The organism is Sphingomonas mali NBRC 15500, assembly GCF_001598415.1.
GTDB classification, from domain to species: domain Bacteria; phylum Pseudomonadota; class Alphaproteobacteria; order Sphingomonadales; family Sphingomonadaceae; genus Sphingomonas; species Sphingomonas mali.
The window spans coordinates 1-43,836 of sequence record NZ_BCYX01000032.1; the positions used below are offsets into that span (position 1 = coordinate 1).

Annotated in this window: 40 protein-coding genes; 21 read left to right on the forward strand and 19 right to left on the reverse strand. The window is 65.2% G+C overall.

Annotation, left to right across the window (positions count from 1 at the left end; all coding sequences use genetic code 11):
* Positions 1 to 7: 7 nt before the first annotated feature.
* The 3 genes from SMA01S_RS18285 to SMA01S_RS18295 all read right to left on the reverse strand — a co-directional run bounded on the left by SMA01S_RS18285 (position 8) and on the right by SMA01S_RS18295 (position 3,306).
* Entirely contained in the window at positions 8 to 2,032 is a 2,025-nt protein-coding gene (locus SMA01S_RS18285) for a M13 family metallopeptidase (protein WP_066825777.1), read from the reverse strand.
* A gap of 86 nt (positions 2,033 to 2,118) precedes the next feature.
* Complete coding sequence (locus SMA01S_RS18290; RefSeq protein WP_066825779.1) at positions 2,119 to 2,769, reverse strand: DsbA family oxidoreductase; 651 nt, start codon at positions 2,767 to 2,769, stop codon at positions 2,119 to 2,121.
* Between the two features lie 123 nt (positions 2,770 to 2,892).
* Positions 2,893 to 3,306 (reverse strand): hypothetical protein, encoded by a 414-nt coding sequence (locus tag SMA01S_RS18295; RefSeq protein WP_066825879.1) that lies wholly within the window; start codon positions 3,304 to 3,306, stop codon positions 2,893 to 2,895.
* Between the two features lie 323 nt (positions 3,307 to 3,629).
* Between SMA01S_RS18295 and SMA01S_RS18300 the strand changes: the two genes are divergently transcribed.
* The 6 genes from SMA01S_RS18300 (at position 3,630) to SMA01S_RS18325 (ending at position 11,358) form a co-directional block, all read left to right on the forward strand.
* Positions 3,630 to 4,271: a hypothetical protein gene (locus tag SMA01S_RS18300; protein ID WP_066825781.1), complete on the forward strand. Its 642-nt coding sequence runs from the start codon at positions 3,630 to 3,632 to the stop codon at positions 4,269 to 4,271.
* 211 nt (positions 4,272 to 4,482) lie between these two features.
* A complete protein-coding gene (locus tag SMA01S_RS18305; RefSeq protein ID WP_066825783.1) occupies positions 4,483 to 5,229 on the forward strand; it encodes a hypothetical protein in 747 nt (248 codons plus the stop codon).
* 171 nt (positions 5,230 to 5,400) lie between these two features.
* Positions 5,401 to 6,162, forward strand: coding sequence for a fimbria/pilus periplasmic chaperone (locus tag SMA01S_RS18310; protein ID WP_218016926.1), 762 nt, complete (start codon positions 5,401 to 5,403; stop codon positions 6,160 to 6,162).
* Positions 6,159 to 8,807, forward strand: a complete 2,649-nt coding sequence (locus SMA01S_RS18315; protein WP_245649330.1) for a fimbria/pilus outer membrane usher protein — start codon at positions 6,159 to 6,161, stop codon at positions 8,805 to 8,807. Before SMA01S_RS18310 ends, SMA01S_RS18315 begins: the two co-directional genes overlap by 4 nt.
* An 8-nt stretch (positions 8,808 to 8,815) precedes the next feature.
* Positions 8,816 to 9,730, forward strand: a complete 915-nt coding sequence (locus SMA01S_RS18320; protein WP_157094026.1) for a hypothetical protein — start codon at positions 8,816 to 8,818, stop codon at positions 9,728 to 9,730.
* Positions 9,731 to 9,831: 101 nt separating this feature from the next.
* Positions 9,832 to 11,358, forward strand: coding sequence for a lipopolysaccharide biosynthesis protein (locus SMA01S_RS18325; RefSeq protein WP_066825887.1), 1,527 nt, complete (start codon positions 9,832 to 9,834; stop codon positions 11,356 to 11,358).
* Here the strand turns inward: SMA01S_RS18325 and SMA01S_RS18330 are convergent.
* From SMA01S_RS18330 to SMA01S_RS18345, 4 genes are read right to left on the reverse strand one after another with little or no spacing between them, the layout of a single operon-like run.
* The gene (locus SMA01S_RS18330) at positions 11,313 to 11,987 is read right to left on the reverse strand and encodes a 4'-phosphopantetheinyl transferase family protein (protein WP_169804271.1); all 675 of its coding nucleotides are present in this window, start codon (positions 11,985 to 11,987) and stop codon (positions 11,313 to 11,315) included. The genes SMA01S_RS18325 and SMA01S_RS18330 overlap by 46 nt on opposite strands.
* A gap of 8 nt (positions 11,988 to 11,995) precedes the next feature.
* Positions 11,996 to 15,988 carry a non-ribosomal peptide synthetase gene (locus tag SMA01S_RS18335; protein ID WP_066825791.1) on the reverse strand — a complete coding sequence of 1,331 codons (3,993 nt, stop codon included), beginning with the start codon at positions 15,986 to 15,988 and terminating at the stop codon, positions 11,996 to 11,998.
* A 5-nt stretch (positions 15,989 to 15,993) separates the two neighbouring features.
* Positions 15,994 to 17,256 (reverse strand): cytochrome P450, encoded by a 1,263-nt coding sequence (locus SMA01S_RS18340; RefSeq protein WP_066825798.1) that lies wholly within the window; start codon positions 17,254 to 17,256, stop codon positions 15,994 to 15,996.
* 24 nt (positions 17,257 to 17,280) lie between these two features.
* Complete coding sequence (locus SMA01S_RS18345) at positions 17,281 to 19,146, reverse strand: non-ribosomal peptide synthetase (protein ID WP_066825801.1); 1,866 nt, start codon at positions 19,144 to 19,146, stop codon at positions 17,281 to 17,283.
* A 164-nt stretch (positions 19,147 to 19,310) separates the two neighbouring features.
* Between SMA01S_RS18345 and SMA01S_RS18350 the strand changes: the two genes are divergently transcribed.
* Positions 19,311 to 20,339 (forward strand): acyltransferase family protein, encoded by a 1,029-nt coding sequence (locus SMA01S_RS18350; protein ID WP_066825804.1) that lies wholly within the window; start codon positions 19,311 to 19,313, stop codon positions 20,337 to 20,339.
* On the forward strand, positions 20,336 to 21,553 hold the full coding sequence (locus tag SMA01S_RS18355; protein WP_084250421.1) for an alpha/beta hydrolase: 1,218 nt from the start codon (positions 20,336 to 20,338) through the stop codon (positions 21,551 to 21,553). Before SMA01S_RS18350 ends, SMA01S_RS18355 begins: the two co-directional genes overlap by 4 nt.
* A 74-nt stretch (positions 21,554 to 21,627) precedes the next feature.
* Here SMA01S_RS18355 and maiA read toward each other — a convergent pair whose 3' ends face one another.
* From maiA to SMA01S_RS18380, 5 genes are all read right to left on the reverse strand, one after another.
* Positions 21,628 to 22,257 carry a maleylacetoacetate isomerase gene (gene maiA / locus SMA01S_RS18360; protein WP_084250422.1) on the reverse strand — a complete coding sequence of 210 codons (630 nt, stop codon included), beginning with the start codon at positions 22,255 to 22,257 and terminating at the stop codon, positions 21,628 to 21,630.
* Positions 22,254 to 23,342 carry an AI-2E family transporter gene (locus SMA01S_RS18365; RefSeq protein WP_066825810.1) on the reverse strand — a complete coding sequence of 363 codons (1,089 nt, stop codon included), beginning with the start codon at positions 23,340 to 23,342 and terminating at the stop codon, positions 22,254 to 22,256. Before SMA01S_RS18365 ends, maiA begins: the two co-directional genes overlap by 4 nt.
* Positions 23,342 to 24,352, reverse strand: coding sequence for a signal peptidase I (gene lepB, locus SMA01S_RS18370; RefSeq protein ID WP_066825814.1), 1,011 nt, complete (start codon positions 24,350 to 24,352; stop codon positions 23,342 to 23,344). Before lepB ends, SMA01S_RS18365 begins: the two co-directional genes overlap by 1 nt.
* Positions 24,349 to 24,795: a holo-ACP synthase gene (gene acpS, locus SMA01S_RS18375; protein ID WP_066825817.1), complete on the reverse strand. Its 447-nt coding sequence runs from the start codon at positions 24,793 to 24,795 to the stop codon at positions 24,349 to 24,351. The genes lepB and acpS overlap by 4 nt, the downstream gene beginning before the upstream one ends.
* A gap of 121 nt (positions 24,796 to 24,916) precedes the next feature.
* Positions 24,917 to 25,657 (reverse strand): pyridoxine 5'-phosphate synthase, encoded by a 741-nt coding sequence (locus tag SMA01S_RS18380; RefSeq protein WP_066825820.1) that lies wholly within the window; start codon positions 25,655 to 25,657, stop codon positions 24,917 to 24,919.
* Between the two features lie 180 nt (positions 25,658 to 25,837).
* Here SMA01S_RS18380 and coxB point away from each other — a divergent pair, with 180 nt between their 5' ends.
* The 10 genes from coxB to SMA01S_RS18425 all read left to right on the forward strand — a co-directional run bounded on the left by coxB (position 25,838) and on the right by SMA01S_RS18425 (position 34,694).
* Positions 25,838 to 26,974: a cytochrome c oxidase subunit II gene (gene coxB / locus SMA01S_RS18385; RefSeq protein WP_066825827.1), complete on the forward strand. Its 1,137-nt coding sequence runs from the start codon at positions 25,838 to 25,840 to the stop codon at positions 26,972 to 26,974.
* A 4-nt stretch (positions 26,975 to 26,978) separates the two neighbouring features.
* Positions 26,979 to 28,688 carry a cytochrome c oxidase subunit I gene (gene ctaD, locus SMA01S_RS18390; RefSeq protein ID WP_066825830.1) on the forward strand — a complete coding sequence of 570 codons (1,710 nt, stop codon included), beginning with the start codon at positions 26,979 to 26,981 and terminating at the stop codon, positions 28,686 to 28,688.
* 106 nt (positions 28,689 to 28,794) lie between these two features.
* Entirely contained in the window at positions 28,795 to 29,691 is an 897-nt protein-coding gene (locus SMA01S_RS18395) for a heme o synthase (RefSeq protein ID WP_066825834.1), read from the forward strand.
* Complete coding sequence (locus tag SMA01S_RS25315; RefSeq protein ID WP_281179196.1) at positions 29,688 to 29,822, forward strand: cytochrome c oxidase system small membrane protein; 135 nt, start codon at positions 29,688 to 29,690, stop codon at positions 29,820 to 29,822. Before SMA01S_RS18395 ends, SMA01S_RS25315 begins: the two co-directional genes overlap by 4 nt.
* Positions 29,822 to 30,361 (forward strand): cytochrome c oxidase assembly protein, encoded by a 540-nt coding sequence (locus tag SMA01S_RS18400; RefSeq protein WP_066825837.1) that lies wholly within the window; start codon positions 29,822 to 29,824, stop codon positions 30,359 to 30,361. The genes SMA01S_RS25315 and SMA01S_RS18400 overlap by 1 nt, the downstream gene beginning before the upstream one ends.
* Positions 30,362 to 30,394: 33 nt before the next feature.
* On the forward strand, positions 30,395 to 31,309 hold the full coding sequence (locus SMA01S_RS18405) for a cytochrome c oxidase subunit 3 (RefSeq protein WP_066825840.1): 915 nt from the start codon (positions 30,395 to 30,397) through the stop codon (positions 31,307 to 31,309).
* Positions 31,309 to 31,707, forward strand: a complete 399-nt coding sequence (locus tag SMA01S_RS18410) for a DUF983 domain-containing protein (protein WP_066825843.1) — start codon at positions 31,309 to 31,311, stop codon at positions 31,705 to 31,707. Before SMA01S_RS18405 ends, SMA01S_RS18410 begins: the two co-directional genes overlap by 1 nt.
* Complete coding sequence (locus tag SMA01S_RS18415) at positions 31,704 to 32,312, forward strand: SURF1 family protein (protein WP_066825846.1); 609 nt, start codon at positions 31,704 to 31,706, stop codon at positions 32,310 to 32,312. The genes SMA01S_RS18410 and SMA01S_RS18415 overlap by 4 nt, the downstream gene beginning before the upstream one ends.
* Positions 32,313 to 32,314: 2 nt before the next feature.
* Positions 32,315 to 33,712 (forward strand): threonine synthase, encoded by a 1,398-nt coding sequence (thrC, locus tag SMA01S_RS18420; protein ID WP_066825849.1) that lies wholly within the window; start codon positions 32,315 to 32,317, stop codon positions 33,710 to 33,712.
* A gap of 112 nt (positions 33,713 to 33,824) precedes the next feature.
* Complete coding sequence (locus SMA01S_RS18425) at positions 33,825 to 34,694, forward strand: class I SAM-dependent methyltransferase (RefSeq protein ID WP_066825852.1); 870 nt, start codon at positions 33,825 to 33,827, stop codon at positions 34,692 to 34,694.
* Positions 34,695 to 35,369: 675 nt separating this feature from the next.
* On the opposite strand, the gene SMA01S_RS18430 is transcribed toward SMA01S_RS18425, so the two are convergent.
* Positions 35,370 to 36,770 carry an amidase gene (locus SMA01S_RS18430; protein WP_066825853.1) on the reverse strand — a complete coding sequence of 467 codons (1,401 nt, stop codon included), beginning with the start codon at positions 36,768 to 36,770 and terminating at the stop codon, positions 35,370 to 35,372.
* Between the two features lie 190 nt (positions 36,771 to 36,960).
* Here SMA01S_RS18430 and SMA01S_RS18435 point away from each other — a divergent pair, with 190 nt between their 5' ends.
* Positions 36,961 to 38,100 carry a lipase family protein gene (locus tag SMA01S_RS18435; protein ID WP_066825856.1) on the forward strand — a complete coding sequence of 380 codons (1,140 nt, stop codon included), beginning with the start codon at positions 36,961 to 36,963 and terminating at the stop codon, positions 38,098 to 38,100.
* Positions 38,101 to 38,133: 33 nt separating this feature from the next.
* Here the strand turns inward: SMA01S_RS18435 and SMA01S_RS18440 are convergent, their stop codons facing one another.
* The 3 genes from SMA01S_RS18440 to SMA01S_RS18450 are packed head-to-tail and all read right to left on the reverse strand — an operon-like array spanning position 38,134 to position 39,778.
* On the reverse strand, positions 38,134 to 38,781 hold the full coding sequence (locus SMA01S_RS18440) for a heme exporter protein CcmB (protein ID WP_066825859.1): 648 nt from the start codon (positions 38,779 to 38,781) through the stop codon (positions 38,134 to 38,136).
* On the reverse strand, positions 38,778 to 39,377 hold the full coding sequence (ccmA, locus tag SMA01S_RS18445; RefSeq protein WP_066825862.1) for a heme ABC exporter ATP-binding protein CcmA: 600 nt from the start codon (positions 39,375 to 39,377) through the stop codon (positions 38,778 to 38,780). The genes SMA01S_RS18440 and ccmA overlap by 4 nt, the downstream gene beginning before the upstream one ends.
* On the reverse strand, positions 39,374 to 39,778 hold the full coding sequence (locus SMA01S_RS18450) for a metallopeptidase family protein (protein WP_245649331.1): 405 nt from the start codon (positions 39,776 to 39,778) through the stop codon (positions 39,374 to 39,376). The genes ccmA and SMA01S_RS18450 overlap by 4 nt, the downstream gene beginning before the upstream one ends.
* A 52-nt stretch (positions 39,779 to 39,830) precedes the next feature.
* On the opposite strand from SMA01S_RS18450, the gene SMA01S_RS18455 reads away from it, so the two are divergent.
* Positions 39,831 to 40,121, forward strand: a complete 291-nt coding sequence (locus tag SMA01S_RS18455; protein ID WP_066825868.1) for a 4a-hydroxytetrahydrobiopterin dehydratase — start codon at positions 39,831 to 39,833, stop codon at positions 40,119 to 40,121.
* A 48-nt stretch (positions 40,122 to 40,169) separates the two neighbouring features.
* On the opposite strand, the gene SMA01S_RS18460 is transcribed toward SMA01S_RS18455, so the two are convergent.
* From SMA01S_RS18460 to SMA01S_RS18470, 3 genes are all read right to left on the reverse strand, one after another.
* Positions 40,170 to 40,898, reverse strand: a complete 729-nt coding sequence (locus SMA01S_RS18460) for a glycosyltransferase family 2 protein (protein WP_169804272.1) — start codon at positions 40,896 to 40,898, stop codon at positions 40,170 to 40,172.
* Positions 40,899 to 41,055: 157 nt separating this feature from the next.
* Positions 41,056 to 41,976 (reverse strand): bifunctional helix-turn-helix transcriptional regulator/GNAT family N-acetyltransferase, encoded by a 921-nt coding sequence (locus tag SMA01S_RS18465; RefSeq protein ID WP_066825873.1) that lies wholly within the window; start codon positions 41,974 to 41,976, stop codon positions 41,056 to 41,058.
* A 114-nt stretch (positions 41,977 to 42,090) separates the two neighbouring features.
* Positions 42,091 to 42,888, reverse strand: a complete 798-nt coding sequence (locus SMA01S_RS18470; RefSeq protein WP_066825875.1) for an SDR family oxidoreductase — start codon at positions 42,886 to 42,888, stop codon at positions 42,091 to 42,093.
* Positions 42,889 to 43,037: 149 nt separating this feature from the next.
* On the opposite strand from SMA01S_RS18470, the gene SMA01S_RS18475 reads away from it, so the two are divergent.
* Positions 43,038 to 43,811 carry an ATP-binding cassette domain-containing protein gene (locus tag SMA01S_RS18475; protein WP_066825877.1) on the forward strand — a complete coding sequence of 258 codons (774 nt, stop codon included), beginning with the start codon at positions 43,038 to 43,040 and terminating at the stop codon, positions 43,809 to 43,811.
* Positions 43,812 to 43,836 lie beyond the last annotated feature (25 nt).

Genomic DNA, 43,836 nt, shown 5'->3' on the forward strand with positions numbered 1-43,836 from the left:
AAATACTTCACCAGACGTGGACGCGATCCTCGGGTGCCAGGTACAGTTTGTCGCCGGGCTTGACCCCGAACGCGGCGTACCAGGCGTCCATGTTCCGGACGATACCGTTGACGCGATATTCCTCCGGGCTGTGCGGATTGGACAGGAGCTGCGCGCGCAACGCGCCTTCGCGGGCCTTGCCTTGCCAGCTCTGCGCATAAGCGATGAAGAAACGCTGGTCGCCAGTATAGCCGTCGATCACCGGCGGCTCGCCATGACGCGATACGTAGCGGCGATAAGCGGCATAGGCGGCTTCGAGCCCACCGAGATCGCCGAGATTCTCGCCTAGGGTCAGCTCGCCCTTGATGTGTACGCCGGGGATCGGCTCGTAGCCGTTGAACTGCGCGACCAGCTTCTGCGCGTGCGCGGTGTAGCGGTCGGCCGATTCCTTGGTCCACCAGTCGCGCAGCTTGCCCTGGGCGTCGAATTGGCGGCCTTCGTCATCGAAACCATGGCCCATTTCGTGGCCGATCGTAGCACCCGTCTCGCCGTAATTGACCGCCGGATCGGCGGCGGGGTCGAAGAAAGGCGGCTGCAGGATCGCCGCCGGGAAGGTCACCTGGTTCATCAGCGGATTGTAATAGGCGTTCACTTCCTGGACGTTCATGTCCCACAGCCCGCGGTCGACCGGCTTGGGTAACCGCGACAATTCCAGTTTCCACTGGAAGTCCTCGGCGGCGATCGCGTTGCCGAGCGGATCGGTGCGCGACACCGTCATCGACGAATAATCGATATATTTGGCCGGATGCCCGATCCGCGGATCGAACGAGGCGAGTTTGGCGAGCGCTTCCTTGCGGGTCGGCTCGTCCATCCAGGCGGCGTTGTCGATCTTCTCCTTATAGGCCGCGCGCAAGTCGCCGATCAGTTCGGTCATCTGCTTGTCGGTATCGGCGGTCCAGTGATGCTGGGCGTAGAGTTGGCCGACCGCCTCGCCGAGATAGTCGTTGAGTAGCCGCACGCCGCGCTTCCAGCGCTCGGCCTGGGCCTGCACGTCCTGCATCGTCCGGCTGTAGAATCCGAACCGCGTATCGTCGAACGCCTTGGGCAGATATTGCGCATGGTCGCTGATGAAGCGGAAGGTCATCCAGTCCTTCCAGGTGGCGAGCGGCGTCGCCGCGATCGCCTTGCCCGCCGCAGTCACCGCGCTGGGTTCGGCGACGACCACGATCGGCATCTTGCCCAGGCCGATCCTGGCGAGGACGGGAGTCCAGTCGAATTGCGGCGCGAGCTTGGTCAGAGCCGCGCGGTCCATCGGGTTATAGGTCTTGACCGGATCGCGCCGCGCCTCGGGCGTCCATTGATCCTGTGCCAGCTTGGTTTCGAGCGCGATGATCGCATCGGCCTTCGCCGCAGCGTCGGGGATGCCGGCCAGCTCCTGGATGTGGATGATATAGTCGCGATAGGCCTTGCGGTACGCGACATATTTGGCGTCGGGCAGCAGGTAATAGTCACGCGTCGGCAGGCCGAGCCGGGCCTGGCCGGTATCGACCGTATAATGGGTCGGATCCTTGGAATTGGGGCTGACGCCGATATTGATCGGCGAGGCAAAGCCGGGCTCGGCCATCAGCGCGACGAGCTGGTTGGTAGTCTTGATCGCGGCGATCCGTCCGAGCCAGGGCTTGAGCGGGGCAGTGCCGCGCGCCTCGATCCCGGCCTGGTCCATCCAGGCGCCGTAAAAGTCGGTGATCCGCCGCATCTTGGGATCGGCCGGCGCGGGACCGGCTTCCTCGACCAGCTTGCGGACTTCCGCCTCGCTTTCGTCGGGCATGTCGTAATTATAGCCGGCGCGCGCCTTGTCCGGCGCGATCGGCGCGGTCTTCAGCCAGCTGCCTTCGGCATAACGGAAGAAGTCGTCGCCCGGCTTGGTCGCCTTGTCCATCGAGCTGTAATCAACGCCCCACGGCCCGTATTTGGGTTTGGGTGCGGAGGTCTGCGCCAATGCCAGTCCCGACATGCCCAGCAATAACAGCCCAGCAACCCGCTTGATCGCCATGACGAAAATTCCCCGCTCGATGATCGTTCGCGCGGTGTGTTGTCAGACTATGGCGGCCGACAAAAGCGGAATCTTGTCGCCCGGTTTCAGGCGGGCTCGGCGACAATCTGGCGCAGCGCGCGTTCGAACGCTTCCGGCGGCTGCCCGCCCGAGATCAGATAGCGACCATCGATGACGATCGCCGGCACCGAGTTGATACCGTGCGACTGCCACAGGCGTTCGGCGTCGCGGACTTCCTGCGCATAGCGACCCGAGGACAGGATGTCGCGCGCCGCGGTGCCATCGAGCCCGGCCTGTTCGGCGATGGAGACCAGGATGTCGTGGTCGGACACGTCCAGTCCCTGGGTGAAGTTGGCCGCGAGCAAGGCGTGCTTGAGCGCGACCTGACGCCCTTCGAGCTCCGCCCAATGGAGCAGCCGGTGCGCGTCGAACGTATTGTGCAGCCGCCGCTCGCCCAGCATCGCCATGTCGAACCCGACCGCGGCGGCGCGGTCGCGGATCGTCTCGCGATTGGCGGCCGCTTGCTCCGGGCCGATGCCGTATTTGCGCGTGATATGCTCGACCGCATCCTCGCCTTCGGGCGGCATGTCGGGGTTGAGCTCGAACGGCTGGAACGTGATGTGTGCGTCGATCAGGTCGCCGGTGCGTGCCAGCGCTTCCTCCAACCCGTTGAGGCCGACGGCGCACCACGGGCAGGCAATGTCGGAAACGAAATCGATCTTGATCGGCCGGGGCATGCGCCATCCTTTTCCTGTGTGGTCACGGCACAGATAAGGATCAAGTCGGCGCGTTTCATCGGGGCCCCAGCGCAGGCGCTAATACTTCCGTCGCGGACGGCGCGTCGCGCGCGCCAGAGCCGATCAGAAGGGTGCCGCGACGGTCTCGAAGTCGAGATGATCGGCGTCGAAGCCTTGCGGGCCCGGGATTGCCTGGAGATTGCGATATTTGATCGCAGGGCCAGGCGACCGGCCGACCACTGCCGTGCCGGACCCATCGAGCGCGACGCGTTCGTCGCCTGCGATCAGCGTCATGCCCTTGAGCGAGCCCGGCGTGTAATGGACCACCAGGTCATAGCCATGCGGCGCGTTGCAATATTCGCGGATCGCACCGAGTTCGAATGAACCCGGCGCGGCCGGCCCGGTCGGGACGCCGGCAGCGGCCGCTCCCGCCTTGACAGTGCACATTACCGGCACCCGCAGAACGAGATTGATCCCGAAGGACTCGCTGTGCGCGGCCGAGGTGCCCGCGGCGACGAGCAACAACCCCGTCGTCATTTTCCCGATCCTGCCGACCATGATTCGCCGCCTTCCTGAAAACCGCCTGAAAAACTCGAGGGGCAGTGTACGTTCGGGCGGTTAAGGATTGGCAAAAGCGCTAATATGCCAAAACGGGTATGATCAAATTGAGTATCCTTAATGTAGATCAATGAGTGGTTAAGGCATTTCCGGACGGAAAATCCTTTAGCTGCCGAGTTTTAGTAATCACTGATCACGCAGCACCAATAATGGGACAAAGTTAACCATTCGTTAGACTCGACTCCTAGCCGATTGATGTATTTGGTATATCGAACGTTAAGGATTTGAGTCGGGTGGGGGTAATGAAAGCCAAGACGCCGCGCTTCGCGGCACGGGTTGCCGCGGTCTTCGCTCCGCGGTCCGATTTAGAGAAGGCAATTGTCGGGGCAATTCCGATCTCGGCGTGCGTCTTCGCTCGATCCGTGATTTCGGGGTGCGCTGGGATTGCCGCCCTGTTCGCCGTGCCGTCTTCTGCTCAAGAGATATCAAACGTCCGCAGCGTCGACATTGCGCTTGCGGGCCACATTTCGCAGCGCTGCGGCATGGCGGCGGGGCAGAGCACTGACCTCGGTAATCTGTCACGCCCCCGGATCAGCGCGACCACGCGGGTCCAGCTAGATTGTAATGTGCCCTTCACGATGTCGATCCAGGCGCAGCGCGGGGCGATCCAGAACCTGCTGATGCCTGGTGGGCAGGGCGGGTATCAGGGATCGGTTCCCTACAGCCTCAACGTCGAATTGCCGGTCCGCCGGCCGGACCGGGAGCTCCTGACGCGAGCGTTCGAGGGCCGCGCCTTGGTTGCCGGCCAGACCATGTCTAGCCTTGGCGGCATCGCTCAGGATGGGATGCTGCTACGACTGGATTTGGGCAGTGTGACAAGTAGCTCTGGGCTTCTCGCTGGAGCATATGGTGAGACCATCGTTATAACGGTGGCGCCAACTTGATAGTGTAAAATTAAATCAAGGATTGCTGGGCGCGAAGTCTTGGCCCTTCGTGTGATTTGTCGTCAATGTACTTGCAAAATAGCGCCGGTATTGATGTAGATCATCCAGCATTAAGTTGTTGCGTGGCCAAGTTATTAGTAGATGACTGATATGTCGGCGAATCGTTTCGATATGGTATCGAACAGCCGTCATTGGATAAGGGTGGAAACCAATGAAGAAGCTTCTTTCGACTGCCGCGGCTGCGGCGCTCCTTTCGACCGCTGGCGTGGCGCATGCCGACAACATTGCCTGGTCGGGTCAGACGCCGGGCATCTTCCCGGGCTCGACCATTTCGTACAGCGGTGCGCTCGGTCATTTCGGCTACAATATCGCGACCGCGATCGGTGGCGTTGGTTACGATCAGTCGGGCAGCAACTCGGGCAACGCCGACACGGCGAATTCCGACGTGACGAACACCTGGACGATCTCGGGTAACGTGACCAAGGACTGCTCGTATTATGGCGGCAGCAGCACCAGCCACACGCTGGACTTCGGCACCATCGGCGTGAACACCCAGGCGGCGACTTCGGTGGGCAGCGCCTTCAACATGATGTCGGCCGCCGTTGCGACCGTAAACAGCACGACCGCCGGCTGCAACTTCAACAACGACGTGTCGATCACCAAGAGCAATGGCGCCGACGGCATGAAGAACATCGCGGCTGGCGGCTATGACACCAACAACTTCCAGGCGACCATCCCTTACTCGGTGGCGGCGACCTTTACGGCCGGCGCACAGGGTGCCGTTGCCGCTGCCAACTCGCAGACGCTGACCGCCGGTACCGGCGACGCTTCGAAGGTTGGTCATTACGGCGCCTGGCGTTCGAACATGACGATGGTCGTCAACGCTCCGGTCCCGCCGAAGGCGCTGGTCGCGGGCAACTATTCGGACACGCTGACGGTCGAGCTTAAGGCGCTCTGATCCGTCGGATTCCGACAATGCGAACGGAAAGGGGGGGGATTTTTAATCCCTCCCCTTCACCTTTACCTTTACGCGTTACAGGGTTGGCTACGCGAGGTAGCTGCGTAAATCATTGGGCGGGGGCCTGAAACGGTGTTGAATTCTTTCTCGCGCGGTATCGTGCGCTCGGCCGTGGCGGTCGCGATGGCGGTCGGCATGGCGGCATCCGTCTATGCAATGCGGGTCTCCCCGATGATCGTCGAAATGACGACGACCGGCAGCAGCTCGACCGCGCGGGTCGAGGTGCAGAATCTCAACGCCGGCCGATTGCCGTTCGAGACGCGCATCACGAAACTCACCTTCAACGAATATGGCGTGCCGACCGAAACGCCGGCCGATGGCGACTTCCTCGTCTTCCCGCCGCAGGGTATGCTGCCGCAGGGCGCGCGCCAGGTCATTCGCCTGCAATGGGTGGGCACACCCGACATTCCGACGTCGCAAGCCTATTATTTGTCGGTCAACCAACTGCCGATTCCTGCTGAGCCGGGTGCGGCGCCGCAGAGCGCCAACGTCCAGGTCGTCTATCATATGAAGGCGTTGATCGTCGTCGCGCCCACGGGCGCGCGGCCTGACGTAACGGTGACGTCGGTCAAGCAGATCGACTATCAGCCCGAGCCCGCCAAGGCGGGCGATCCGCCGCCGCCCAAGGTCCCGGGGCTCGAGGTCACCATGAAGAACAATGGTCGGCGTCACATGATGATGTCGGCTGCCAAGTGGCTGATCGACGGCAAGGCTCCCGATGGTCGCCCGGTCCGGCTGACGGTGACGCAGGAAGACCTGATGCGGGGTATCGGCAGCGGCTATATCGCCGGCGGCGGTGCGGTTCGCATCTATCGCTTCCCGATCCCTCAAGCGTTCGGCCCGGGACCGATCACGGTAAAGTTCGCTCAATGACGCGGGCATCCCTGCTGGCTGCGACCGCCTGGTTCTGTCTGGCGGCGGGGACCGCCGGCGCCCAGGTTTCGGTGCCGTTGCCGCAATCGCAACCGAAAGCTCCGCCGCCGACCCCGGCGCAAAGCAGCCCGCCTGCGGGGCAGACCACCGTGCCGTTGCCTGGCAAACCCGTTCAGCCTGTCCAGCCGGCTGAACCCGACATCAACACATTGCCGATCGTCGGACAGCCCGGGACCTCCAGCCTGCCGATCGGCAAATACGGCCGGCCGGACATCAATCCGTACGACCGCGATCTCGATCTGACGGTTCCGTTGATGTTCAAGAATCGGTCGCTTGGCGATTTGCCGATCCGACTGACCTATGACGATCGCTTGCTGGTCGACCGCCGCAGCTTCGAAAAGCTGATCGCCCCATTGCTGACCAAGCCCGCGATGCAGCGGGTAACGGCAATCGATCCGGGCGCCGAACGCCTCGAATCGGACGCGTTGAAGGCGATCGGCATTTCCTTTGAATACGATCCGAGCAGCCTGGCGGTCGTGGTGCTGACGATCGATCCGTCGCAGCGCGCGATAGAGAATTTGTTCGCGCCACCGAATGCAGGTCAGGAAGTCATCGACCTTTCGCCGGCGTCCGTTTCCGCCTTCCTCAATATCAACGCCTATTACGGCTACGTCTGGAACGGCGCGCACTCGCAGCCACCAGAAGTTGCGCTGAACGGCGCTATCCGCATCAAGAAATTCGTGTTCGAAGGCGACGGCCAGTTCGGCCAGGACAATTTCGGCAGCGGCGCCTACACCTTCAATCGCAACTATGCCCGCCTCGTCTACGACCTGCCAAGCGATTACATCCGTCTGTATCTTGGCGACCTTACGCCGGAAGTGCGTGGCCAACAGGGTTACGCGCAGATTGGCGGCATCGGCATCAGCCGGCAGCGACAGCGGTTCGATCCCTATCGGTCGTCGGTGCTACAGGGCAATCGCCAACTGCTGCTCCAGAACGACGCCACGGTGCGCATCTTGCGCAACGGCGTCCTGTATCGCGAGATGCGGCTCGATGCAGGATCGTACGATCTGAGCTCGCTGCCGCTGCTCGCCGGCAGCAACGACGTGCAAATCCAGGTCAGCAACAACGCCGGCGGCTTTCAGACGATCGACTACAGCCAGTATCTCGACCCGATCGACCTTGCGCCCGGCGATTTCGAATACGCGGCGTATATCGGCCCGACGAGCACGAATTTCGGACGTACGCCGAAATACAATGGTCCGGTCTCCTTCTCGGGTTTTTATCGCAAGGCATTCGTCAACGCGCCGGCGATCGGTGTGGGAGTGCAGGCGAATCGCGATATCCAGACGCTGACCGGCCAAACCCAGTTCGTGCTGCGGGGCGGATCGCGCCTGTTGTTCGACGGCGGCGTCAGCAACGCTCGCCGCGTTGGTCAGGGCTTCTCCCTCGGGGTTGGGTACGATCTGCTGATCGATCGCGGCGGGCTGGTGGATTCCGCCAGCGTGCGCGTCGACTATGTCTCGCGTCGGTTTGCGGTGCTATCGATGCCGGTTCCGGATAACGTCAACAGCTTCAACCTGAGCGCGCAATATACGCACCAGTTTTCGCAGCGTTTTTCATTACTGGCGGTCGGCAGCTATCTCGGCAATCGCGATCATCGCGACAGCTATCGGCTGGGCGTATCCGGCAACTATTACATCACCAGCAAGCTCAGCATCCGCGCCGGAGTCGACTATACCAAGCTCGACAGTTCGTTCGGTCGCGGGCGTGGGCTGGGTGCGTCGATCTCGATCGTCTTCCAGCCCTCCTATCGCGATCGGGCCGAGGCGCGGTACGAGAGTAGCACGGATAGCCAGGCGCTGTCGTACATCCACAATTCGTCCAACCAGATTGGCAGCCTCGGCTACGGCGCGGTGGCGAACCGCGACAATGGCGCGATCACCGCCCAAGGCTTCGCCGACTATACCGCTAACCGCTTCGATGCCACGTTGTCGCAAGCCAGCTATGGCCCCAGCTTCGGGCAGTTCGGAGCGGTCAACGTGACCTCGCTCCGCGTCGGAACGTCCATCGCGTTCGCAGACGGTGTGGTTGGTGTTGGGCGGCGGATCAACGACAGCTTCGCGTTGCTCTATCCGCATCGCAATCTGGGCGGCCGCAGCGTGGTGGCCGGCCAATCGCTCGCGCAGAGCGATTACATGAGCAAGAGCGGCACGTTCGGGGCTGCCGTGAACGGCTATCTGACGAGCTATGTCAACCAGCCGATTCAGTACGACATCCAGGACGTACCGCCGGGCTACGACATCGGGCCCGGATCGGTGCGGGTGAATCCGCCTTATCATAGCGGCTACAAGCTGCGCGTCGGCACCGACGCCTTTGCGAGCGCGATGGGTACCCTGCTGCTGCCGAACGGCCAACCGGTGGCGCTGATCGGCGGACGGGTGATCGCCGACGACGGCAAGGACAAGGAGCCGTTGCCGTTTTTCACCAACTCGGTGGGCAGGTTCGCGATCCAGAACCTGCGCCCTGCGGTATCCTATCGCGTCGAACTCGGGAACGGCGCTGCAATGTTCAAATTCAGCGTGCCGACCGATACGACCGGACTGGTCGACCTCAAGACGATCATGCTCAAACCGGTGAAGTGAGGGATAAGATGAAACTGGCTTTATCGAGTTCGATCGCGGCAATGGTTTTGCTGCTGCCGGGGGCCGCGTCGGCGCAGTCCGGCATGCGGGCGGCCAATTGTCAGCTCCATATCGATAGCACCAGCGCCGACTGGATCATCCAGGGATACGATCCGTTCGGGAACAGCGATCCGCTTGCCACGTTCGACGTTATCTTTCGCAACGACGGGGGTGCTGCGTGCACGTTCGACACCATCTTCGTGACCGACCAGGAACCGTTCGGACTGACTAACTTGTCCTATAACGGGCGCGTCGCCTACACGCTGCTCGACACGTTCACCAACGTCAACGCCACTCCGCTGTCCGGCCGGACGATCGCCAGTTCGGCGCGACGGCCCATCGTGCTGCCACCGAACAGCCAACAAGTCGTGCGCTATCAATTCGCCGCGAACGAAGATGGTCTTACTGCCGATGGGCTATACAGACAGCGGCTGTCGCTGGTCGCCGAACAGCGTGGGACCGGCGAGTCGCTGGCATCGCGCGCGATGATCGTCGGGGTGAATGTGCTGCCCTCCGCGGTGCTCGGGCTTTCCGGTCAGTATCAGCGCAATGGAAGCCAGGCTGTGGTGGATCTCGGCGAATTGCAGGACGGCGTCTCCGGCGTGTCGCTCCAGGTCAGGGCGTCGAGCACGCGTGCCTATCGCCTTGAATTTGCTTCGAAGAATTCGGGGCTGCTCCGGCTCTCCGACACGCAATGGAGCATCCCCTACCAGATCACCGTGGGGAACAAGACGATCGCGCTCGGTGGGCGTGGCCAGTACGAATCGGGCGGAAGCAATCCGGCCTCCGACGTGTTGCCGCTCCACTTCGTGATCAATGGCGCTTCCGGGAAGCGCGCTGGCGTCTATTCGGACGTGTTGACCATCTCGATCGCCCCGAAATAACAGCGTGCTATAGACGGCGGCCGTCGCTGCGGGAGCCTGAAGCGGCGGGCGTGACGACGCGGTTTACGCGCACTTAATCGTGTCGGGTGCATGAAGCGGCGATGCTGCATCCGCCCGTGTCCAAGCCGGAAGAGGAATCGCCGTCGCCCTCGTTGTTCGCGCAGGCGCGATCGGCGGTGATCTGGCGCTCGGGCGCGCAGATCGTCGGGCAGATCATCACCTGGGGCGCGACCTTCCTGGTCATCCGCATCCTCGATCCGCACGATTACGGCCTGTTCGCGATGACACAGGTCGTGCTGGCGGTGCTCAACATGCTCAACGGCGCGGGGCTGGCGAGCGGGTTGATCCAGAAGCCCGACGCCGACGAGCGGACGATCCGTCAGCTTTACGGCATGCTGATCGTGCTCAATTTCGGGCTGGGCGCGGTGCAGTTCCTGATCGCGCCCTTGGTCGCGGCCTATTTCCACCAGCCGATCGTCGCCGACCTGCTCAGGGTACAGGCGTTCATCTATGCCACGACGCCGTTCGTGGCCTTCCCTTATGCGTTGCTGGCGCGCGCGATCGACTTCAAGCAACAGGCCAAGGTCTATTTCCTGTCGTCGATTACGGGTGCGGTGGCGGCGCTGGCCGGCGCTTATGCTGGCCTTGGCGTGTGGACGCTGATCCTGGCGCCGGCAGTGCTGTACGTGACGCGTGCGATCGGCATGACCAAGGTATCGGGGCATCATTACCGCCCGCTGTTCGATTTCCGCGGCGCGGGTGAGCTCGCCAAGTTTGGCGGGCTGATGGCGGCGGGGCAATTCTTCTGGGTGCTGCAGAGCCAGGCCGACGTGTTCATCGCCGGCCGGGTGCTCAATCCCGCAACGCTCGGGCTCTATACCACCGGGCTGTTCCTGACGCAGATCCTGGTCTCCAAGTTCGTGCCGGCGATCAACGACGTCGCCTTTTCGATCTATGCCCGGATGCAGGACGATCGCGATGCCGTCGCCCAAGGCTTCGCGCGCTCGTCGCGGATGGTGATGCTGGTCGCGATGCCCTTTTATATCGGGCTGGCAGTGACCGCCGGGCCGCTGGTGGCGACCGTGCTCGGGCCCAAATGGGTCGAGGCCGCGCCGCTCGTCCGCTTACTCGCGGTGGCGATGCCGGCAATGACGCTCCAGGTGCTGTTCAGCCCGGCGTGCAGCGCGATGGGGCGGCCGGGGATCAACGTCCATACCGGCATGATCGGCGCGGTGCTGTTGCCCTTGGCGTTCGTGGTCGGGCTGCGCTGGGGCGTGACGGGGCTCGCCGCCTCCTGGTTCTTTGCCTATATCCTCTATCTCGCGATCACTGCCTGGCGCGTGCTGCCGGTGCTTGGCCTGTCGGCGATGGCGCTGGCCAAGGCGATCGCGCCGACCGTGACGCCGGCGATCGCGATGGGCGCGCTGGTCGTGGGGATCGACCACCTCTTGCCCGTCATGGCGGTGCAGCTCCGGCTCGCGATCCTGGTCGCGGCGGGAGGCGTCGTCTATCTCGGCTGGCTGTGGCTGTTCTCGAGGGACATTGTGCTCGAGGCGATCTCGATGGTGCGCGGTAAGCCTTATTATCGCGCGGGCGAGGGTCCCGCCCAGGTCACCAGTGCCGCCTGATAGCCAGGCGCGGGCTCGAACGAGGCCAGGGTCCAGCCCGGCTCGTCGCTGGTGAAGCATGTGGGCTGGCCCGGTTCTACCGACACAGTGAAAGCATGGAGCGGATAGGACAGGCCGAGGCCGAGCGCCTTCACGTACGCTTCCTTGCGCGTCCAGCAATTGTAGAAGCCGGCGATCCATTGCTCGGACGGCAGTGCGGCCAGCGCTTCATATTCTTCGGGCGCGAACAGCCGCTCGGCGACGCGCGGGCAGGCAAGCTCGGGGTTACGCCATTCGATGTCGCAGCCGATCGCCCCGCCGCGCTTCGTCGCCAGCAGCGCCAGGCCGTTCGAGTGCGACAGGTTGAACGCCAGGTCGGGGTAGTCGCGCAGAAACGGTTTGCCATGCTCGTCGGTGGCGATGCGTACCATCTGCGGTGCGATGCCCAATTCCTGACCGAGATGCGCGCGCATCAGTCCGCGCCGCGCGACGAAGCGGTCGCGATCGATCGGGCGACGGAACGACGCGGCCCGCCGACACTCGTCCGCATCGAGCCAGCACCCATATTCGTCGAACTCCGCGCGCGGCAGATCGAGGTCGAGCAATGTCAGAGTCGCGATGCCCGGCGCCGCTCGGTCGATCGCGGCCATTTCCATGATCAGGGCCTCAGACGGCGGCCCGGCCGGCACGCCCGGTCGAGCGCTTCGTTCAGCCGCTGGGCGAAGGTCGCGACGTTGGGCGGCTCGGCCATCGTGCCGTGCGTTCCGGGAATGTCGAACGATTCGAGCGATCCGCGCACGACGTCCGCCCAACCCGGCCGGCTGTCGAGCACCGCGAGGCGCTCGGCTGGCTGGAACAGCGCGACGACGCCGTCATAGTCGCCGGGGACATAGCCGTAAGCGGCCTGCTCCATCTGCGCGGCGAACACGCGGTAACGACCCTCGCGCTCGGCGATCTCGGCGACGCCGACATCCTCCATCAGTCCGCGCGCGCGATCGAAGGCATAATCGAGCCGCTTGCCGATCGGCAGATTGCTCCACACGCCGAGGTGATAGCGCGCCTTGCTCATCCGCATCTGCGTCGTGGTGATCTTCTGGAAGGCGACCGGGTTCATCGTGTGGCCGAGCGCAAGCAGCGGCACGTCCTCGCCCGCGGCGCGCAATTGCCGCGCGACCTCGAACGCCATGATGCCGTTGGTGCACCAGCCACCGATCAGATACGGTCCCTTCGGACGGCTCTCGCGGATCACCGCGACGATTTCCGACGCCATCTGCTCGAACGTCATGCCGGGCTGCAAGGTGCGCTCGAGGATCGGCCCGAGCGGCAGGCCGAGGAATGGACGGGCGGTGCCCATCGCTTCGGCAAGCGCCATGAAGGTCGGGCCGCCGTCGAGCCACAGCAATGGCAGTTCGTCGCCCTTGGGCTGGAGCGGCACCCATTCGCCGAGATCGGCGGTGGCATTGCCCTCGATCCGCTCGGCGAGCTTTTCGAGCGTCGGCGCCTGGAAGAATTCCGCCATGCCGATGCGGCGGCCCCATTGCTGCTCGATCCGCACCAGCAGGCGCGCGACGAGCAGCGAATGGCCGCCAAGCTCGAAGAAGCTGTCGTCGCGGCTGACTTGCCCGATGCGCAACAGATCGCACCAGATCGCGGCGAGCTTCTCCTCGGTCTCGCCCTGCGGCGGTTCGATCTCGCGCGCACCCGCGCCACCCGGCTGCGGCAGCGCCTTGCGGTCGACCTTCGCATTGGGCGTCATCGGCAATGCCGGGAGATGCTCGAAATGCGAGGGGATCATGTAATCGGGCAGCGTCCTGGCGAGATGCTCGCGTAGCTCGGCGCGGCTCGGCAGCGCGTCGCCACGCGTGACAATGTACGCCGCCAGCGCGCGCTCGCCCGAGGCGTCGGGCCAGCTGCGCACGGCGGCGGCGACCACGTCGGGATGCTCGGCGAGCGCGCCTTCGATCTCCTCGACCGCGACGCGATAGCCGCGGATTTTCTCGTCATTGTCGACGCGGCCGAGGCACAGGATCGTGCCGTCGGGTCGATAGCGGGCGAGGTCGCCGGTGCGGTACAGCCGCTCGCCGCGGATCGTAACGAAGCGCTCGGCGGTGAGGTCGGGGCGGTGGCGATAGCCGTGGGCGAGGCCGGCGCCACCGATGAACAATTCGCCGACCACGCCGATCGGCGCGGTGTTGTGGTATTTGTCGAGGATGTGGATCCTGGTGTTGGCGATCGGCCGGCCGATCGGCACCGGGCCGTCGCCGGGCGTGACGCGCGCGATGGTCGACCAGATCGTCGTCTCGGTCGGGCCATAGACGTTCCAGAGCTCGCCCGATCGCTCGATCAGGCTTTCGGCGAGATCGCGCGGCAGCGCTTCGCCGCCGCACAGGATGCGCAAGGTCGGCGACCCTTGCCAGCCTGCCTCGATCAGCGCGCGCCAGGTCGCGGGAGTCGCCTGCATGACGCTCGGCTGCGCGCTCACGAACAGGTCGTTCAGCTGGCGCGGATCGGCGGTCACGCTCTTGGGCGCGAGGATCAGCTCGCCACCACTGATCAGCGGCAGGAAAAGTTCGAGCCCGGCAATGTCGAACGAGAGCGTGGTGACCGCGAGCAACGAGTCCTCGGCGCTGAAACCGGGATTGGCGCGGAAAGACTCCAGTAGATTGATCAGCGCGCCGTGGCCGATCTCGACACCCTTGGGATTGCCGGTCGAGCCCGATGTGTAGAGCACATAGGCGAGGTCGTCCGGCGCGACCGTCACCGCCGACACCGTGCCGGTTGCAGTCATGTCGTCGATCAGCAGCCGCGGCAGCGGGCAATCGGGCAAAACGTGGCCGAGCTTCTTTTCGGTTAGCAGCGCCGCGGCGCCCGCATCCCTCGCGATATAGTCGAGCCGCGCAGCGGGGAAATCGGGATCGAGCGGCAGATAGGCCGCGCCGATCCGATGCACCGCGATCAACGCCGCGACCATATCGGGCGAGCGGTCGAGACAGAGGCCGACCAGATCGCCCCGCTTGATCCCGGCGGCATGGAGACCCGAAGCGATCGCATCGGCACGCGCGTCGAGCGCGGCATAGCTGACCGCCTGATCGCCGAAACGGATCGCGACGGCATTCGGCCGCGCGGCGACCTGCGCCCGCAACGTGTCGGGCAGCAATTCGGGCGACGGCGCGACCTCGGTCGCGTTCCACTCGACCAGCAGCTTCTGGCGCTCGTCCGCGCCGAGCAGCGGCAGATCCTTGAGCGGCACGGTCGCGTCGGCGACCACGCCCTCGAGGATCGTCAGATAATGGCCGATCATCCGCCGCACCGTCGACGGATCGAACAATTCGGTCGAATAGAGGAAGCGGCCGTGCATCCCCTCATTCTGGCGCTCGTCGAGCTCGAGATAGAGGTCGAACTTCGCGCCGCCGACGACGACGTCCATCTGGGTCAGGTCCCAACCCTCGGGAAAGGGATCGACCGGCGGTTCGATCGAGAACAGGCAATTGAACAAGGGATGCGTGCCGGGCTGGCGCTTGACGTCGAGCGCGCGAACGACCTCGTCGAACGGTGCTTCGCTGGCGGCGAGCGCGCCGAGCACGGAGTCGCGGACTTCGGTCAGGAAATCGCTGAAGCGCGTCTCGCCCTTGGGCTTGGCGCGGAGCGCGATCGTGTTGAGGAAATAGCCGACGACATTCTCGAGCTCGGGACGCCGGCGGAGGTCGGTGACCCCGCCGACGATGATGTCCTCGTCACCCGAATAGAGATGGAGCTGCGCGTGATAGGCCGCGAGCAGCGTCATGTAGAGCGTGACGCCGTGGCGTCGCCCGACCAGCTTCAAGTTCTCGATCAGGTCGTTGGGAATCTCGAACACTTCCATCGACCCGGCATGGGTCGGCCGCGCCGGCTTGGTGCGGTCGCCGATCAGTTCGAGCTTGGGCGGTGCGTCGGCCAGCGTGCGGCGCCAATAATCGATCTGCTTCTGGATCGGCGCGCTCTTGAGATGCTCCTGCTGCCAGATCGTATAATCGCCATATTGCAGCGCCGGCATCGGCAGCGGCGAGGGCGCGCCGCGCGAGAAGGCGTCGTACAATTTGGCCAGCTCGGGCACGATCACGCGATAGATCGCGACGCCGTCGAAGATGATGTGGTGGAGCGTGAAATAGAGCCGATGGTTGTCGTCGGCGAGCTTGACGATCCGCGCGCGGAACAGCGGCGCGTCGTTCAGGTCGATCGCGCGCCGCGCATCCTCCTGGCCGATCGCCAGCGCGGCGGCGTCGCGCTCGGCCTCGGGCAGATGGCTGACATCGTCGAACGGCAGGATGATGTCGCGATGCTCGCGGACGCGCTGGACCAGCACGCCGCCTTCCTCGACGAACGCGGTGCGCCAGGCCTCGTGACGGCGCAATATCTCGTTGACGCTGCGCTCCATCGCGCCGCGATCGAAACTGCCGAAGCGGTGGATCGTGATCGATTCGTTATAGAGCGGCACGTCCGGCGCCATGATGGCGTGGAGCCACACCTGGCGCTGGTCGGCCGACAGCGGGATCTCGGTGTCGGGTGCGCGCTTCTCGATCTGCTGCGGCTTGGCGACGGCGACCCCGCCGCCCCGCATCATCTTTTCGAGCAGCGCCCGCTTCGACGCGGACAGATCGACATGCGCGTTCACAGGGGTCAGGCCTCGACGGGACGGAAAGCGAGCGGCAGGGCCGAGAGCCCGCGCAACCCCGAATTGGTACGCCATTCGAGCGTGCTTTCGGGCACCGCGACGCGAATATCCTCCATTCGCGCGAGCAAAGCGAGGTACGAGATCCGCGCTTCCATCCGCGCCAAGGCCGCGCCGAAACAGAAATGCGCCGCCCAGCCAAAGGCGAGGTGGCGATTATCGGTGCGGGTCAAATCGAGTTCGTCGGGATTGGGGAAGCGCTCCGGATCGCGATTGCCGGCGGCCATCACTGCCATCACCGCCTCGCCCTTCTTCATCAGCTTGCCGCCGATTTCGGTGTCCTGCTTGACGATGCGCGCGGTGTGCTGGCTCGGCGTCTCGTAACGCAGCAATTCCTCGACCGCGCTCTCGATGATCTCGGGATGCGCGCGCAATTGCGCCATCTTGTCGGGCTGGCGGGTCAGCGTCAGGATTCCGTTGCCGATCAGATTGGTGGTGGTCTCCTGGCCGCCGACCATCGTCACGATCGTATTGGCGATGACCTCGTCCTCGGACAGGCGCTGGCCGTCGACCTCGGCGTCCATCAGCGAGCGGATCAGCCCGTCATGCGGGTTGCGCTCCTGCTCGCGGACCGCGTCGCGGAAATAGCCGGTCATGTCGGCCACGCACTTCAGCACGTCGCGGACGCGATCCGGATTGTGCTGAAAGTTGCCGAGCATCTCGGCGAACGTCGCCGACCAGGCCTTGAGCTGGCGATGATCCTCCAACGGCACGCCGAGCAGGCCGGCCGTGACGATCGCCGGGAAAGGCTCGGCGAAATCGGCGATCAGTTCGCATTCGCCGCTTTTGGCCGCTTCGTCGATCAGGCCGTGTGCGATCTCGCGGACCTTATCCTCCATCGCCTCGACCCGGCGCGGGGTGAAAGCGCTCATGCACAATTTGCGCAGGCGGGTGTGGTCCGGCGCGTCGAGGAACAGCATCTGCCGCGCCATCAGATCGGCAACCGGGCCGAGCGAGGGCAGGCCGAGCGCCTCCATCTTCTTGGGATCGGGCGTACGATCGGCGCTGAATTCCTTCAGCACGAAATGCACGTCCTCGTACCTTGTCACCACCCAGGTGTGCATGAACGGATCCCACATCACCGGCGCTTCCTCGCGGAGACGGCGGTAGAAGGGGAAGGGATCGGCATGCACCGCCGGGTCGAGCAGCTGGAACAGGCTGAGGCTCGGGTCGAACGGCTGGGCCGCGGCGATGGGCGAATGCTCGGTCATGTCTGCGGCTCTCCGTTGGGCCGATTATTGCTGCGCGCGGGTGGCGGCTTCGTCGTCGTCCATCGCCTCGATCATCGCGAACACGATCTCCTCGATCCGCGCGGCGAGCTGGCGAATGGTCGGCGCCTGGAACAGGTCGCGCAGCGTGAGGTCGATGCCGAATGCCTCGCCCGCGCGCAGCACCACCTGGGTGCCGAGCAGCGAGTGGCCGCCGAGCAGGAAGAAATTGTCGTCGACCCCGACATTGCCGCGGCCCAGCACGCCTTCGAGGATCTCGGCGAGCTTCGCTTCGGCGGGCGTCTCGGGCGCGGCGAACCCGGCCGAGGCGAGCGCGTTGGCATCGCTCGGTTCGGGCAAGGCGCGCTTGTCGAGCTTGCCGTTGGGCGTCAGCGGCAAAGCGTCGATGCGGACGAACGCGCCGGGGATCATATATTCGGGCAAGGTCTTGCCGAGAAATTCGCGCAGCTCTTCGGCCGACAGCGAATCCTTCTCGACGACATAAGCGACCAGCATGTCACCGCCATCGGGCGACGGCGCCGCGATCACCGCGCCCGAGCGGACGCCGGGATGGGTGCGCAGGACACTCGCGGTTTCCTCGGGCTCGACGCGATGGCCGCGCACCTTGGCCTGGTCGTCGACGCGACCGTGGAAGGTGATCTGGCCGTCCGGGCGCCAGGCGGCGCGGTCGCCGGTGCGATAGAAGCGCTCGCCGTCGATCGTGACGAACGCGGCAGCGGTGAGATCGGGCTGGTGGCGATAGCCGCGCGCGACTTGCGGGCCGCCGATATAGATTTCGCCCTGCTCGCCATCGGCGACCGGTTTGCGCTCGCCGTCGAGGATGCGGATCGTGGTGCCCTTGATCGGATAGCCGATCGCGGGAAGGCCGGTCTCTTCATTGCCCGGCGGCACGATCGCCGAGGTCGCGACGACGGTGCATTCGGTCGGGCCGTAATTGTTGACCAGCGCGAAGGGCAGGCCTGGGCGCGGACGGCCGAGCAGGCGGTCGGCGCCGGTCAGGATGTAGCGCAGCTTGGTTCCCACTGCCCAATCGTCGCGGACCAGGTCCTGCGCGAGCGCGGTGGGCACGAACGCAACGGTAACGCCCTGGACGATCAGCCAGGCGCGCAGCCGTTCGTCGGAGGTACGGACGTCATCGGTCGCCAGCACGACCGATGCGCCGGCGCACAGATACGGCCATACTTCCCAGACCGAGGCGTCGAAGCCGAGGCCGGCGAGGTGGCTGCCGCGATCCTCGGCGGTGACGCCGAACGCTTCGTTGTGCCAGCCGATCAGCCAGGAGAGGTTGGCGTGCGTGACCTCGACGCCCTTGGGCTTGCCGGTCGTACCCGAGGTATAGATCACATAGGCCAGAGCATCGGGATCGTTGGGCGTCGTCGCGAGCGGCTCGGCATTAGCGAGCCCGGGGGCTTGCCAATCGAGCGTGACGACCGGCGTCGGGCTGTTTGGCACGCGCGCGGCGGTATCTGCGCGGCCGACGACGAGGGCGCAGGCGGCTTCCTCGACGATCGTCTGGAGGCGGCCGTCGGGCCAACTCGGATCGAGCGGGAGGTAGGCGGCACCCGCTTTCCAGGCGCCGAGCACGACGACCAATTGGTCGAACGAGCGTTCGAGGCACACGCCGACGAGCGATTCGCGACCGACACCGCGTGCCTGCAACCAGGCGGCGATACGGCTCGCCTGGGCGTCGAGTTCGGCATGGCTGAGCGTGCCGCACGGCGCGACCAGCGCGGTGGCATCGGGATGGCGCTTGGCGATCTCGGCGACGATATACGGCGTCGAGAAGGGCGGCGCGACGAAAGCGGCGACGCGGGTTGCCGGGGATTCGCCGCCCTGCGACGAATGGAGCGATGCGTTGTGCTGACTAGCCATAGGCTCGCGCTTAACTGATCAGTCGTTTTGAAATATTTAAAGCGGCGGCAACCTTCGCGTGCCCCGCGCTCGACGAGCGGCGGCGGAGAGATGCCGAGCAGTAAAAGCGGCGTTAACCATCGTCGCTCAACGGATCGAAACGCGTCCGGCGCAATATCCCGCTTATGGGGGAGGGCCTTCAGAACCGCGATGTCGCGTGGACATCACCCCCGCTGCGTGTCGATAAGCCGCGCGTTTCGGGAATCGACCTGTTTCGTGGCGCGCTGGTCGTCCTGGTCATTCTCGGGCATTTCGCCGAACTGAACCAACGCCACCATTTCCTGACCTGGTTCGGCATCGGCTTCCGGATGCCGCTGTTCATCGGGTTGACCGGCTATCTGTTCAACCTCGAACTCGCGCGCAGCCTGTCGTCGGCGGGGCTGCTGCGGAAATACTATAACCGCATGATCCTGCCGTGGATTGCCGCCTGTGCGGTGGCGGTGGTGATCACCGGCTCGATAGCCTGGTTCACTCCTTTCTATGCGGTGATCCGCCCGCCTTATCATTTGTGGTTCGTGCCGGTCATCCTGGCCTTCATGTTCGCGGCCAAATTGTGTCGCCTCGGTCCCGCGACGATGCTGGCGATCGCGATTCCGACCAGCATTGGCGCAATGTACCTGTTCGGCGTCGGGCACGACGTCTGGCAATTGGGCGCGTGGACGCCCGACCGGCGCTATTTCATCTATCCGATCTATTTCGCGCTGGGGATGTGGGTCGCGCGCCGCCCTGCGCCGACGCACGCATATCTGTTGCTGCTGGTCGCGTTCGCCGGGCTGCTGTGGTGGTCGCGCCTGTACGATCATCCTTCGACCGCGGCCGAAGCAGCCGCCGAACTGCTACTGTGCGTCCCGCTGATCGTCTTGTTTCCCTGGCTGCGGCGGATAAGGTTCGACGTCGCGCTGATCAGCGCGATCGGCCGGGACAGCCTATTCTTCTACCTTTGGCACCCGCTGGTGTTCGCTTTGTGGTCGGCCCGGGGATTTTCCGGGGCGCCGTTGCTGGCGCTGGCGGCCGGCACGACATTGGCGGCGTGGATGATGATCGCGCGCTTGCCCAATTTGTCGGGCGTGCTGGGCGTGCGGCCGGTCGCCTCGCCGGCTCACGCCGCCGCGACCAGAATGCCTGATGCCGCGACGCCCGAGAGCGCGGCATGAGCACTGCGTTCAGACTATGCCGTACCGGGATGATGACCATCGCCTGGATCATGGTGCTGCCGTGCCTGTTGATCCTGATCGGTGCGATCGTGCCTGTCGTCCCGTGGTTTCGCATCTACGCCTTGGGCGTCGTGCCCAACCACACGTCGTGGCTGTTCCTGTGGGGGATTGCAGCGTTGTTGATCGGGTTGCTGGCGAATTCGCTGTGCAAATCGAGGGCTGCGATCGCTCTCGTCGCGACCGCCGTCGTTACCATTTTCGCGACGACTTGGGCGATGCTCCACCTGCTCTATGTCGCGCAGGTCAACGGCGCGCGGATCAACGTCGTCCGGGCGCTCGAATTGCGCGAAGTGCGCGATGGCGCACGCCCGGACGAAAGCCGTATCTATTCGCGCCCGAGCGGCGAAGATCTCTGGCTCGACATCTACCATCCCGCGCGAACACCAGCCGGCACGTTGAGTCCGGTGCTGATCGCCGTGCATGGCGGCGGCTTCTTTCAGGGTAGCCGCTCATCGGGCGCCGGGAACCAGCGCTGGTTCGCCGACCATGGCTGGACCGTGATCAGCATCGACTATCGGCTGGCTAGAGCTGATCGGCCGACCTGGAATTTGGCGACGCGCGACGTGCAATGCGCGCTCGCCTGGACCGCCGCCAACGCGGCGGCGTTGCACATCGACCTCGATCGCGTGACGCTGACCGGCGGGTCGGCCGGGGGCAGCCTGGCGATGGCTGCCGGATATTTGGCCAATGCCAAGCGCACCGACCCGGAATGCGGCCCCGCCATTCCGCACATCGCGGTCGTGGTTGCCAAGGCGCCGCTGATCGACGTCATCGGGTCGTGGTATTATGAGAGCGAATTGCGTGACGAGCAGCGTTCGTACCTGACGCGCTATATCGGCGGATCGCCGCGCGATTATCCCGATCGTTATGCCGCGATCGATTTGCGCCATTTCCAATTTCCCAGCAATCCGCCGACGTTGATCCTGGGCGGCGCGTCCGATCCCTTGCTATCGGCGGAAGCGGGGGGGGATTTCGTGCGGAAGGGGAAAGCCGCCGGGCTCGATGTCCGGCAGATCCTGTTCCCCTATTCGGGGCACGATTTCAACACGACCTATAACAGCATCACCAACCAGGCGATGCGGCAGATCATCGCGCAGTTCATCGTCGACCACGGCGCGGGGCCGAAGCTGCCCGGGCTGACGTTCGCGGACTAACCCGGCACATTTATTCCCGGATAGGCCGGATCGCTTCTGAACGCGGTCGAGCGCCGACCGATCGATCGACATGCTCAGTCGGCGGGCTTGAACCGGTCCGGGTGTGCCGCGGCGACCATGTCGACCGCGGTCAGGCGAGCGTCGATTTCCACTAGGCGGGGGAAAGCGCCGAGCGGCGTGTCCAGCCGCCGGGCATTGTACATCTGGGGCACCAGACAGACGTCGGACAAATCGGGCACCGCGCCGCCCAGGAACGCGTCGGCACCCGCCATGGCCTCCAGCGCGGTGAAGCCCTCGACGATCCAATGGCGGTACCAATCATCGCGTGCCGCCTGGTCGACGCCCATCTCGCTCAACCGGCGCAGGACGCGCAGATTGTCGACCGGGTGGATGTCGGCGGCGATGACCAGCGCGCGCTGCAGGGTCATGGCGCGTGCGAACGCGTCGGCCGGGATCAGCCGCGGTTCGGGAAAGCGCGCGTCGAGATAGTCGATGATCGCCAGGCTCTGGCCGATCACATGCCCGTCGATCTCGAGCGTCGGGACCAGTCCCTGTGGATTGACCGCGAGATTTGCCGGTGAAACGTGCTCGCGCTTGAGCAGATTGACGTCGTGGCGCTCATAGTCGACCCGCTTCATCGCCAACGCGATGCGCACGCGATAGCTTGCCGACGAGCGCCAATAATCGTGCAGCCTGATCGTCACAGCATGCCCATGCCGGCGGCGGCGGCTTCGGCATCCTCCTCGGCGGTGCGTTCCGAATTGCGCTCGAGCGCGACCTTGATCATCGCGGTCAGCGGGTCGGCGAGCGCCAACCCGAGTACACCGAACAGGGTCGAGGCGAGAATCTGCATCGACAAGGTCAGTGCCGGGGGCAGATCGACCGTGCGCCGCGCGACCAGCGGAATCACCACCCAGCCGTCGAAGGTCTGAACGACGAAATAGATCAGGATGGCGGTCAGCCCTTTGTCCATTCCCGCGCTGAACCCGACCGAGACCATCAGCACGCCGCTGACGAACGCGCCGATATTGGGAATGAAGGCGAGCATGCCGGTGATGATGCCGAGCACCAGCGCCATCGGGATGCCGAACAGGCTGAGCGCGATCCACGTCACCACGCCTTCGAACGCCATGCCCGCCAGCCGCCCGGCAAGCAGGCGCCGGAGCTGTTTCGCCATCCGCCCCAGCGTGATCGAGAATTCGCCGCGATAGTCACTCGGCACCATCCATTGCAGTCCGCGATCGTAAATCCTGGGCTCCATCGCGACGAAAAGTCCGATGATCATGATCATGAACAAGGTGGTGACCGCGCCCAGCGCGGTGCCGATCCAACTGGTCAGCTTGCCGACCGACCCCAAGGCCTGTTGCGCGAGGCCCTTGAGGTCCTCGGCTCCGGGCAGGATGCCTTGCGCGGCCGCCCATTGCGACAGCCGGTCCGCCTGGACCTCCAACGTCGTCTGGAGCTGTTGGAACTGGATCACCACGCCGGCGCCCGTCTTGTAAAAGACGAGTCCGATGAAGGCGATCGTCAGGATGACGACGATCAGCAGCCGCCAGCCGCGCGCAATCGGCAGGACGCGGCCCAGCAGGCGTACGCCGCCGTCGAGCATCGAGGCGAATACCAGCCCCGCCAGGATGATCAGGATCGGCTGGATCAGGATCACCACCAGCGCCATCGTCGCGGCGAGCCCGAGCCACACCGCCGCTCGCTTCAACTCGCGGCGCATCTCGGGATCGCGCATCTCGTTGGGACTGGGCTCGGCGACCAGCCTGGAGGTATCGTCAGCCATTATTTATCCCGTGCGGGATGGAGCGAGGTGCCCGCGCGGCCGCCCCGCAGTCCGCCCCACCAGGTCAGCGGGTTCCAAGTCGCCTTGCCGTTCTTTGAAAAGGTGATGAACTCGGCGCGGCCGCCGATATATTCCCAGGGGACCGGGCCGCCCAGGCCGTCCTGGTCGAGCGCGATGCGGCTGTCGGCCGAGCGTTCGCGATTGTCGCCCATCAGGAAGACATGGTCGGGCGGGACCGTGCGCGGGCCGTAATTGTCGCCTTCATAATAGTTCGGATCGCTGCCCGGCGTGCTGCGGCTGAGATCGACCGTTTCGAAGCTCCGCCCGTTGGGCAGGGTCTCGCGGACCAGCGGCAACCGGCAGAAATGCTTGTTCGCGGGACCCTGCAGGCCACCGGGGATGTCGCAGGTCGTGCCATATTCCTGACCGGTCAGCGCCACGCCGCCATAATCGGGAAGATCGACATAATGGAGCGGACCGCGCTTCACCGGCACGTTGTTGATGAACACGACGCCGTTGCGCACTTCGATGCGATCGCCCGGCAGGCCGATCACGCGCTTGATATAATCGCTATTGCGTCCCGGGGGCGTGACGATGACGACATCGCCGCGTTCGGGCATGCGGCCGAACAGCCGGCCCTTGATGAACGGCAATTGCACGCCCCAGCTTTCCTGCGGTTTGTGCTCGACCAGATCGCGCCACATCGCGACGGGATTGGGCAAAGTGGGCGAGATGAACGACCAGCCATAGGCATATTTGGCGACGACCAGCTGATCGCCGACCTCGAGCCCCGGCAGCATCGATTCGGACGGGATGTAGAAAGGCTTGGCGATGAAGCTGTGGAAACCGAGCACGGCGAGGATCAGCCAGAAGATGCCGGCAATCTCTTTCCAGACGGCGTGCGCGCGCGCGCCCCATTTGTCCGCGGGTGCGGGCGCAGGCGTCGCGGTCTCGGGCGGTGCCGCCACGGGGTCGAATTTTCCGTCGTTCAACGCCAACTCGTCACTCATTCGTCATTCCCGATACCATGTCCCGGCCCGATAGCATCATCCACGGCCGGCCGCGCCTCGATCACCACGAAGGCCTGCGCCCAGGGATGATCGTCGGTTAGTGTTACATGTATATAAGACACGTGGCCAGCCGGCGTGATCGCGTCGAGTCGCGCTTTCGCGCCGCCGGTCAGTGCCAGGGTCGGCGCCCCCGATCGCGCGTTGACCACGCCGATGTCGCGCATGAACACGCCGGCCTTGAACCCGGTGCCGATCGCCTTGGAAAAGGCCTCCTTGGCGGCGAAGCGCTTGGCCAATGTTCCAGCCTTGGTGAACGGACGGCGATTCGCCTTGGCGCGCTCGACGTCGGTGAACACGCGATTCTCGAATCGTTCGCCGAATCGATCGAGCGAATTCTGGATCCGCTCGATGTTACACAGGTCGGAGCCCAGGCCGATGATCATGTTTTTTTGTCCGCTGCCGCGGAAGCGGTGCCGGCCCGCACCCCCGCCCGGCCGCCCATAGGGTACCATGACTGGGCGGCCGGGCGGGGGTGCGGGCCGGCACCGTGCGCTTCAACGCACATTAACGCGCCTCATCCATCAGCGCGCGCATCCGACGCACCACCGGTGCCAAGCCATCGAATATCGCCTCGCCGATCAGGAAATGGCCGATATTGAGTTCGCGGATCTGGGCGATCGCGGCGATCGGCACGACATTGTCGAAAGTCAGGCCGTGCCCGGCATGGGCTTCGATCCCGTTCTTGGCGGCGAGCGCCGCGGCATCGGCGATTCGGCGGAGCTCGATGGCGCGTTCTTCGCCGTCCAGTTCGCAATAGCGGCCGGTATGGATCTCGACCACCGGGGCGCCGAGGCTCAGCGCCGCCTCGATCTGGCGCGGGTCGGGCTCGATGAACAAGGAGACGCGGATATTGGCCGCGCCCAGCGCGCGGACCATCGGTGCCAGGTGATTGTGCTGGCCCGCGGCGTCGAGTCCGCCTTCGGTGGTGCGCTCCTCGCGCTTTTCGGGGACGATGCACGCGGCGTGCGGGCGATGACGCAACGCTATCTCGAGCATCTCGTCGGTCGCGGCCATTTCGAGGTTGAGCGGGATCGGGAGTTCGGCGGATAGCCGCGCGATATCCTGGTCGGTGATATGGCGGCGGTCCTCGCGCAGATGCGCGGTGATGCCGTCGGCGCCCGCATCTGCCGCGAGCAAGGCGGCGCGCACGGGGTCGGGATAGCCGGAGCCGCGCGCGTTACGGACGGTCGCGACATGGTCGATATTGACGCCCAGGCGCAGGCGTTCAGGAGGGGAACCGCTCATCTGGCGCCCCAGATACGGGCCCGGTTCGAGGCGCGCAACGTCATGTCTCTGCGAAAATCGACTCCCGCGCTTGAAGATTGCGATGCGGGCGGCGTATAGGCCCGGGCCAGACGGGCCAAGTCCGCGACTTTACCGGGCCGCTGCGGCGGCTCAATTGCTTGAACGGGGTGACGCGACAATATGCGCTTTATCGGTGTGAAAACTGCGATGCTGGCGGCGGGGCTGATGCTCGCCGGCGCCGGCCAGGCCGCGCCACAGGCGCCCACGGCGCCGCCGCCCGCCACCGCCGCGACTCCGGCAGCGCCGACGACGGCCGCGCCGGCAGCGACCACGACCGCCGCAAGCGGGGCCAAAGCGACTCCGGCCGCGGCGACACCGGCCGCGAACGATCCGCTGCTGTCGATGGACGGCGCGCCGCCGATGAAACCGACTGCCGGTATCGGCCAGCCGGTCGATGGCGAGATCGGCCTGCAGCCGCAGGTGACGAAGAATGGCGAGCGCGCCGCCTGGTTCCACAACGGCCCGCTGCTCTGGACGATCACGATCATCTCGGCGTTCGTGCTGGCGCTGCTGCTCTGGGTGATCGTGCGCTATAACCGCCGGTCCAACCCGGTGCCGTCCAAGACCGCGCACAACACGATGATCGAGGTCGTGTGGACCTTGCTCCCGGTTGTTATCCTGGTGCTGCTGGCGATCCCGTCGATCGGCCTGCTCCAGGCGCAATTCGCCCCGCCGCCGAAGAGCGCCATCACGCTCAAGGTCACCGGCAACCAATGGTATTGGACCTACAGCTACCCGGACAATGGCGGGTTCGAGATCACGTCCAACCTGCTCAAGGAAAAGGACGAGGTCTCCCCGGGCGAACGCGCCCGTACCGACGATGACGGGCCCCGCCTGCTGGCGGTCGACAATCGCGTCGTGCTGCCGGTCGGCGTGCCGATCCGCCTGATCACTACCTCGGCCGACGTCATCCACAGCTGGGCGATGCCGGCATTCTGGATCAAGCTCGATGCGGTCCCCGGCCGCCTCAACGAGACCAGCTTCACGATCGAGAAGCCGGGCCTCTATTTCGGCCAGTGCTCGGAATTGTGCGGTCCCAAGCATGCTTACATGCCGATCGCGGTCGAAGCGGTTCCGCTCGACCTCTACAACAAGTGGGTAGTCGCCAAGGGTGGCAAGGTCGCCGGTGCGGCCGACCCCGCCGCCGCGCCGGCCGCTGCCAATGCGTCGGCTCCGGTGGATGCCAACGCCGCCGCGCCCGCGGACAATATGACCGCCCCCGACAATGCCGCTGCCGGCAATTCGACTGGACAGTAAGACAATGAGCGATATCGCCCTCACGCCCAACGCCTTCGAGGCGCATCATGGCGGCCACGAGCATCATCACGACGCGGACCACAAGCCGGGTTTCTTCGCCCGCTGGTTCATGTCGACCAACCACAAGGATATCGGGACGCTGTACCTGATCTTCGCGATCACCGCGGGGATCATCGGTGGCGCGATTTCGGGTCTGATGCGCGCCGAATTGATGCATCCGGGCATCCAGTATCTTGGCCAATGGGCCAATACGCTCAACCACATCCGTGGCGGCGGCGACGTCAACATGGACCAGGCGCGCCATCTGTGGAACGTGCTGGTCACCGCGCACGGCCTGATCATGGTGTTCTTCATGGTCATGCCGGCGATGATCGGCGGGTTCGGCAATTGGTTCGTGCCGCTGATGATCGGCGCGCCGGACATGGCGTTCCCGCGCATGAACAATATCTCGTTCTGGCTGCTGATCCCCAGCTTCACCCTGCTGCTCGCCTCGCCCTTCTTCGGCGGTGCGGACGGCGGCGCGGGTACCGGCTGGACGGTCTACGCCCCGCTATCGACCCAGGAGGCCGGACCATCGGTCGATATGGCGATCCTGTCGTTGCACCTGGCAGGCGCGAGCTCGATCCTCGGCGCGATCAACTTCATCACCACGATCTTCAACATGCGCGCGCCGGGCATGACGCTGCACAAGATGCCGCTGTTCGTGTGGTCGGTGCTGGTCACTGCCTTCCTGCTGCTGCTGGCGCTGCCGGTGCTCGCCGCGGCGATCACCATGCTGCTGACCGACCGTAACTTCGGCACGACCTTCTTCCAGGCCGAAGGCGGCGGTGACCCGATCCTCTATCAGCATCTGTTCTGGTTCTTCGGTCACCCCGAAGTGTACATCATGATCCTGCCGGGCTTCGGCATGATCAGCCAGATCATCGCGACCTTCTCCAAGAAGCCGGTGTTCGGTTATCTCGGCATGGCATACGCCATGGTCGCGATCGGCGTGGTCGGGTTCATCGTGTGGGCGCACCACATGTTCACCACCGGCCTCAGCGTGAACACCAAGATGTACTTCACCGCAGCGACGATGGTGATCGCGGTGCCGACCGGTATCAAGATCTTCTCCTGGATCGCGACGATGTGGGGCGGCTCGCTCACCTTCAAGACCCCGATGGTCTGGGCGATGGGCTTCATCTTCATGTTCACCGTCGGCGGCGTGACCGGCGTCGTGCTCGCCAATGGCGGCGTCGACGATTACATGCAGGACACCTATTACGTGGTGGCGCACTTCCACTACGTGCTCAGCCTCGGCGCGGTGTTCTCGCTGTTCGCGGGCTTCTATTACTGGTTCCCGAAGATGTCGGGCCGGATGTACAATGAGTTCCTCGGCCATCTGCACTTCTGGGTATTCTTCATCGGCGTGAACGTGCTGTTCTTCCCGATGCACTTCCTCGGGCTGCAGGGCATGCCGCGGCGCTATCCGGACTATCCGAACGCGTTCGAGCATTTCAACACGGTCGCGACCGTGGGTTATATGATCATGATCGCGGGCATGGGCGTGTTCTTCGTCAACCTGATCTGGTCGCTGATCGCGGGCAAGAAGGCGCCCGACAATCCCTGGGGCGAAGGTGCGACGACGCTCGAGTGGACCTTGTCGAGCCCGCCGCCGTTCCACCAGTTCGAGACGCTGCCGGTGATAGACGCGGGTGATTCCCATCATCATTGATCGGCATTGATCCGGCAACGAAACGCCCCGGAAGTTTCCGGGGCGTTTTCGTTTCGGACGAACGGCTTTGCATGCCGCCGCGAGCCGCCTATAGGCCCCTCAACCCATGACCACCGAGACCATCGCCCTTCCTGCCGACTGGCGCGATTTCCTGGCGCTGACCAAGCCCCGGGTGATGACGCTCGTCGTCTTCACCGGCCTGTGCGGCATGCTTGCGGCGCCGGTCGCGATCAACCCGGTGATCGGTTTCACCGCGATCCTGTGCATTGCGCTCGGCGCGGGTGCGGCGGGGGCGCTCAACCAATGGTATGAAGCCGATATCGACGCCAAGATGAAGCGCACGCGCGGGCGACCGCTGCCGGCCGGGCGGATGAGCCGCGAATCGGCACTCCATTTCGGCGTCGGGCTGGGCGTCTTCTCGGTGCTGCTGATGGGCCTCGCGACCAATTTGCTCGCGGCGGGCATCTTGGCGGCATCGATCCTGTTCTACGTCTTCATCTACACGATCTGGCTCAAGCCCCGGACGCCGCAGAATATCGTCATCGGCGGTGCGGCAGGGGCCTTCCCGCCGCTGATCGGCTGGGCAGCGGCAACGGGCAGTCTCGCGCCATTGCCGCTGCTGTTGTTCGCGCTCGTGTTCCTGTGGACGCCGCCGCATTTCTGGGCGCTCGCGTTGTTCGTGAAGACCGATTACGCCAATGCCGGCATCCCGATGCTGCCGGTAGTCGCGGGCGAGCGGCCGACTCGCCTCCAGATCGGACTCTATACCATCCCGATGGCGGTCGCCGCGGTGGCGCCGTGGCCGCTCGGCCTGACGGGTGCGATCTACGGCTGGGTGGCCGTGGTGGCGACGGCGTGGTTCGCGCTGCTCACCGCTCAGGTCACGTTCCGCACGACGGGTGCCGACGACCGCATGCGTCCCGAAAAGCGCTTGTTCGCTTATTCGATCGCCTATCTCTTCATCCTGTTCGGTGCGGTCGTCGCCGACCGGTGGCTCGCATGACCCCCGACCAACAGCGACTCGCGGCGCAGCGCCGTAATGCGCGCGCGCTGGCGCTGGTGCTCGGTGTGTTGGTGATCCTGATCTTCGCGCTGGCGATCGCGAAGATCGGGCTTGGTTGGGCGCAAGGGTGATGACGATGAAGCGGACGACGCGTACAGCGCTTCTGGCCGTGATCGGCGTATGCTGCTCGACCGGCCTCGCCTGGGCCAGCGTACCGCTCTATCGCATGTTCTGCCAGGCGACGGGGCTCAATGGTACCACCGGGCGCGCGCTGCGCGCACCGGGAGCGGTCGACGGCAAGGTCACGGTCGCGTTCGACACCAACGTCGCGCCGGGCTTCAAATGGAATTTCAAGCCCGAGAACGAGTCGGAAACGATCGATATCGGCGCGCGCGACATGGCGTTCTTCGATGCGACCAACACGTCCAGCCAGACGCTGACCGGCACCGCCACGTTCAACGTCACCCCGGCGCAAGCGGGAATCTATTTCAAGAAGATCCAGTGCTTCTGCTTCACCCAGCAGACGCTCAAGCCCGGCGAGACGCAGCGCATGCCGGTAATCTTCTTCGTCGATCCGGCGATCCTCAAGGACCCGGATGCGCGCGATATCCAGACCATCACGCTCAGCTATACGTTTTACCCGGTAGATTCCGCGAAAACGCCAAGCTAGAGGCTTACCAGAACACGTCTAACGGGGACCGACATGGCCGGCGCCAAGAACCACGATTACCATATCCTGCAACCCGATCCCTGGCCGCTGATCGGCGCGATGTCCGCGCTGGCGCTGGCCTCGGGCGGCATCATGTGGATGAAGGGCGCGCATTACGGCTCGCTGCTGTTCGGGTTCGGCCTGATCTGCGTGCTGTTCACGATGTTCTCCTGGTGGTCCAACGTCATCAAGGAAGCGCATCAGGGCGATCATACTCCGGTGGTTCAGCTCCATCTGCGCTACGGCATGGTGCTGTTCATCGCGTCCGAAGTGATGTTCTTCGTCGGCTGGTTCTGGGCGTTCTTCGACTTCTCTCTGTTCCCGGCGCCGGTCGTTTGGGACGCGGCGAGCAAGACCGCGAGCCTCGCGACGGAGAATATCGCCGCCGCCTCGGTCTGGCCGCCCAAGGGCATCGAGGTCATCAACGCCTTCCAGTTCCCGCTGCTCAACACGATCATCCTGCTGCTGTCGGGCACCACGGTGACTTGGGCGCACCATGCGCTGATCCACAATCAGCGCGGCGGTGCGATGAAGGGGCTGTGGGGCCTGATCGGCGTCGGCGAAAATGACGGCGTGAAGAAGGGCTTGTGGCTGACGATCGTGCTCGGCGTGCTGTTCAGCTCGATCCAGGCGTACGAATATTCGGAAGCGCCGTTCCCGTTCAAGGGCCTGAACTATGGCGCGTCGTTCTTCATGGCGACCGGTTTCCACGGCTTCCACGTGCTGATCGGCACGATCTTCCTGACCGTGAACCTGATCCGCGCGTACAAGGGCGACTTCACCCCGAAACAGCATTTCGGCTTCGAGGCGGCTGCCTGGTACTGGCATTTCGTCGACGTGGTGTGGCTGTTCCTGTTCATCACGATCTACGTCTGGGGCGGCTGGGGCGCACCCGTCCACGCCGGCTGATGAGCGACGCGCGACCCGACGCGGGCCCAGCGCCCGCCGAGGTCGCGCCGGTTCAGGTCGCGCTGAAGGGTCTGTGCCCGCGATGCGGCAAGCCGACCCTGTTCGCCAGCTGGATACGATTCGCCGATAGCTGCCGCGCCTGCGGGCTCGACTTTTCGGCGTTCAACGTCGGCGACGGCCCGGCCGCATTGCTGATCCTGGTTCTGGGCGGTGCGATCGTGGCGGCGGCAATCACGCTCGAATTGTCGGTGTCGCCGCCCTTCTGGGTCCATCTGCTGATCTGGATTCCGGTGACCGCGATCGCCGTGCTGGGGGCATTGCGCATTTCGAAGGCAGGGTTGCTCGCGCTCGAATATCGCAACAAGGCGCGTGAATATCGCCATGAGGATCCGCGATGAAGCGTTTGCCTATCGTCGCGACCGTGCTTGTCGCCCTGGCCGTGACCGCGATGGTGGCGCTGGGGTTCTGGCAATTGCAGCGCCGCGGGCAGAAGCTCGCCGAGTTGCGCGTGCTCGCCGCCAATCCGTCCAAGCCGCCGATCGCCTTCCCGATCCCGGCGATCGGCGACGATCTACTGTTCCGCCGCGCCGGCGCCTTCTGCCTGAAGCCGGTCAGCTTCGCGCTTGATGGTGCGGGCAAGGCCGGGTTCCGGGTCATCGCGCGTTGCGCGACCGGGGCGGAGGGGCCCGGTTTCTCGGTCCAACTCGGCACGACGCACGATCCGGAGTTCAAGCCCAGATGGACCGGCGGCAAGGTCAATGGAATGATCACACACGCGCCGTCGGGGGTACCGCTCATCGCGATGCTCTTCGGCAAATCGCCGCCCAAGGAGTTGATGCTGGTCACCGACGCTCCCGCGCCGGGATTGAGCGCCAATGAGACGCCCAGCATCGAGTCGATTCCGAACAACCATCTCGCTTACGCGGTACAATGGTTCCTTTTCGCCGGGATCGCGGTGATCATCTATCTGCTGGCGCTGCGCCGCCGCGCACGTAAGGGGTAAGCATGCACTATGTGAGTACGCGCGGGGCCGCGCCCGCGCTCGGTTTTCGTGAGGTGACGCTGGCCGGGCTGGCGAATGACGGCGGGCTGTACGTCCCCGAAACGTGGCCGACATTGAGCCGCGACGAGATCGCCGGGCTAGCTGGCCTGTCTTATGTCGAGACCGCGGTCAGGGTGATGGCGCCGTTCGTCGGCGACGCGCTGAGCGAGGATGAACTCCGGTCGCTCTGTACCCAGGCCTATGGCCGCTTCTCGCACGATGCGGTGACGCCGCTCGTGCAGCTCGACCACCGGCATTGGCTGCTCGAACTGTTCCACGGGCCGACCTTGGCGTTCAAGGATGTCGCGCTGCAGCTGTTGGGGCTGTTGTTCGAACGGTTCCTGGCGGGCACCGACCAGAAGCTGACCATCGTCGGCGCGACCAGCGGCGATACCGGATCGGCGGCGATCGATGCGGTCGCGGGCCGCACCGGGGTCGAGATCTTCATGCTCCACCCCAAGGGACGGGTGTCTGACGTTCAGCGCCGTCAGATGACCACGGTATTCGCGCCCAACGTCCACAATATCGCGATCGAGGGCAGTTTCGACGACGCCCAGGCGATGGTGAAGGCGATGTTCAACGCCAATGCCGCCGGGACAGGGCCGCTCGGCCATTTGACCCTGTCCGCGGTCAACTCGATCAACTGGGCGCGGCTGATGGCGCAGGTGGTCTATTATTTCTACGCCGCCGTCCGGCTCGGCGCTCCCGAGCGTGCGATCGCTTTCTCGGTGCCGACGGGCAATTTCGGCGACGTGTTCGCCGGCTATGTCGCGGCGAAGATGGGGCTGCCGGTCGCCAGGCTGATCGTCGCGACCAACGTCAACGATATCCTTCACCGCGCGCTGTCGAGCGGCGACTATTCGGCAGCCGGGGTGGTAGCGACTCCGACCCCGTCGATGGACATCCAGGTCAGTTCGAATTTCGAGCGGTTGCTATTCGACGTCGGCGGCCGCGATGGTGCGGCGCTGGCGGCGCAGATGGCGGGATTCGAAGCATCGAAGGCGATGCGGCTGACCAACCGCCAGCGCGAGGGCGCGGCGGAGCTGTTCTCGAGCGCGCGGATCGACCTCGACGACATGTCGCTGGCGATGCGCTGGGCGTGCGAGCGGGCAGGCCAGGTGATCGATCCGCATACCGCGATCGGGCTAGGCGCTGCGCGGCAATCGGATATCGACGCGCCGATCGTCACGCTGGCGACCGCGCACCCGGCCAAGTTCGGCGACGCGGTCGAGCGCGCGACCGGCGTTCGTCCGATGCTGCCGGCGCGGGTCGGCGATCTGTTCGATCGCGAGGAGCGGTATGAGACCTTGCCGGCGACGTTCGAGGCGGTGACCGCGTACATTGCTGAGACGGCCGCTTGATGAACAGACCCTCACCCTTCCGGCGCTTCGCGCCTCCCTCCCTCTCCCGCATGCGGGAGAGGGAAAGAGCGCCGAAGGCGCGAAAGGGTGAGGGCATGTCGAGGGTTCGCCTGTGAACCTGGACACCATGATTGGCGAGCGCTGGGCGGACTACGGGCTGGTCGACTCCGGCCATGGCCGCAAGCTCGAGCGCTATGGCCGCTTCCGCTTCATTCGCCCCGAGCCGCAGGCGATGTGGGCGCCGGCCAATGCCGACTGGAAAGCCGATGCCGAGTTCATCCCCGGATCGGACGAGGAAGGCGGCGGGCGCTGGCAATATAGCGGCCAGGTGCCGCGCGACGGCTGGCCGATGAAATGGGACGACGTCGCCTTCACCGCGCAGACCACGCCGTTTCGGCATCTCGGCTTCTTCCCCGACATGGCGCCGGTGTGGAGCTGGATGCGCGAGCGGCTGGCGGGAGTCGACGAGGCCGAGGCGCTCAACCTGTTCGGCTATACCGGCGTCGGCACGCTGGCATTGGCGTCCAAGGGCGTGAAGATGGTCCATGTCGACGCCTCGAAGAAATCGGTCGAAGGCGCGCGGGCGAATGCGCGCCTGGCGGGACTCGACGACCGGCCGGTACGCTGGATGGTCGACGACGCGACCAAATTCGCCGCGCGCGAGGTGCGGCGCGGCCGGCGTTACGACGGCATCCTGCTCGATCCGCCCAAATTCGGCCGTGGGCCGGAAGGTGAAGTGTGGCGGCTGGAAGAAGGGCTGCCCGGGCTGATCCAGGATTGCCGGCAATTGCTCGACGAGAGGTCGCGATTCCTGTTCCTGACCGTTTACGCCGTGCGCATGTCGGCGCTGGCGATCGGTGAACTGGTGAGCCAGGCTTTCGCCGATCTGCCCGGCACGGTCGAGGCAGGCGAACTCGCGGTGCGCGAGGAGGCGCGCGGCCTGTTGTTGCCGACCGCGATCTGGGCGCGATGGAGCCGCTAGCGGCGACGTGGGAGTAGCGGGTCGGCTGCGAATGCGACATCCGCTGGATAACTTATCCAGACGAGCTTTCGTCCATCGGGATGCGTCCAGAAATAGACGACCCAAAGGCTGCCTGCTTTGGGCGCGGGGCGTCCATCGTCGCATGCCGAGGAACCCCAGCCTCGATCGAACCGGACTTGGTTTTTAATGTAGGTGCCGCTGAGGACGTTTTGGGTCGTTGCCGATGCCTGCCAGGGATGGGAATCGCCGGAAGCCGCCCTCGTGTAATGCGCCTCGTCGACACGAACGAGGGCGATCGCTGAAAAGATGTTGCGGCTATGGCCTAAGGCAAGTCGCTCGGTTGGCGGGCTATTAGTCCGGCAGGCCTGGGCGGGAGTCGCTGCGCAGGCCATCATCGATGCAGCTACTGCCATTCGCAAAACCGCCACCTCATGCCCTCCTTGCCGTTCCGCGAATCTAGGGCGTCGAACGGGAACGGTAGGTTAACGGCCGGCGCTTAGCGCGAAAATCGCCAAACGGCAGGCCTGCCCGGGCTGATCCAGGATTGCCGCAATTGTTGGACGACCTTTCGCGCTTTTGTTCGTGACGGTTACGCCGTGCGCCGACCGCGATCTGGGCGCGCTGGAGCCGGTAAGCGGCCGACGCTGTTAAGTCGATCTCTGCCGGCCTTGGGAATCAGGATAGAATTGGTGGTCGCCGTCCTGTCCAGGGTCTCGCTTCCTCCAGTTCGAACGCCAATTCCAGCAAGGCCGCTTCACCACCGACCGGGGCGCCGAACTGCGCGCCGATCGGCAGGCCCGCCGCCGACCACGCGCCGGGTACGCTCATCGCCGGCGCGCCGACCACATTGTACGGCGTCGTATAGCCGACATAGCGGGTGAGCCGCTCCGCCATCGTCTCGACGGGCAAGTCGGGGGCGAGCCAGCCGATCTCGGGCGGCGGGAGCGAGAGGACCGGCGACAGGATCATGTCGAACTGCGTCAGCCAGGCATCATAGACGCCGCGAAGCGAAGTGAGATAGGCGACGGCCTGGTCGACCGCGCGTTCCGGTGCGCTGGCGATGATCGCCGCCATGGCGAGACTGAAGGGTTCGACATCGTCGATTCCCGGCGGGTGGCCGAGCCGCCGGCCATCCTCGGCGAGCAGATTGGCGGCCCCTTGCGACCACGTGAGCAGAAAAGCATCCGACATGCCGACGATCGCCGCTGGCCAGGCGGTCGGTTCGACCTTGTGGCCAAGATCGCCGAGCAGCGCGGCCATGCCCTCGATCGCGGTCGCAACCTCGGGGTCGGGTGATTGGCCGGATACGCTGTCGAGGACCAGGCCGATGCGCAGCCGCCGAGCCGATGGCCCGCCAATCTGCCCGACTGGGGGCAGGCCGGAATCCTTTGCCTCAACTGCGGCGAGCAAGGCGGCGCTGTCGCGAACGCTGCGCGACACGCATAATTGAACGCTCAGCGGCATCGGGAAATGTCCGGGATCGGTCGCCAAGGTGCGGTCGCGCGACGTCTTGAGCCCGAACAGGCCGCAGCAGGACGCCGGGATACGGATCGAGCCGCCGCCATCGCTGGCATGCGCGAACGGTATGACATGGGCGGCGGTTGCCGACGCCGCCCCGCCCGACGATCCGCCTGCCGACCGTGTCCGATCCCAGGGATTGCGCGTCGGCCCGAAGGCCAGTGGCTCGGTGGTCGGCAGGAAGCCATGTTCCGGCGTCGCGCTCTTGCCGATCGGATTGAGCCCGGTCGCCAGCATGCCGTCGATCAGCGGCGCTTGCCGGGTCGCCGCCGCCACCCCGGCCGTCGCGCGGGTTCCCAGCCGCGTCGGCAGCCCAACCAAATCGTCCAGGTCCTTGATGAGGAACGGTACGCCGGCGAACGCGCCATCGCCGAGCGGCCCGCGCGCCCGCTGGCGAGCCCGCTCGAAATCGTCGGTCACCAGGAAATTGAGTTTCGGGTCTAGCGCTTCGGCGCGCGCAATCGCCGCATCGACGACTTCGATCGGCGACACCGCCCCGGATCGAATCGCCGCGGCGGTCGCGGTCGCATCCCAATCGGCCATGTCCGTCGTGATCATGCCGGCTCCACTCCTTTATCGTTATCGGGATGTGTGGCGCGGATCGGTAGAGCAGGCAATGAGGCCGCTACCCGGTTTCGGCAGCGCGGCGTCGTTCGCGCACCGAATGGGACCAGCCTCCGCGCAGCGTACCGTTTTCCCCCGCCAACCTGACGTGTTATCCTTCGCCCGCCTTGCGGGGAGCAGCCCAATGCATCGGTTCCTGAATATTTCGATCATGCTGATGGCGGTAGCCTTTGCCGTCATTCCCCGCGCAGCTGTCGCCCAGCGCGTCGGCACGCTCATCAATGCGCAACCCGTCGACGACGCCCCCGCCAATGTACGGGCCTGGCGAATCGAATATTGGACCAGCGGCGATCGCAACCAGCCGATCCGGGTGACGGGCATGGTCATCGCCCCCAGGGACCGCTCCCCTGCCGGTCCGCGGCGCGTGATCGCCTGGACGCACGGCCTGATCGGTATCGCAAAGCGTTGCGCGCCTTCCCTGGGCAACACCAACTTCACGCTGATCCCGGCGCTCGATGACGTCGTCCGCCGCGGCTATACGGTGGTCGCGCCCGATTATCCGGGGCTTGGGTCCGACATGGTCCATCCCGTGCTGGTCGGTACCAGCGAGGGCAAGTCGACGCTCGACGCGGTCCGTGCCGCGCGCGGCATTCCGGAAGCCGATGCGGGGTCGCGCTTCGCCGTCTGGGGCGAATCCCAGGGCGGCCATGCCGCCTTGTGGACCGGGCAGCTTTGGTCGAGCTACGCTCCCGACCTGCACCTCGTCGGGATCGCGGCGATCGTGCCGCCGACCGACCTGCACCGCAATTTCAAGGAAGGCAGCGACGCCCGCGTGCGCGCCTTGTTGACCGCTTATACCGCGACGAGCTGGTCGCGTTATTTTGGCGCCCCGATGTCGACCCTGGGACCGCGATCGGTCCAGAACGTGATGACCCGGCTGGCTGACAATAATTGCGTCAACTTCGACGCCAAGCCCAAGCTCGGCACCATCATCGGTATCGTCATCGCCCAGCGCGCGATCCGCAATCTCGACCTCGGCGCGAAACAGCCCTGGGGACGGTTGATGCGCGAGAACAGCCCGTCTGCCGCCGCCATCAAGGTGCCGGCGCTGATCGCGACGGGGACCGGTGACACGATTGTCGCGCCGGCCGTGGTGCGCGATTTCGCGCGCGCCGCCTGTGCCTCGGGCAAGACGGTGCGCTTCATCTCGGTACAGGGGGGCGAACACGGCACCGTCGCCCGCACCGAGGCACAGGCGACACTTGGCTGGATCGATGCGCGCTTCGCGGGCGGGCGCGCGCCGAGCAATTGCGGGTCGTTCTGAGCGGCCGGCGGACGTCAGCGACTAGCGCACCGCTCAGTCCAGTCCGGCGCGGATCGCCGCGCCGGCGACGAACGGCGCTCCCGCGACCAGCATCAGGCTGACTGCCGCCAGCAGCTTGAGCGCGCCGACGCCGCCCTCGAGGCTGCCGGCGCCGAAGATCAGCAACGGCACCGCGAGTGGCAGCAGCAGCAGCCCGGCGATCGCGCCGGCGCCGCGCAGCCCCGCGACCAACGCGCCGGTCGCCAGCGCGAGCGCGGCGAGGCCGGGGGTGCCGATCAGCAGGCCGATCTCGACCCGGACCAGCGTCTCTGTGGAGAGGTCGAGCAACGCCGCGGCGGGGAGCGCCGCGAGCAGGATCGGCGGGGCGAAGGCGAGCCAGTGCGCGATCAGCTTGGCGAAGGCGATCGTGGCGGCGGACTGGCCGCGCGTCAGTAACTGGTCAATTACCCCGCTTGCCATGTCCGGCGCGACGAGGCGTTCGATCGGGATCAGCGCCGCGAGCAGCGCCGCCGCCCACAACACGCCGCCGCCGACGCGTGCGAGCAGCTTGGCATCGGGGCCGATCGCGAAGGGAAACAGGATCGCGACGAGCAGGAAGAACGCGACCGGCAGCAATGCCCCGCCGCCGATCCAGGCGCGGCGCAGATCGCGGGCGATGAGGATAGCGAGGGCCGAACTCATACTGCCCGTTCCAACAGAGGCAGATGCTCCGAAAGATCGATCGCGGCGGCGTCAGGCAGCGCGATCGGGGTGTGACTCGCCACCAGGACGGCGCCGCCCGACGCCCGATGCGTGGCGATCGCCGTTTCGAGCAGGCGCAACGCCGCCGTGTCGAGCCCATTGGCAGGCTCGTCGAGCAGCCAGAGCGGTGCGCGGCTCGCCATGACGCGCGCGATCGCGGCGCGGCGCCGCTGGCCGGTCGAGAGCAAGCGAATCGGGATGTCGGCGAGGTCGCTGAGCGCAAGCGCGTCGAGCGCGGCTGCGACATTGTCCGCTGCTCGGTCGAGACGTGCCCAGAAAGCGAGCGCGCGAACCAGCGGCAATTCCTCGTCGAGCGAGGCCTGGTCGGTCAGGAGGGCGCGGGGGACGTCACCGGTGATGCGGCCGGCGGCTGGAAAAAGTAGCCCGGCGGCGAGGCGGATCAGGCTCGACTTGCCAACGCCGTTGGGACCGGTGACGAGCGCTGCGCCACCCTGTTCCAACGCGAAGGACAGGCCCTCGAACAGCGCCCGTCCCCCACGAACGCAGGTGAGGGCGTCGAACGCAATCAGGGTCACGCCTCGTCCTCGAGCCGGTGCATGTCGTCGTCGCTCAGGCCGAAATGATGCCCGACTTCGTGGATCACGATATGGCGAACCAACGTCGCCAGATCCTCGCCATCCTCGATCCATTCGTCGAGGATCGCGCGGCGACAGAGATGGATGCGGTCGGGCACCGCGCCCGATTCCATCGACGATTTCTCGCCGATCGGGCGGCCATGATAGACGCCCGTCAGATCGAACGGGCTTTCGATATCGAGCGCTTTCAGCGTCTCGTCATCGGCGAAATCCTCGACGATCAGCACGATCTCGCCGAGATGGCGGCGAAACTCGTCGGGCAACGCCGCGAGCGTGCGGCGCGCGATCGCCTCGATCTCCTGTGCGCTTGGCGCGACACGTGCGCCCTCTTGCCCGCTCATGACGAGCGGCATAGGCCGTTATCCATCGCGGCGGCAAGCAAGGGAGAAAGCGATGGTCGAACAACTGAGCGACGAGGAACGCGGCGAGGCGCTCGATGAACTCGACGAATGGGATTATGACGAGGGCCGCGATGCGATCAGCCGCAGCATCACCTTTGCCGATTTCAGCGAAGCGTTCGCGTTCATGACGCGAGTCGCGCTGTTGGCCGAAAAGCACGACCACCATCCCGAATGGTCGAACGTGTGGAACCGCGTCGACATCACGCTGACCACGCACGACGCCGGCGGACTGTCGCACCGCGACATCGCGATGGCCGAGGCGATCGACTTATTGGTGGATTAGGGCTGCGGGCGACCGGATGAGGCCAGGCTTAATCGACGAGTCCGCCCTCTAGCGCACGTCCTCATAGCCCTTGGTGGCGGGCTTGCCGCGGAAGACGATCGAGAAATAATTGAGGAAATAGATCCCGGCGATCTTGGCGAAGCCCTGTTTCTTCATCCGCCGTCCCGAGGTGGGCATCACGAAGCGTGGCGAGAACAGCACCTTGCCCTGTCGCTTGGCGCGCTTGGCGATGTCGACATCCTCGCCATAGAATTCGATCGAGCTGTCGAAGCCGCCCATCCGCTCGAGCACGTCGCGCGGGATGGCGAAATTGCCGCCGACCATCATATAGCCGGTAATGCTGTAGAGCGGCCGCGCGGCGACGAACCAGCCGCTCGAGACCCTGTTGCGCAAGCCGCTAAGGTCGTAGAAGCTGTAGGGCCCGGACAGGCAGGCCAGGTCCTTGCGCCTCTCGAACTGCTCCCAGATCTGTTCGATCCAGCCCGCCGGCGGGTGCGTGTCGGCATCGACATAGGCCAGGATATCGCCGGTCGCCTCGAGGAAGCCGCGTTGGCGCGCCCGGGTGATGCCCTTTTCGGCCTCGAACACATAGGTCACGCCCGGATAGCGCTCGATCACTTGCCGGGTGCGGTCGGTGCTGTTGTTGTCGACGACGATGATTTCCGCCGCCTTGCCGGCGACGTTGCGCATCACCGCGTCCAGGCAGGCGGGAAGATATTCCTCCTCGTTATAGGCGGGGATGATAAGGCTGATGGTCGGCCTTCGCTCTTGGGTCACGCCGGGCATAAATTCGCTAGTGCCGCAATATCCGCTTCCTGGCCAGAGCAAGAGCGAACGCACCGAATTCGGGGTTGTTCATCGGGTCAGCTCCCGCTCCCGATCCCGCGCCATATCTATCTTGCGAGGAGCGCCATAAGCCGCGTCCGGCGCGTCGTCAAAGCGTCAGCGACCAGGTCTGGCCGACCAGGTCCTTGCCGAACGAATGGTGCGGCGTTTCGTCCACCAACACGAAACCGGCTCGCTCGTATATCCGGCGCGCGGCGGACAGGACGCTGTTGGTCCAGAGTTCGAGCCGCTTGTATCCGACCGCGCGCGCATGATCGACGCACGCAGCAACCAGCATCTTGCCGACTCCCGCGCCGCGCGCGTCGCGCTCGACATAGAGCAGGCGCAATTTCCCCACATCCGGCTCATTGCCATGAACCAGGAAGATCGAGCCCGCCATCCGCCCGTCCATCTCCGCGATCCACGCGGCGTCGCGTTCGGGATCGAATGACTGATGAAAGTCGGCGAGGATGCGCGCGACCAGTGCTTCATAATCGCCGTTCCAGCCATATTCTTCCGCATAGAGAATCGCCTGCCGAGCGATCACCAGACCGAGATCGCCGGGCTTCAGCCCGCGCAGCACGGGCCGGGATGCCGCTTCCTCCTCGAATATCCCCGTTATTGTCTTGGCGGCGGAGAGCAGGCGCCCGCGCCGGAAGGGCGGCAATCCATCGAGCAGCGCACCGACCGCGCGTCGCGTATTGCCTTCCAGCGCGGCGAAGGCGGTTCGGCCCGGTTCGGTGAGCGACAGCAATTGGTGGCGGCCATGCGATGGGTCGTCGCGCGCCGCGACCAGGCCGCGATTGACGAACCGGCTGATCGTGCGGCTGATCTGCGCCGGGTCCAGGCGCAGCGCGCGGGCGATTTCCGCCGCGGTTGGATCGGTTCGGTTGGCCAGTTCGTAGAGGATCCGCGCTTCGCTCAAGGTGAACGGGCTCTGGTCGAGATGCGCGTCGAGCAGCCCCAACTGCGCGGTATAGATGCGATTGAAGCCGCGCAGCGCGGCCACATCCTGCTCGTGTCGATCCATCAGTCGCGCAACTCGCTATGTTGATGGAATCAACATTATCGCATGATGACTGAGTCAACAATGCCTCAGTGGCGTAGTCCGAAATGTCGACAGGATCGAAGGGTTTGCCGTGGGCTAATCCCGGCTGGCGATCCCGCGCCGCATCATCTTTCTGAGCTGGCCTGGCATCCAGCGCGCGGCGAATTTCATCCGGAACGCGGTCTTGCCGACATAGGTGTGGACGGCGTCGCCATGGACCGCGTTCCACGCGGCATCGGCGACATCGGCGGCGCTGCTCAGTTCGAGCCCGGCCGCGGTCACCGACTCGCGGATATTGCGGTTGCTGCCCTCGATCGGACCCTGGAGCAAAGGCGTGTCGATGAAGGCCGGGACGAGGTCGCGAACCTTGATGCCGTCGCCATACCATTCGCCGTCGAGCGCCTCGGTCAGCGAGCGGACGCCGAACTTGGTCGCCGAATAGACCGACAGGCCGGCCGATCCGTAGATCGCCGAGGCCGAGGCGGTGTTGAGCAGGCAGGATCCCGGCGTCTTCGCCAGATAGGCATGGCCGATCTTGGCGCCGTTGAGCACACCGACCAGGTTGATCTGGACGACGCGGTCGAGATCCTCGAAGCTCATCTCGGCGATCGGACCGCCGGTCCCGATCCCGGCATTGTTGAACAGCACGTCGAGCCGGCCACCGGTCTTCGACGTGAAATCGTCGAGATCGTTCTTCCACGACTCGCGGTCGCGCACGTCCATGATGTAGGTGTCGCTCATGCCCGCGGGCAGCAAGGCGGCGGTCTCGGTCAGCCCCTTGGCGTTGACGTCGGCGAGTCCGACGCGCCAGCCCTCGCGCGCGAAACGCTGGGCGACCGCGCGCCCGATGCCCGACCCGCCGCCGGTGATGAAGATTGCTTTCGTATCCACCATCGCTCCCCTCGATTTCGTCATGCCGGACTTGTTCCGGCATCCAACCATCCTCAAGCCGTAGGCTTGCGGTACGTTGGACCCCGGAACAAGTCCGGGGTGACGAATTTTGGCGGTTTGACCGTATCGCCAAGCTCCCGCACAACGGCGCCGTGAGCACGCAGGGCCCTTCTGTCGAACTGAGCGGCGTGACCAAGACCTATCCCGGCGGCACCACCGCCGTCGACGAGGTGACGGTCGAGATCGCCGGCGGCAGCTTCGTCGCCTTGGTCGGCAGTTCGGGGTCGGGCAAATCGACCTTGCTCAAGATGATCAATCGGCTGATCGAGCCAAGCGCGGGCAGCGTCGCGATCGACGGGCAGGCGGTGGATGCGGAGGATCGCTTCCGGCTGCGGCGGCGGATCGGCTATGTCTTCCAGAATATCGGGCTGTTCCCGCATCTGACGGTTGCCGAGAATGTCGCGATCGGGCTCAGGCTCGAGGGGGAAAAGAACCCGCGCGCACGCGTCGCCGAACTGCTCGGACTGGTCGATCTGCCGGCCGACTTCGCCGCTCGGATGCCCGATGCCTTGTCGGGCGGTCAACGCCAGCGCGTCGGCGTGGCGCGCGCGTTGGCAACCGAGCCGCGCCTGCTGTTGATGGACGAGCCATTCGGCGCACTCGATCCGGTCACGCGCGACCAATTGGGCGGCGCGATCCGCGCGCTGCATGATCGGCTGGGGCTGACCACGATCATGGTGACGCATGACATGGCCGAGGCGCTGCTGCTCGCCGACCGCGTGCTGGTGATGGACAAGGGGCGGATCGTTGCCGATGCGCCGCCGCGTGCGTTGCTGGCCGGCGAGGGCGGTGCGGTGGCGCAGGCGCTGGTCGCGGTGCCGCGCGAGCAGATGAAACGGCTCGGTGCGTTGGAGGCGGGGGCGTGAGGGGCTGTCCCAAAATCCTCCCCGG

Excerpts from the sequence above, each read along its gene's own strand:
- SMA01S_RS18350 (WP_066825804.1), top strand. The coding sequence starts at position 19,311 with ATGGGGGAGGGCCTTCAGAACCGCGATGTCGCGTGGACATCACCCCCG.
- SMA01S_RS18330 (WP_169804271.1), bottom strand. The coding sequence starts at position 11,987 with ATGGCCGCGATCGACCGAGCGGCGCCGGGCATCGCGACTCTGACATTG.
- SMA01S_RS18285 (WP_066825777.1), bottom strand. The coding sequence starts at position 2,032 with ATGGCGATCAAGCGGGTTGCTGGGCTGTTATTGCTGGGCATGTCGGGA.
- SMA01S_RS18355 (WP_084250421.1), top strand. The coding sequence starts at position 20,336 with ATGAGCACTGCGTTCAGACTATGCCGTACCGGGATGATGACCATCGCC.
- lepB (WP_066825814.1), bottom strand. The coding sequence starts at position 24,352 with ATGAGTGACGAGTTGGCGTTGAACGACGGAAAATTCGACCCCGTGGCG.
- SMA01S_RS18380 (WP_066825820.1), bottom strand. The coding sequence starts at position 25,657 with ATGAGCGGTTCCCCTCCTGAACGCCTGCGCCTGGGCGTCAATATCGAC.
- SMA01S_RS18395 (WP_066825834.1), top strand. The coding sequence starts at position 28,795 with ATGACCACCGAGACCATCGCCCTTCCTGCCGACTGGCGCGATTTCCTG.
- SMA01S_RS18470 (WP_066825875.1), bottom strand. The coding sequence starts at position 42,888 with ATGGTGGATACGAAAGCAATCTTCATCACCGGCGGCGGGTCGGGCATC.
- ctaD (WP_066825830.1), top strand. The coding sequence starts at position 26,979 with ATGAGCGATATCGCCCTCACGCCCAACGCCTTCGAGGCGCATCATGGC.
- SMA01S_RS18325 (WP_066825887.1), top strand. The coding sequence starts at position 9,832 with ATGCTGCATCCGCCCGTGTCCAAGCCGGAAGAGGAATCGCCGTCGCCC.
- SMA01S_RS18320 (WP_157094026.1), top strand. The coding sequence starts at position 8,816 with ATGAAACTGGCTTTATCGAGTTCGATCGCGGCAATGGTTTTGCTGCTG.
- SMA01S_RS18415 (WP_066825846.1), top strand. The coding sequence starts at position 31,704 with ATGAAGCGTTTGCCTATCGTCGCGACCGTGCTTGTCGCCCTGGCCGTG.
- SMA01S_RS18290 (WP_066825779.1), bottom strand. The coding sequence starts at position 2,769 with ATGCCCCGGCCGATCAAGATCGATTTCGTTTCCGACATTGCCTGCCCG.
- SMA01S_RS18305 (WP_066825783.1), top strand. The coding sequence starts at position 4,483 with ATGAAGAAGCTTCTTTCGACTGCCGCGGCTGCGGCGCTCCTTTCGACC.
- thrC (WP_066825849.1), top strand. The coding sequence starts at position 32,315 with ATGCACTATGTGAGTACGCGCGGGGCCGCGCCCGCGCTCGGTTTTCGT.
- SMA01S_RS18440 (WP_066825859.1), bottom strand. The coding sequence starts at position 38,781 with ATGAGTTCGGCCCTCGCTATCCTCATCGCCCGCGATCTGCGCCGCGCC.
- SMA01S_RS18405 (WP_066825840.1), top strand. The coding sequence starts at position 30,395 with ATGGCCGGCGCCAAGAACCACGATTACCATATCCTGCAACCCGATCCC.
- SMA01S_RS18410 (WP_066825843.1), top strand. The coding sequence starts at position 31,309 with ATGAGCGACGCGCGACCCGACGCGGGCCCAGCGCCCGCCGAGGTCGCG.
- SMA01S_RS18340 (WP_066825798.1), bottom strand. The coding sequence starts at position 17,256 with ATGACCGAGCATTCGCCCATCGCCGCGGCCCAGCCGTTCGACCCGAGC.
- SMA01S_RS25315 (WP_281179196.1), top strand. The coding sequence starts at position 29,688 with ATGACCCCCGACCAACAGCGACTCGCGGCGCAGCGCCGTAATGCGCGC.
- SMA01S_RS18345 (WP_066825801.1), bottom strand. The coding sequence starts at position 19,146 with ATGGCTAGTCAGCACAACGCATCGCTCCATTCGTCGCAGGGCGGCGAA.
- SMA01S_RS18465 (WP_066825873.1), bottom strand. The coding sequence starts at position 41,976 with ATGGATCGACACGAGCAGGATGTGGCCGCGCTGCGCGGCTTCAATCGC.
- SMA01S_RS18300 (WP_066825781.1), top strand. The coding sequence starts at position 3,630 with ATGAAAGCCAAGACGCCGCGCTTCGCGGCACGGGTTGCCGCGGTCTTC.
- acpS (WP_066825817.1), bottom strand. The coding sequence starts at position 24,795 with ATGATCATCGGCCTGGGCTCCGACCTGTGTAACATCGAGCGGATCCAG.
- SMA01S_RS18430 (WP_066825853.1), bottom strand. The coding sequence starts at position 36,770 with ATGATCACGACGGACATGGCCGATTGGGATGCGACCGCGACCGCCGCG.
- SMA01S_RS18365 (WP_066825810.1), bottom strand. The coding sequence starts at position 23,342 with ATGGCTGACGATACCTCCAGGCTGGTCGCCGAGCCCAGTCCCAACGAG.
- coxB (WP_066825827.1), top strand. The coding sequence starts at position 25,838 with ATGCGCTTTATCGGTGTGAAAACTGCGATGCTGGCGGCGGGGCTGATG.
- SMA01S_RS18295 (WP_066825879.1), bottom strand. The coding sequence starts at position 3,306 with ATGACGACGGGGTTGTTGCTCGTCGCCGCGGGCACCTCGGCCGCGCAC.
- SMA01S_RS18435 (WP_066825856.1), top strand. The coding sequence starts at position 36,961 with ATGCATCGGTTCCTGAATATTTCGATCATGCTGATGGCGGTAGCCTTT.
- SMA01S_RS18455 (WP_066825868.1), top strand. The coding sequence starts at position 39,831 with ATGGTCGAACAACTGAGCGACGAGGAACGCGGCGAGGCGCTCGATGAA.
- SMA01S_RS18315 (WP_245649330.1), top strand. The coding sequence starts at position 6,159 with ATGACGCGGGCATCCCTGCTGGCTGCGACCGCCTGGTTCTGTCTGGCG.
- SMA01S_RS18400 (WP_066825837.1), top strand. The coding sequence starts at position 29,822 with ATGACGATGAAGCGGACGACGCGTACAGCGCTTCTGGCCGTGATCGGC.
- SMA01S_RS18450 (WP_245649331.1), bottom strand. The coding sequence starts at position 39,778 with ATGAGCGGGCAAGAGGGCGCACGTGTCGCGCCAAGCGCACAGGAGATC.